This is a genomic window from Simplicispira sp. GW247-4R2A (assembly GCF_059424465.1).
On the sequence record NZ_JBWKZM010000020.1, the window covers coordinates 1 to 53759 of the forward strand.

The window sequence follows — 53759 nt, forward strand, 5'->3', positions numbered from 1 at the left end:
CCCCAGTGTGATGCAGTTGGCCATCAAGGAAAAGGGCGCCCTGCACGCGGCCTACATTCCCTTTTTTGTCGAGGGCGGTATCTTCGTGCCGACGCCGCGCGAGTACCGGTTGGGTGATGATGTCTATGTGCTGCTGACGCTGCCCGACGATACGCAGCGCTATCCCGTGGCTGGTCGGGTGGCCTGGGTCACGCCAGCGCGCGCTGGTGGGAACCGCACCCAGGGTGTGGGCATCCAGTTCCCCAAGGATGAAAAATCGCGCCAGCTCAAGCACAAGATCGAGGAAATCCTCGGCACCGCCCTGGGCTCCGAGCGTCCCACGCAAACCATTTGATTGCACGCGGTGCGGCCCGAGGGCCACGCCGTTGATTGAACCGGCGCACCAAGCGTCGTGCCCATGTTTACCGATTCCCACTGCCATCTGAGTTTTCCTGAACTGGCGGCACAGCTGCCCGCCATCCGCGAGGCGATGGCACAGGCCCAAGTTGAGCGGGCGCTGTGCATCTGCACCACGCTGGAAGAATTTTCCGACGTGCATGCCCTGGCGCTGGCGCACGACAACTTCTGGTGTTCCGTCGGGGTGCACCCGGACAACGAAGGCGTGCAGGAGCCCAGCGTTCAAGACTTGCTGACGCGCGCCGCGCTGCCCCGCGTTGTGGCCATCGGCGAAACGGGGTTGGACTACTACGGCATGGAGGACCGCAAAGGTGGGCGCAGCATTGCCGATCTCGAGTGGCAGCGCGAACGCTTTCGTACCCACATACGCGCAGCGCGCGCCTGCGGCCTTCCGCTCGTCATCCACACCCGCAGCGCCTCAGATGACACGCTTGCCATTCTGCGTGAAGAGAGCCAGGGCGAAGCCGCCCACCGTGCAGGTGGTGTCTTCCACTGCTTCACCGAATCGCAGGCCGTGGCGCGCGCGGCACTCGATATGGGTTTCTATATTTCGTTCTCGGGCATCATCACTTTTAAAAATGCCCAGGATCTGCGCGACGTGGCCGCCTTTGTGCCGCTGGACCGGCTGCTGATCGAAACCGACAGCCCCTACCTGGCGCCAGTGCCGTTTCGCGGCAAGACCAACTCCCCTGCGTACGTGCCCTATGTGGCGCAGCAGATCGCACAGGTGCGGGGGATCGCCGTGGAAGCGGTGGCCGAGGCCACCAGCCACAACTTTGATCAGCTGTTTGCGCGGGTGGCGGCATGCTAGGGCGGCGCGGTGTGATCAGTCTGTGCGCGCTGCTCGTGATGCCGGCAGCACGAGCAGGCTCGTTCGAGGACTTTTTTGCCGCCATCCAGCGCGACGATGCGAGCACCGTACAAGATTTGCTGCGCCGGGGCTTCGACCCCAACAGCCTCGATACCCGCGGCACCCCTGGTCTGTCCGTTGCCCTGCAGGCCGATGCGCTGCGCGTGGCCGCTGTCCTGATTCGCGCCCCCGAGACGAACGTCAATCTGCGCAATGCCCATCAGGAAACCCCTTTGATGTTTGCAGCGCTGCGCGGCCAACTGGAGATGGCACGCGCGCTGATTGCCCGTGACGCCGATATCAACCACCCGGGTTGGACCCCACTGCACTATGCAGCGTCAGGATCGAGCAAGTACCAAACGGACATTATTTCCCTGCTGCTGGAGCATTCCGCCTATATCGACGCGGCATCGCCCAACGGCAGCACGCCGCTGATGATGGCCGCACAGTACGGCACCAGCGAATCGGTGGCACTGCTGCTGAGCGAGGGGGCCGACCCGTCGCTGCGCAACCAGTTGCGGCTCTCTGCGGTGGATTTCGCGCTGCGCGCCGAGCGCAAGGATGTGGCGCAAAGCATTGCCGATGCGATTCGCAGGCGCCAGCCGCAGCGCGGACACTGGTAGCGCTTGCTTTGTTTACGCGCCCGGGGTAGGCCGCGACTGGAGGCGGGCGTACAAGCCTTCCATTGCCATCAACTCCTGGTGCGTGCCTTGCTCGACGACATGGCCGCGGTCCATGACGACCACGCGGTCGGCGTGTTCGATGGTTGAGAGCCGGTGGGCAATCACGATGGTGGTTCGCCCCTGCATCAACCGGGCCAGCGCGTCCTGCACCAGCCTCTCAGACTCGGTATCCAGCGCCGACGTGGCTTCGTCCAGAATGAGAATGGGCGCATCCTTGTAGAGCGCCCGAGCGATCGCCAGGCGCTGGCGCTGGCCGCCGGAGAGTTGCGTCGCGTTGTGGCCCACGGGTGTGTCCATGCCCTGCGGCAAGCCCGCTACATGCTCGGCCAGGTTGGCTGCGGCAAGGCAGCTCTGTACGCGCGCCCTGTCCGGGGCGGCGCCCAGTGCGACGTTGGCCGCCAGCGTATCGTTGAACATCACCACGTCCTGGCTGACAAAGGCAAACTGCGCGCGCAAGCTGGCCAGATCCCAAGTCTCCAGCGCGTGGCCATCGAGCAGCACCTGGCCAGCATCGCAAGCGACAAAGCGCGGCAGCAGGTTGGCCAGCGTGGTTTTTCCAGCGCCCGAGGGGCCCACCAACGCGACGATTTCACCCGGACGCACGGTAAAGCTCACGCGGTCGAGCGCGGGAGGGCGGTCGACTGCAAACGTCACACTCACGTTGTCGAATGCGATGGCGCCCTGGGCCCGTTCGCTGGTGTGGCTGCCGCCTGTTTCAGCGGGTGTTTCGCCAAGCAAGAACAAGCCACGCTCCAATGCGGCGACCCCGCGTGTGATCGGATTGGCCACATCGGCCAAGCGGCGAATGGGGGCAATCAACATCAGCATGGCGGTGATAAAGGCCACAAACCCGCCCACGGTCACCTCTTTCGCCACCGCTGCTTGCCCCTGGCTTTGCCAAAGTGCTGTGCAGATCACCGCCGAGAGCGCTGCGGCAGCCAGTAACTGGGTGAGGGGTGTCATCGCGGCAGAAGCGATGGTGGCCTTGATGGCCAAGCCGCGCAGGTTGCGGCTGAGCACGCCAAAACGCTCTGACTGGCCTGCTTGCGCCGCATGCAGCCGCACCATGCGGTGCGCCAGCACGTTTTCTTCGACCACGTAGGCGAGGGCATCGGTCGCTTGCTGGCTGGTCTTGGTGATGCGGTATAGCCGGCGCGAGAGGGTCTTCATGATCCAGGCCACGCCCGGCACTACCACGCCGACGATCAGAGTGAGCTGCCAGTTGAGGTACAGCAGGTACATCAGCAGCGCGATCAGCGTGAAGCCGTCGCGCGAAAGCCCGAGCAGTGCCTGCACCAGCAGGGTGGCCCCGGTTTGCACTTCGTACACCACCGTATTGGAGAGCATGCTTGCCGACTGGCGCGAAAACAGCCCCATGTCGGCTGCCAGCAAGCGCGCAAACAAGGTCTGGCGAAGGATCAGCATGCCTTCGTTCGCAATGCGTGCCAGCGCGTATTGCCCGACAAACTGGGCCATTCCTCGCACCAAGAACACCCCCATGATCGCAAGCGGCACCACCCACAGCTGGAGGTTGCCCTGTGTAAACCCTCGATCAAGCAAGGGCTTGAGCAGCGCAGGAATCAATGGCTCTGTGACGGCGCCCACCACGGTCGCCACCACCGCCACGCTCCAGGCAAGGCGTTGGCCTTGAAAATAGCCGGAAAGCCGCGACAGGCGCGCCAGTAGCGATGTAGGGGCCACTTCAGGCGGGCGATTTTTCGGCGCCGCAGGGGCGTGGTCGGTAGAGAGCATGGGCTGGCAATTCTACTTTTTGCGGCCTTGCCAACGATTTGTGACAGGGAAGCGTGCTCGCAGTGTGTAACATTCATACCTGACAACCGTCTCCTGAACGGCTGCTGCCTTTTGCGAATGACACTCCAAAGCTCTCATCCCCCCTCCTTTTTCGCGCCGTCCCGGCGTCTCCTGCTTGCCGGCCTCGGCGCAGTGGCCACGCTGCCTGCACTGGCCCAGTTTCGTGTCGAAGTCTCGGGCGTTGGCCTGACGCAACTGCCTATTGCCATTGCACCGTTTCGCGGCGAAGCCCAGGCACCCCAAAAGGCCGCTGCCATCGTCCAGGCCGACCTGGAGCGCAGTGGCCAGTTTCGTGCGGTCGACGCCACCGGGGCCCTGCTGGACGAGACCAGCAGGCCGGACGTCGCACTGTGGCGACAAAAGGCTGCCGATTCCCTGGTCAGCGGCAGCATGACGCGTCTGGCCGATGGGCGCTACGACGTGCGCTTTCGCCTGTGGGACGTGGTGCGCGGGCAAGATTTGGGCGGCCAGAGTTATGTGGTGGTGCAGGCCGACCTGCGACTGGTCGCCCACCGCATTGCCGACTTCGTCTATGAAAAGCTCACCGGCGAAAAGGGCATTTTCTCGACGCGCCTGGCCTATGTAACCAAGACTGGCTCGCGCTACACCTTGTGGGTGGCCGATGCCGATGGTGAAAATGCGCAGGCTGCGCTCGCCAGCCCCGAGCCTATTATTTCGCCGGCCTGGTCGCCCAGTGGTGGGCAAATTGCCTATGTGTCCTTCGAATCGCGCAAGCCCGTGGTGTACGTGCACGACGTCGCGAGCGGCCGCCGCCGGCTGATTGCCAACTTCCGCGGTTCGAACAGCGCGCCGGCCTGGGCTCCCGACGGCCGCAGCCTGGCGGTGACGCTCAGCCGCGATGGAAATTCACAGCTCTACACCATCGACGCCAACGGTGGCGAACCGCGCCGCCTCATGCAGAGCTCCGGTATCGACACCGAGCCGGTGTATTCGGCCGATGGGAAAAGCATTTATTTCGTCAGCGACCGCGGTGGCGCACCGCAAATCTACCGTGTGCCCGTATCGGGCGGTGCGCCAGAGCGCATCACTTTCGACGGCAGCTACAACATCTCGCCCGCACTCAGCCCGGACGGGCACTGGCTGGCCTACATCTCCCGTATGAGCGGAGCCTTCAAGCTTCACGTGATGGATTTGACCAATGGCACCGTGCGCTCGATCACCGACTCCAATGCCGACGAGAGCCCCAGCTTTGCACCCAACAGCCGCTTAATCGTGTACGCCACCCAGCAACAGGGCCGTGAATCGCTCATGACCACCACGCTCGACGGCAAGATCAAAGCGCGTCTGGCAGGGCAGAGTGGCGACATTCGTGAGCCAGACTGGGGTCCGTTCCAGAAACAATGAACTTTATTCAATTCACCTCTATCGATATTTCAGGAGCATTCACATGATCAAACGCGTTTCCTTTCTTGCAGCAGCCCTTGTGGTGCTGGCAGGATGCAGTTCGGGTGTAGACCTCGACAACGTTCCGGTAACCGACAAATCGGGTGCCGCGCTTGCCACGGGCAATGGTGCCAATTCCGGCAATGCAGGCCAGAGCGGGGTTCAAGGGGTCGATCTCAACGCCTCCGCGCGGGATGCCGCCGGCCCGGTGGGCGTTGCACGCGTCATTTACTTTGACTACGACAGCTACGTCATCAAGCCCGAGTTCCAGTCGCTCATCGAAGGCCATGCACGCTTTTTGAAAGCCAACACCGCACGCAAGCTGGTGATTGAAGGCAATACCGACCAGCGTGGTGGCAGCGAATACAACCTGGCACTTGGCCAGAAGCGTTCCGAGGCCGTGCGCCGTGCGCTGGCTCTTTTGGGCGTACCCGATAGCCAGATGGAGGCGGTGAGCTTTGGCAAGGAAAAGCCCGCGGTCGATGCCATGAACGAAGAGGCCTACGCGAAGAACCGCCGCGCTGAACTCGTCTACCGCTAAGCAATGATCCCCAAGCGAAACCTAGGCCCTGCTGTCGCGCTTGCCTGCGTGCTGGTGGGGAGCCTTGCTGCCCCGGCCCACGCTGCACTGTTTGATGATGACGAGGCGCGGCGCGCGATCATCGAATTGCGCCAACGCATCGACACGCTGCAACAATCGAACCAGCGAGCTGGCGACGATTTGCGTCGATCGGGCGAAGATTCGGCGCAATTGCGCCGCAGCCTGCTCGACTTGCAGACCCAGATCGAGGGCCTGCAGGTGCAAATAGCCAAACTGCGCGGGCAGAACGAGCAACTGGTGCGCGACGTGTCCGAGTTGCAACAGCACCAGAAAGAAATTTCGCAGGGAGTGGACGAGCGCCTGCGCAAGTTCGAGCCCAGCAAAGTTACGCTTGATGGGCAGGAGTTTGTCGCAGACCCTGCGGAGACCCAGGACTTCGAGGCCGCCATGGCGGTTTTTCGAGCCAGCAAGTTTGCCGATGCGCAGAATTCCTTCGGCGCCTTTATCAGCAAGTACCCGCGCAGCGGCTATGGGCCTTCAGCACGTTTCTGGCTCGGCAACGCACAGTACGCAACCCGCAACTACAAAGACGCGGTCACCAACTTCAAGACTTTGTTGGCCAATGCGCCCAACCATGCACGCGCACCAGAAGCAGCACTGTCCATCGCCAACTGCCAGATGGAGCTGAAGGAAACCAAGGGCGCGCGCAAGACCCTTGAAGATCTGATCCGGGTCTATCCAAGCTCGGAAGCCGCAGCGACTGCCAAAGAGCGGTTGGCGCGCATGAAGTGACCACCAACAGGCTCGCAAGTAGGGAGCCGGACCTGAAGCGGCGATTTGGCGGGCTTGATCGCTTGTATGGGGTTGCTGGTGCGCGCCGAATATCCGGCGCCCATGTCGTAGTGGTCGGCATTGGCGGTGTCGGCTCGTGGACGGCAGAAGCACTTGCTCGCAGTGGGGTGTCCCGAATCACGTTGATCGACCTGGACCATATTGCCGAGTCCAACGTGAATCGGCAAATCCATGCTCTGAACGCCACGTTTGGTCAAGCCAAGGTGCAGGCGATGCGCGAACGGATTGCCGGCATCCACCCAGGTTGCGACGTGCACTGTGTTGAGGAATTCGTGGAACCCGCCAACTGGCCAGCCTTGTTGGGCGATGTCTCCGTTGACGGGGTCATCGACGCCTGCGACCAAGTGCGCGCCAAGACTGCCATGGCCGCCTGGGCGCGCGACTGCGGAACGCTCTTCATCGCCTCTGGAGCTGCCGGAGGCAAGCGCTTGGCCCACAAAGTGGAAGTGGCAGACCTCGCGCAGGTGACACACGACCCTTTGCTGGCACAGCTTCGTTACCGCTTGCGCAAGCACCACGCGGCACCGCGCGGGGCGGATCAGAGAATTGGCACCCATTGCGTATTCAGCCGTGAAACAGTTTTGCAACCCGATACCTCATGCAATGCGCAAAGTGACGGCTCGCTCAACTGCCACGGTTACGGCTCTACTGTGGCAGTGACAGCGACTTTTGGCATGTGCGCCGCAGGTTGGATGCTGGATGCGCTGGCAAAGCGCGAGAAAAATGTATAATTCAAGGCTTTGCTGCGCAGTGCATTGATACCGTGCAGCAAGAGATGGGACGTTAGCTCAGTTGGTAGAGCAGCGGACTTTTAATCCGTTTGTCGTGGGTTCGACCCCCGCACGTCCCACCAAGTACAGTATGGAAACCCTGCTATCTAATCGGTAGCGGGGTTTTTTGTTTTTGGCCTCATGTAGCCACCATGTAGCCAGCAGTACCGGTTTTTGTACCGTGCAGCCCCAGCACCAGACAAAAGAAAACCCGCACGCGGCGGGCTCTTAGGACTCGCAAGGCAACACCGCTTCATGCACGCGCCAGAAAGTTGCCACAATGCGATGCAAAGGGAGCAGTGATGAAAACACTACGTGCGCTTTATTTGTTGATTGGCCTTGCACTCGCGGGTTGCTCATATCAGCTACAGCTACAGCAGCGGGGCGGCCCTACAGTTGGTTCTGGCACGGCTCAAGACAATGACAGCAGCGTGCGAATCACTATTGGCTCGCGAGTGTTTGTTGGTCAGTACGCCTACGCGTCGGATGCCTCGTTCGGCTCATTCGTAGGGATTGGCAAAGGCGCAACTTCTGGCTTTGTCTCCACTAGTTCAGGTGGCGGGGGCAACATCATTGCGCGCAGTGGCGATGGCGTGGGTTTGCGATGCCGCTTCCAGTATTCCGAAATGAGCAATCAGGGCTTTGGTGAGTGCCAGGACGACACTGGCGCCACCTATGACCTGCAAATAAGAATGGGCGGCTCGCGATAGCAACCCTCAGTGCGGCAAGTTTTACTCTGCCTCGCGCACGCGCGCGGAACGCTCCGCATCGGCCCGCGCCTCGTAGCTGTCCCAATCCATCAACAAAGCACAAGTAACCCCGTTGCCCGTCGCCTCGTGGGATGCGCGGTCTATCAGTTCCTGTTCAGACTCTCCCGGCTGACGTATCCAGTGCTGGCGGCCCATCCGGTCATGCAGTTCCTGAATTTCTTCCTTGGGGCCATCGCCGGGCATCAGCGTGCGGATGATGACGATAGTAGGCGGCTCGTCTTTGACTGCGCTCTTTTCCAGTTCTGCAATTCTCTTTTCAAGACTTGGCATGTTGTTGCTCCAAAAAGGTAATGCGTGCGGCCAGTTCGTCAACTTCAGCCACGCGCGCCAGCGTGCCGATAGCACCCAGCAGCGCGGCCCCTTGCCCCGGCGCAAGCTCACCAGAAGCCACAGAAGCCAGCACGGCACGGCCTTGGTCGGTCAGAGTGCCATCGGGCAGGGTTAGCGCCTGCGGCTGTTCTGCGGCCTTTAGCGGGGCTATGGCACGCTCCAACAATAGGCGGGCGGCGGCGGTATCGCCTTCCAGTGCTTGCGCCATCAGCTTTGACAGCAATTCAGGCACGCGGTCTGCAATGGCGGCGCGCAACTTTGCCACTTCACCAGTGCCAGCCGGGCGACCCTTGGGGTTTCCAGACTGTCCCGGCTTCCACGCAGCGGCGGGCGCTTTTCTTGTCGCCATCGGTGTTCCTTTTCTGCTCAATCAAAGCAATGAAGCCTGGGCAACGGGTGCGCTGGTGCACTCTGCGGCGGCGGGCGTGGTGTCGGACTCCAGTTCTTCAAACTCTGCGCACCATTCGCCTGCCAGGTCTTGAAGCGCCTGTAGCTGGGTCACTTCATAGCTCAGGTCGGCATGGGCGTGGTCGCTGTGCTTTGCCATCCAATCAGCCAGGGCGTCGATACGGTCGCGCAAGCCCGCCATGCGGCGCTGCAATGTGGCAATGGTCTTTGCCGCTTGGGCGTCGCTGGCGATGATCCCGAAGTGCTCGCACACAGCGCGCAACTGCCACGGATGCACCAGCACGGTCTGCGGGTCTTCGATGCCGTCTTGCTGGGTCAACATGATGGCGGTGCCGTGTTCGTCGTTCACGACTTCGGCGCTCAGGTGGTGGTGCGTCAATTTGTTGGTCATGGTGCTGTCTTTCAGTGTGTAGTGACGCGCTGGCTTTCCAGCAGGCCGGTGAAAAGGTGCGTGGGCTTCGCTGTCAGTCGCTTGTAGCTGCCTTGGTCCATCCCCTGCCAGCAAACTGCAATAGATGGCATCTCTAGATGGTTTCCGTGAGACGGCGTAGGCAGGGCAGCGAAAACACGCCTGATAGCACCGTGAGACGGCGTAGGCAGCGTTGTCTCTACACCGTCAGACGGTGCAATAGGGGGGCACTCTACGCCGTGAGACGGTCTAAGGCTTGCGTTTTCGAGCGGCAAGTTTTGGCGGTACGCGCCGCGCTGGAATGATTCGGCTGCGCCCGCGTCGTAACCCGCCAGTCTGTCGAGTAGTTGCCATGTGACGGCGTACCAGCTCGCACGATTCGGTCGGTGCCCTTTGACGGTTTCATGAATGAAGCCTGCCGCCAATAGCTCGCGCTTGCCTCGCGTAATCACGTCGGCACTGCGCCAGCCCCGTTTGAACAGATAGGCCGCAGAGAGCAGCAATCTCCCGTTGTTGTCTCGCACAAACTGCCGTGCCAACTCGAAAAGCAAAGCACGCGCAGGATGGCTTAAACCGGCGTAGGCGGGGCAATCGAGCACTGACCAGGGCAAGGCCACAAACCCGCCTGCATCGCGGCCTGAATTGCCTTTGTTGGCTCTGTTACGCCCGTTCGCCATTGCTACCCCTCCGGCGGGACACGCCTGCGCTGTCGGCAAGTTGCTGCATGGTCGGGTCCATTGGTGCACTCACGCTGCACCTCCATTTCCTCGCTTTGCCAGCCACTGCAAAACAGCGCGACGGCCTTGCGGTGTTAGCCAATAAATGCCGGGACGGGCTTTGCAGCCATCGCGGTCAATTACCTCGATACGCGTACAGGGCAAGTGCGCTTTTCCAAGCCCGTATTCGCGCAAGCGCAGGATCAAGTCGGGGCCATTCGAGCACCCCACTTCACGGTCAAAGGCTTCGCGCGACACAGAAGGGCGACGCAGTAAAAATGCCAATGCGCGCAGTTCGCGTGGGTTGTCCGTGCCGTGGAATTTGGCAGGCTGGGCAGTAGAATCGTGTGCGTGTGTCTCAGGGAAAAAGCCCGCTTGCGTTTTGATCGGTGCGGCGGGTTTTCTCATTTGCGGGCCCCCCTGCGAAACCAGCGGGACGGGGCCGCGCACCACAGTGCCAGCGCCAGGCGATTGATGGCGGCCATCATTGCGCCACCCCCAGCACGCGGCGCAGCTCAGACACGGGCCATGCAAGGCGGCCATTTATGCGGATGGGACGGATTGGGCCATCCTCTCGGCAAGCCCAAATGCGAAGCGTTTGCTGTGCGCGGCTCAGGTGCCCGGCGGCCTCGCTAGTTGGTAGTGCAGCGCGGGTTTCTTGCGCCAGCGGGGTAAGCAGTTGGTGTGCCATCGTTGGTTCCCTTTCGGGTTTGTTGCGATGGCTGTATTGGCTTGCTGCAACCCGGATTGCAGTCAACATGCAACCCCTTGCAATTTGCAAAAATCCTTATTTCATGCGGGTTGCGGGCCGATTGCTGCAACCCCTGCAACCCCTCAATTTTTGATGCCTGCCTTCTTTAGCACATTGTCAATGGTCGGGTTCGACACGTGGAAATGCTTTGCCAGCTTGTTGACGGACACGCCCCGGCCTCGGTCGTAAAGCCTTACCACTTCGGCTTTGTCGGTTTCGGTCAGCTTGGGCGGCGTGCCTTTGCTGGCGCTGGGTGCCACCGACGCTGGCCGGGCGGCCTGGGGCTGTGCTTGCGCCACTGTGGAGAAAACGAGGCACGGCCTGCGCGATTCGCCCCATTCATTCAGCCAATCCAAATGCACCAGTCCCGATTCCAAAACCGCCCCCATGCGCCATTCCAGCGGACGTTTTGACGCGCTGTTCTCGGCAACATGCAGATAGCCCGGCTCGCCTTCCGCCACGTGCGCAGCGCGCATTAGGTCTTTCTTGACCTTTTCCACGCCGTAAATCGCATGCCTCATCCACTGCAATTCCTGCGCTTCTTCGTCAGCGTCTGGGCATTCTGGATACAGGGCATCCGCAATCAATCTGGGTAGGCCGCCAAAGCGGTAATAGCCCCCTTCAGCCACTGGCAGAACAACATGGATCTCTTCAATCGTGCGTGTAGCCATAGCACCCCCTCAGTGCAGCCCTGAAAAGGAGCCCCAGCAGGCGGGCAGGGAAACCCGCTTTTCAGTTCGCGGGCCTAGCTGGGGCAAAACGTCTTAGGCGGCTGTCACCACGCGCAGCGCACCGGGTGCGGCCTGGGCATCAAACGTCACCCCGGCCTGTTCCAGAATCCACGCCTCTATCTTTTCATGGTGCTGGCGCAGCAGGTCGAGGGGGCGCACGGTGTAATGCTTTTCAGCGGTCGCGCTGGGCTTGTGCCCCATGATTTGCGCCACCACCCCGGCGGGAATCTCTAGCCACTCTGTCAGGGACTTGAACGAACGGCGCAGCCCGTGCGGGGTCAGGTTGTCCAGCCCGGCAATCCGACAGGCGCGGGTGTGGGCATTGTTCGGCTCGGTCAGGCGGCCATCGGCACTAGTGGGGCTTGAAAACACCCATTCATTGCGGCGGGGCAGGGCGGCCAGCAATTGCAGCACATAGGGCGTTGCCGGAATCTCTCGGGTGCCCTCTACCTTGTCGCGGATGCTGATTCCCTTCCACTTGGTGTTTACATCCTCCCAGCGCAGCCCCAGCACTTCACCCGGTCGGGCACCTGTCAGCAGCATGATTTGCAGGGCGGCGGCAATCACCGGGTTCTGTGCCTGTTGCACGGCGGCAAACCATGCGGGCAGTTGTCCACGCTGTAGAACGTCCTTTTTCACCCCGGCTTTGCCCAAGGCTTCGCGGCTCTTTTGGGTCTTTGCCGGGTTCTTTGCAGGCAGCAGGCCAGCATAGGCGGGTTGTTCCTCGCACCAGCGCAGAAACACTTTCAGCAGTCGCCATGCCAGCCGGGCGGATGTTGCGCGGGTCTTTGCTTCCTTCGCGGCCCATGCTTCTATGGTGGGCGCGTCAAGGTCACGCAAGGGCAGGGGCATCAATGCGGCCAGCGGCCCCGGCTTGGTCAGGTGTTTTTCATAACCCCGGCGGGTTGACGCCACGCCACCGGGTGCGGCTTTGTCGATATGGTCTTGATAGTGGCGCTCGCCCCATTGCGGGCGGCGCTCGGTCAGATATTCAGCCCACACCTCGCCCACGGTCACAGCTTGCACGGCGGCGGCGGCCTTGCTGGCGGCTTGGGCGGCCTGTTGCTGGCGCTGTACTTCGCGGGGGTCTTGCTTGTCGGTCTTGACTGTCTTTGCAAGGGTGCGGGCAGCGTCGCGGGCATCCTCAATGCTCAGGGTGCGAACGTCCCCAAGGGTGCGGCGGATGGTTTGCCGGTTCAGCTTCGCCTCGAAAACGTAGGACTTGGCACCAGCGGCAGTAACCCGCACACGCAGGCCGGGTGCCTTGGTGTCGCGCATGAATGCTTGTTGCTTGCCAGTCGGGCAGGTAAGGCGCTCGATTGCCCCGGCGGTTAGTTCCTGGGCTTCGCTCAGGTCTGGCGCGTCGCTTTTCTTTGGTCTTGCCATTGATTGCCCCGTTTCCGTGTAGCCACTGTGTAGCCACTTTGCAGGCCATGTAGCCACCATGTAGCCACTTTTGCCATATTTAGAACCCCATCAATCAACACTTTGCGGGCTTGATTCCGTTGTAAGTTGTTGATGTGTAATGATTCTATCAGCGGAAATCAACACGGGCAAATACTATTTGGGTCGGACTTTTAATCCGTTTGTCGTGGGTTCGACCCCCGCACGTCCCACCAAGGTCAACAAGGAAGCCCCGCTATTGAATAAATAGCGGGGCTTTTCTTTTCCAAGGGGTGGCGTTTGGACAGGCCGCGATGAGCTCCTTGCTCCTTCGCACCCAGAGTTCAACTTATTGCGACGGTGAGGCCATCGCCAACGGCCCTGCTGCAATCCAACTGATCACCCCAATACGCTGCGCCGGTCGATTTTGCGGCTGAGCACGATGCTGGTCTGGGTTTTGTGGACGCCGTCCATCTGGCCGATTCGATCAAGCAGGCTGTCGAGTTGCTCGTGGCTGCTGCAGCGCAGAAATGCGAGGTAGTCGAAGTGGCCACTGACAGCGGACACCTCTTCTACCTCAGCCATACCCGCAAGCATGCGCAATACGGCAGGTGCTGTTCGCGGCAATACGCTCAAGCTGCACCAGGCACGCACGGTGGCTTGGTCCATGCCCGCACCCAAGCGCACGCCATAGCCTGCAACGACACCAGAGCGCTCCAAACGCGCAATGCGCGCCACAACGGTGGTGCGGGCCAAGCCCAACTTCCTCGCAAGAGCGGCAGTGCCCTCACGGGCGTTCGCCTGCAGCAGACTCAAGAGCTGGCGATCGGTGTCGTCCAGAGGTGTGTTCATATTTATCGTCGGTTGATTTCGTATTTATGACGAATATAAGCTCATTAATCGACGATTTTTACACTACACATTGACACCTCTGGGCCGTAGCATCAAAGCGTGCTGCACGGCAGCGCCACCCCAAAAACAAGGAGACAAACCATGACCCCCAAACGCCGTTTCATCACCATCCTGGGCGCCGGCCATATAGGTTTTGCCATGGCCTTGCTGCTTGCACGCAGCGGCGATTACGACATTCTGGTGGCCGACCGCGATGTGGCGCGCCTGAAACCAGTTGCTGCGCTGGGCCTGCAAACGCTGGCAATGCCTGACGATGCGGCCTTGCAAACCGCCATTAGTGGCCGCTATGCAGTGCTCAACGCGCTGCCCTTCCACTGCGCCGTGGGGGTGGCCACGCAGTGTGTGCAAGCAGGCGTGCACTACTTTGACCTGACCGAGGACGTGCAAAGTACCCAGGCCATCCGCGCCCTGGCCAAGGGTGCGCGCAGCGTGCTCATGCCCCAGTGCGGTCTGGCGCCAGGCTTCATCGGCATTGTCGGACACGATCTGGCACGTCGCTTCGACGAGCTTCACAGCCTGCGCATGCGCGTGGGCGCACTGCCGCGCTACCCGCAAGGGGCGCTGCGCTACAACCTCACCTGGAGCACCGAGGGCCTGATCAACGAGTACTGCAACCCCTGCGAGGCCATTGTGGACAGCCAGACCACTACCGTTGCAGCGCTCGACGGCCTGGAGACTTTTGCGCTCGATGGCGTGGAGTACGAGGCCTTCAACACCTCGGGCGGTCTGGGCACGCTGACCGAAACCCTGGCGGGGCGTGCGCGGCAGGTGGATTACAAGTCCATCCGCTACCCCGGCCATTGCGCGATTCTTAAACTGCTGCTCAACGACCTGCGCCTGCGCGACCGGCGCGATCTGCTCAAGGAAATTTTCGAGGCCGCCATTCCCACCACCGAGCAGGATGTGATCGTGGTGTTTGCCAGCGCCTCGGGCCTGCGCGGCGGGCGGTTGGTGCAAGACTCGTACTCGGTCCGGATTGTGGGCACCGAGGTGGACGGCCACCGGCTGAGCGCCATCCAGCGCACCACGGCAGCCGGGATCTGCACGGCGCTGGATCTGGTCGCCCAGGGCAGCTTGCCGCAAAAGGGCTTTGTCGGCCAAGAGTCTGTGGCGCTGCAGGATTTTCTGGCCAACCGGTTTGGTCAGGCCTACGCCACGGAATGCGCGGGGGAGGGCGTGGCCGCGTGAGGCCTTAAGTTCATGCGGCCACGGGCAAAGCAGTGCTTAACGCCCCCCGGGCTTTTGGTACATGCCTTCGATGGCTTGCGCGAAATAGGCCATCAAATTGTTGCGCTTGAGCTTGAGCGTGGGCGTCATGAAGCCGTTTTCTGTCGTCCACGGCTCCAGTGTGCAGTACACGGTGCGGGGCACGGCGTAGCGCGGAAAGCTGGCGGTGTTGATTTCAATGCGCGCCAGGATGGCACGGTGCACTGCGGCGTTGTTCAGGCTGTCCGGATCTTTCGGGTCCAGCCCCAGGCTCTCAGCCAAGCGCAGCCATTCGTCGCTCTTGAGCACCGCCACGCAGGCGATGAACGAGCGGTTTTCGCCCACCACGAAGGTTTGTTCGAGCAGGGGGTCGGATTGCAGGGCCAGCTCCAGGTCGCCCGGCGGGATTTTTTCGCCGGTTGAGGTGACGATGATCTCCTTGATGCGCCCCCGGATGTAGATACGGCCGTCCACGATGTCGGCCTGGTCGCCCGTGCCCAGCCAGCCGTCGGTAGCCAGGATTCTGGCCGTATCCTCGGGGCGCTTCCAATAGCCTTTCATCACAATGGAGCCGCGCACCTGCAGCTCGCGGTTCTCGCCAATGCGCACCTCTACACCGGGGAGCGCACGGCCCACGCTGGCGGGGTCGTTGTCGTGCACGGTGTTCACGCAGACCACGGGGGAGGTTTCCGTCATGCCGTAGCCCTGCACCAGTGGCAGGCCCAGGCCCAGAAAGCACTTGGCAATGGTGGGCGAGAGCGGTGCACCGCCGCTGACCGCCACACGCACACGCCCGCCGAACTGCGCCAGCAGTGGTTTTTCCACCAAGGCCTGCAGCACGGGCCAGGGCAGCAGGTTCATCCAGCCGCCCAATGCTTCGTCGTGCGCGGGTGGCGGCAGGCCTTGTGCGCGGCAAAAACGCTGCCAGCCTTTGGACTGCGCGGCTTCATAGAGCTGCATCTTCCAGGGCGTGGGCGACAACATCTCAAGTAGCTTGGCGTGAACGCGCTCGTAAATGCGCGGCACCGAGACCAGCACCGTGGGACGGATGATTTTCAGGTCGTCGGCCAACAACGCCACCGATCGTGCAAAGGCCACGCAGCAGCCCGCAGCGATGGGGAGGTAGTAGCCCCCCGTGCGCTCGAAGGTGTGCGACAGCGGCAGGAACGACAGAAAAACGTCGTCCTGCGTGGGTGCAATGCGCTCCAGCACGGCCTGCACATCGCTGACCACGTTGCGATGCGTCAGCATCACGCCCTTGGGCTTGCCCGTAGTGCCCGAGGTGTAGACGATGGCGGCGAGGTCGTCTGGGCCGGGCGGCATGGGCACCGGCGCCGCCAGTGGCTGCCCGGCATCGCCCAGCCACTGCGCGAGCGAGCCCAGGGCGGGGCCGTCGGAAGGGGTGGGGTGGAGTTTCAGCGCCGGGTCTTCGTCCGTTACCACCACAGCGCGCAGCGCAGGAAAGGCGGTACCCACGGCACGGATCTGCTCCCACTGCGCCGCCTGGCCCACGATGAGCACGGAGGCATCGCTGTCTTGAAGGATATAGGCAATGCTGCCTGGGTTATCAATGGCGTGCAGCGGCACCGGCACGCAGCCGGCCGCCAGTGTGGACTGGTCGGCGCACACGGCGTGCAGACCATTGGGCAACAAAATGGCCACGCGCGCGCCTGCGGGCAACTGCATGGCGGCCAGGGCCTGCGTCCACGAGGCCACCTGCTTGGCGGTCTGCGCCCAGCTCAGATCAGACCAGGCCTGGGTGGCACGGTCGTAGAGGCGGTACGCAGGGGCGTCGGGGGTCAGGGCCACCCGGTTGGAGAAAAGCTGGGGAAGGGTTTGCGCGCAGGAGATGTCGGGTGAAAAGGTGGTCATCGGGGGCAGTGTGGGGGCAGGCCTGCGGCACTGGAACAGTTGCCAAGCACGGGCAAACCCTTAAATGATAGTGCCCCGGCACACCACCACCACGTCGCAGACTTCGTTGGAAAGCGTGGGAGCATGCCACGCTGGAAAACGGTTAGGCGGCGGCTTCCAAGCCGTGCGCAAAATGCTCTTGCATGGCCTTGACCGTCGCGGCGGTGTCGCGCGCCAACAAGGCGGCCATGATGGCGCGGTGCTCGTTCAGCGAGTCTTCAATGCGGCCCTGCTTGAGCAAGGAATTGTGGCGGTTGAGCTTCATCACTTTGCGCAGGTCAGCCACCATCTGGCTGCGCCAGCGGTTGCCAGATAACTCCAGAAGGCGCATGTGAAATTGCTCATTGAGGACAAAAAAGCGGTCACGCTCGCCAACGGCCGTCTCCAGCTCGGCATGCAATTGCTGCAGAGCCCGCAGATCCTCTGGCTTGGCGAGCGTTGCCACCACCCCGGCAGAATCGCTCTCCAGCAAGCTGAGCAGGTGGTACACATCGCGCAGGTCTTTTTCCGACATTTCGGTGACATAGGCGCCGCGCCGCACCTTCATGGTCACCAGCCCCTCGGCGGCCAGCACCTTCAGCGCTTCGCGCAGCGGGGTGCGGCTGATACCGAACTCCTCGGCAATGCGCAGCTCGTCGATCCAGCTACCGGGTTCAAGCTCGCGCCGAAAAATGCGCTGACGCAGTTCCTCTGCCACCTCCTGGTAGAGCGCGCGGGGGGTGAGCGTAATGGCGGACATGGGCGGATTGTAAGCTGGATAGAATATTTTGAATGAATAATTATAAATGATGTAAACTGCACGGCGTTTCAGGTCGGCGGTTTGCAGCCGCAGCAGCAGGTCGCTACGACCATTTTTCAAAGAGTTGTTCGCTATGAGTTCTCAACCCAATCAGCCGCCCGAATTTGCCCCTGCATCCGTGGAGGCCTGGGCCAAAGCGGCGGCCAAGTCAGCGCCTGGGGGCGATGTGTCGGCCCTCAATTGGGTGACGCCTGACGGCATCACGGTCAAGCCGCTGTACACCGCCGAAGACACCGCCAGCCTGCCGTACGCCAACACCTTGCCCGGTTTTGAGCCCTACCTGCGTGGCCCGCAGGCCACCATGTACGCCGTGCGTCCCTGGACCATTCGCCAGTACGCCGGGTTTTCCACTGCTGAAGAATCCAACGCCTTCTATCGCAAGGCATTGGCCGCCGGCGGGCAGGGCGTGTCGGTGGCGTTCGACCTGGCCACGCACCGGGGCTATGACAGCGACCATCCGCGCGTAACCGGCGACGTGGGCAAGGCCGGCGTGGCGATTGACTCGGTCGAGGACATGAAGATCCTGTTCGACCAGATTCCGCTCGACAAGGTGAGCGTCTCCATGACCATGAACGGCGCCGTACTGCCCGTGCTGGCGGGCTACGTGGTGGCAGCGGAAGAGCAGGGCGTCTCGCAGGACCAGCTCAGCGGAACCATTCAGAACGACATTCTGAAAGAGTTCATGGTGCGCAACACCTACATCTACCCGCCCAAGCCCTCGATGCGCATCATTGGCGACATCATTGGCTACACGGCCAAGAACATGCCCAAGTTCAACTCGATCTCGATCTCGGGCTACCACATGCAGGAAGCCGGGGCCAACCAGGCGCTGGAACTCGCCTTCACGCTGGCCGACGGCAAGGAATACGTGAAGACCGCCATCGCCTCGGGCCTGGACGTCGACGCGTTCGCCGGGCGCCTGTCGTTCTTCTGGGCCATCGGCATGAACTTCTACCTCGAAGTCGCCAAGATGCGCGCTGCCCGTCTATTGTGGTGCCGCATCATGAAGGAGACCGGCGCCAAGAACCCCAAGAGCTTGATGCTGCGCACGCATTGCCAGACCAGCGGCTGGAGCCTGACCGAGCAGGACCCGTACAACAACATCGTGCGCACCACCATCGAGGCCATGGCCGCTGTGTTTGGCGGCACGCAGAGCCTGCACACCAACGCGCTCGACGAGGCCATTGCCCTGCCCACCGAGTTTTCCTCGCGCATCGCGCGCAACACGCAGCTCATCATCCAGGAAGAAACGCACATCACCAACGTGGTCGACCCCTGGGCCGGCAGCTACATGATGGAAAAGCTCACCCAGGACATGGTGGACGCCGCCTGGAAGATCATCGAAGAGGTGGAAGCCATGGGCGGCATGACCCAGGCCGTGGACAGCGGCTGGGCCAAGCTCAAGATCGAGGCCGCAGCCGCCGAGAAGCAGGCGCGCATCGACAGCGGCAAGGACGTGATCGTGGGCGTCAACAAATACAAGCTCGCCAAGGAAGACCCGGTCGACATCCTGCAGATCGACAATATGAAGGTGCGCGACGGCCAGATTGAACGGCTGAAAAATATCAGGTCAAAACGGGACCAAGCGCTTGTCCAGAAAGCGCTGGATGCTCTCACTTCTGCAGCAGAAAGCGGCGAGGGCAACTTGCTGGATCTGGCTATCAAGGCCATGCGCCTGCGCGCCACCGTGGGCGAGGTGAGCGATGCGCTGGAAAAAATTTACGGGCGCCACCGCGCCGATACGCAAAAGGTGACTGGTGTGTACGCTGCTGCTTACGATTCGGCCGAAGGCTGGGACCACCTCAAGGGCGAGATCAACGCCTTTGCCGAAGAACAGGGCCGCCGCCCCCGCGTGATGATCGCCAAACTGGGCCAGGATGGCCACGACCGCGGCGCCAAGGTGGTGGCCACGGCGTTTGCCGACCTGGGTTTCGATGTGGATATCGGCCCGCTGTTCCAGACGCCCGAGGAATGCGCCCGCCAGGCCATTGAAAACGACGTGCACGCCGTGGGTGTGAGCACGCTCGCAGCCGGCCACAAGACCCTGGTGCCGGCCATCATCGCCTCGCTCAAGGCGCAGGGCGCAGACGACATCGTGGTGTTTGTCGGCGGCGTGATTCCAGCGCAGGATTACGACTTTCTGTACGAAGCAGGCGTCAAGGGCATCTATGGCCCCGGCACCCCCATTCCGGCCAGCGCCAAGGACGTGTTGGAGCAGATTCGCAAGGCAGTGGCGTGATCCCTGCGGCGATTCTCGACGGCATCCTGCATGGCAGCGCCGCTCAGCAGCGCCGCGCCATGGCCAAGGCCATCACCCTGCTCGAATCCACCCGCGCCGACCACCGCGCGCAGGGCGATGCGTTGCTCACGCAACTGCTGCCGCACACCGGCAAGAGCTTTCGCTTAGGGATCAGCGGCGTGCCCGGCGTCGGCAAGTCCACCTTCATCGAGGCGCTGGGCCTGTACCTCATTGCCCAGGGCCACCGCGTGGCGGTGCTCACCATCGACCCATCCAGCAGCGTCTCGGGCGGCTCCATCCTGGGCGACAAGACGCGCATGGAGCACCTGTCGGTGAACGAATCGGCCTACATCCGCCCCAGCCCCAGCAGCGGCACCCTGGGCGGCGTCGCGGAGAAAACGCGCGAAGCCATGCTGGTCTGCGAGGCCGCAGGCTACGACGTGGTGATCGTCGAGACGGTGGGCGTGGGCCAGTCCGAGACGGCCGCCGCCAGCATGACGGACATGTTCGTGCTGCTGCAACTGCCCAACGCTGGCGACGACCTGCAGGCCATCAAGAAGGGCGTGATGGAGATCGCCGACCTGGTGGTCATCAACAAGGCCGACCTAGACCCCCATGCCGCCATGCGGGCCGATGCGCAAATCACATCGAGCCTGCGCATCCTCAGCCAGCACGGCAACCCCGACAACGCCTCGCACGACACCACGCGCTGGCACCCCAAGGTGCTGCAGATCAGCGCGCTGCTGGGGCAGGGTATCGATAGTTTCTGGAATGCCGTCACGCAGTACCGCCAATTGCAAACCGCCAACGGCCGCCTGGCCACGCGGCGCGAAAAGCAGGCCCTGGCCTGGATGTGGGAGCGCATTGACGCCGGGCTCAAGCAGGCGTTTCGTGCGCACCCGCAGGTCAAACACCTGCTGCCCGCCCTGCAGCGGGATGTGGCGGCGGGGCGCATCGCGGCCTCCACTGCAGCAAGAAATCTGCTTTCAGCGCAATCAGGACAAGCGCTGTCAGCTATTGAATAGATAGCAAATCAAACCACACAGGCTCACTCAAAGGACGACCATGCAAGACATCCTCGATCAACTGGAAAAAAAGCGTGCGCTGGCGCGACTGGGTGGCGGGCAAAAGCGCATCGACTCGCAGCACAAGAAGGGCAAGCTCACCGCGCGCGAACGCATCGAATTGCTGCTCGACGATGGCACTTTTGAAGAATGGGACATGTTCGTCGAGCACCGCTGCACGGACTTCGGCATGGAAGGCCAGAAAATTCCCGGCGACGGCGTGGTGACGGGCTACGGCATGATCAATGGCCGCCTGGTGTTCGTGTTCAGCCAGGACTTCACGGTGTTCGGCGGCGCCTTGTCTGAGACCCATGCCGAGAAAATCTGCAAGGTCATGGACCAGGCCATGAAGGTCGGCGCCCCGGTGATCGGACTGAACGACTCGGGTGGTGCGCGCATCCAGGAAGGCGTGGCCAGCCTGGGCGGCTATGCCGACGTGTTCCAGCGCAACGTGATGGCCAGTGGCGTGGTGCCGCAGATCAGCATGATCATGGGCCCCTGCGCCGGCGGCGCCGTGTATTCGCCGGCCATGACCGACTTCATCTTCATGGTCAAGGACAGCAGCTACATGTTCGTCACCGGCCCCGACGTGGTCAAGACCGTGACGCACGAGAGCGTGACCGCTGAGGAGTTGGGCGGCGCCATTACCCACACCACCAAGAGCGGCGTGGCCGACATGGCGTTCGAGAGCGACGTCGAGGCGCTGATGATGCTGCGGCGCCTGTACAACTACCTGCCGCTCAACAACCGCGAAAAAGCGCCGGTGCGCCCCAGCAACGACCCGGCCGACCGCGCCGACCTGTCGCTCGACACCCTGGTGCCGGCCAACGCCAACCAGCCCTACGACATGAAGGAACTCATCGTCAAGACGGTGGACGACGGCGATTTCTTCGAGCTGCAGCCCGACTACGCCAGGAACATCGTCATTGGCCTGGCCCGCATGGAAGGCCAGACCGTCGGCATCGTCGCCAACCAGCCGCTGGTGCTGGCCGGGTGCCTGGACATCAAGAGCAGCATCAAGGCCGCGCGCTTCGTGCGCTTTTGCGATGCGTTCAATATCCCGGTGGTCACGTTTGTGGACGTGCCCGGCTTCATGCCCGGCACATCGCAGGAGTACGGCGGCATCATCAAACACGGCGCCAAGCTGCTGTTTGCTTACGCCGAGTGCACCGTGCCCAAGATCACCGTGATCACGCGCAAGGCCTATGGCGGTGCGTACGACGTGATGAGCTCCAAGCACCTGCGCGGCGACGTCAACCTGGCCTGGCCCAACGCTGAGATTGCCGTGATGGGCGCCAAGGGCGCCGTCGAGATCATCTTCCGTGAAGACAAGAACGACCCGGTCAAACTCGCTGCCCGCGAGGCGGAATACAAGGAGCGCTTTGCCAACCCGTTCGTGGCCGGCGCACGCGGCTTCATCGACGACGTGATCCTGCCGCACGAGACGCGCAAGCGCATTTGCCGCTCGCTGGTGATGCTGCGCGACAAGAAGCTTGAGAACCCATGGCGCAAGCACGGCAACATTCCCCTTTGAGCGGCACTGCCACAGCCCTTGGGGCGTCGTTGCCAGACCTTGTCGTAGCGCTGCTACTGCCTGCGGTCCGGCGCCTGGCCCCAACCGCTTCGCTGGGCTGTGTCAGCACCTAACCTAATACGTTTCGGGTAAGAGCCCTTGGAAAGATACAAAGTATGTTCACCAAAATCCTGATTGCGAACCGCGGCGAGATCGCATGTAGAGTCATCGCCACCGCCAAGAAAATGGGTATCGCCACCGTTGCCGTCTACTCCGACGCCGACAAGGAAGCGCGCCACGTCAAGCTGGCCGACGAGGCCGTGCGCCTGGGCCCGGCGCCTTCGCGTGAGTCGTACCTGCTGGCCGAAAAGATCATCGAGGCCTGCAAGCAGACCGGCGCGCAGGCCGTGCACCCTGGCTACGGCTTTCTGTCCGAGAACGAGGCCTTTGCCCGGCGCTGCGAAGAAGAGGGCATTGCCTTTATTGGCCCTAAGGCGCATTCGATTGCCGCCATGGGCGACAAGATTGCCTCCAAGAAGCTGGCCCTGGAAGCCAAGGTCAGCACCATTCCCGGCTACAACGACGCCATCGCAGGCGCCGAGCAAGCCGTGGAGATTGCCAAGGGCATCGGCTACCCGGTGATGATCAAGGCCTCGGCCGGCGGCGGCGGCAAGGGCCTGCGCGTGGCCTACAACGACAAGGAAGCGTTCGAGGGCTTCACTGCCTGCCAGAACGAAGCCCGCAACAGCTTTGGCGACGACCGCATCTTCATCGAGAAGTTCGTGCAGGAGCCACGCCACATCGAGATTCAGGTGGTGGGCGACAGCCAAGGCAACGTGATTTATTTGAACGAGCGCGAGTGCTCCATTCAGCGCCGCCACCAGAAGGTGATCGAAGAGGCGCCCAGCCCCTTCATCAGCGAGGCCACGCGCAAGGCCATGGGCGAGCAGGCCGTGCAGTTGGCCAAGGCGGTGAAGTACCAGAGCGCAGGCACGGTGGAATTCGTCGTCGGCAAGGACCAGGACTTCTACTTCCTGGAGATGAACACCCGCCTGCAGGTCGAGCACCCGGTGACCGAATGCATCACGGGCCTCGATCTGGTCGAGCTGATGATCCGCGTCGCCGCCGGCGAGCCGCTGCCGCTCAAGCAGCAGGATGTCAAGCGCGACGGCTGGGCCTTGGAATGCCGCATCAACGCCGAAGACCCGTTCCGCAGCTTTCTGCCGTCCACCGGCCGGCTGGTGCGCTTCCAGCCGCCAGAGGAAACCATGTTCCAGGCCGAGCCAGAGAAGAAGTACGGCGTGCGCGTGGACACCGGCGTGTACGAGGGCGGCGAAATCCCCATGTACTACGACTCGATGATCGCCAAGCTCATCGTCCACGGCACGGACCGCAACGACGCCATCGCCAAGATGCGCGCGGCGCTCAATGGCTTTGTCATCCGCGGCATCAGCAGCAACATTCCCTTCCAGTCCGCGCTGTTGGCACACCCCAGGTTCGTCTCGGGGGACTTCAACACCGGCTTCATCGCCGAGAACTACGCCCACGGTTTCGTCGCCGAAGACGTGCCGCACCAGGACCCTTTGTTCCTCGTGGCCCTGGCTGCCTTCATGCACCGGCGCTACCGTGCACGGGCGACGGGTATCAGCGGCCAGTTGGCCGGACACGAAGTCAAGGTGGGTGAAGCCTTTGTGGTCGTGGTGCTGGGCGCCGAGGGCCAGCACCAGCAATACCCTGTGGCAGTCACAGATTTTGAAGATAAATCGGGCTCCAGCGCAGTACAGGTGGGCGCTAACAGCTACAAAATCGAGAGTACTGCCACGCTGGGTCAAATCCGCGTGCAAGGCAGTTGCAACGGCCAGGGCTTCACCGCCCAGGTCGAGCGCGGTGCCGGCAAGAACCCACTGGCGCTGCGCATTGCGCACAACGGCACGCAGATTGAAGCGCTGGTGCTCTCGCCGCTGGGTGCGCGCCTGCATGCGCTGATGCCGTACAAGGCACCGCCGGACCTCTCCAAGTTCCTGCTCTCGCCCATGCCCGGTTTGCTGGTGCATGTCGCGGTGCAAGAGGGCCAGAAGGTGCAGGCCGGCGAAAAGCTCGCCGTGATCGAAGCCATGAAGATGGAAAACGTGCTGTTGGCTACGCAAGATGGCGTGGTGGGCAAACTGGTGGCGGGCAAGGGCGAATCGCTGAGCGTTGACCAGGTGATTCTGGAGTTCGTGTGACGGAGCGCGCGCAGCCACACACCATGGAACTGCACCGGCCCGCCGCGCCGCGCACCGCGACCGGCCCCTGGCCCGTCGCGGCGGTGCAGGCGCTGCTGGAGCGCCCGCTGCTGGATCTGCTGTTCGAGGCGCAAAGCGTGCACCGTGCGCACTGGCCGGCAGGCAACATCGAACTGGCCACGCTGCTGTCGGTCAAAACGGGCGGCTGCCCTGAAAACTGCGGTTACTGCCCCCAGTCGGCCGAATTTGACACCGGTGTGAAGGCCCAGAAAATGCTGGGCGTGGACGAGGTGCTGCAGGCGGCGCGGGCGGCGCAGGACGCCGGCGCCACGCGCTTTTGCATGGGCGCGGCCTGGCGTGCGCCCAAAGACCGCGACATCGAGAAAATGGCCGAACTCGTCGCTGCAGTGAAGGGGCTGGGGCTGGAAACCTGCGCCACGCTGGGCATGCTCGAAGCGCACCAGGCGCAAACGCTCAAGCAGGCGGGGCTCGACTACTACAACCACAACCTCGACACCGCCCCCGAGTACTACCAGGACGTGGTCAGCACGCGCGCCTACCAGGACCGCCTGGACACACTGGACCATGTGCGCGCTGCCGGCGTCAAGGTGTGCTGCGGCGGCATCATCGGCATGGGCGAAGCCCCGGTGCACCGCGCCGGGCTGATTGCCCAGCTGGCCAACCTCAACCCCTACCCGGAATCCGTGCCCATCAACAGCCTGGTGCGGGTGCCGGGCACGCCATTGGCCGACAGCGAGCCGGTGGACCCGCTTGATTTCGTGCGCGTCATTGCCGTGGCACGCATCACCATGCCCAAGGCGCGGGTGCGCCTCTCGGCCGGCCGCCAGCAGCTCGGCGAGGCCGTGCAGGCCCTGTGCTTTCTGGCTGGCGCCAATTCGATCTTTTATGGCGACAAGCTGCTGATCACCGGCAACCCCGATACCAGCGCCGACCTGCAGTTGCTCGCCAAGCTGGGCCTGCGCGCGCAGGCTGCGGCGGACCAGCCAGCGGCAGCCGCAAGCACTGGCGGATGCGGCTGCGGCTGCACCTGCGCCAGCGATGCCGACGACACCACCGAAATCACCGCAGTAGCCACTGCAGATACAGGAGCCATCGCATGACCACCACACCACGCCCGTTCAAAGTTCTGGGCATCCAGCAAATCGCCATTGGCGGCGCCGACAAGACGCGCCTGCAAACGCTCTGGATCGACATGCTGGGCCTGGAGATGACCGCCACCTTCAAAAGCGACCGCGAGAACGTGGACGAAGACATTTGCACCATGGGCCGGGGCGCCACGCGCGTTGAAGTCGATTTGATGCAGCCGCTGGACCCCGAGAAGAAACCCGCCGTCCACACCACGCCGCTCAACCATGTGGGCCTGTGGATCGACGACCTGCCCAAGGCCGTGGACTGGCTTGCGGCGCAAGGCGTGCGTTTCGCGCCTGGGGGCGTGCGCAAAGGCGCGGCGGGCTACGACATCTGCTTTTTGCACCCCAAGTCGAACGACGAATTCCCGATCGCCGGGGAGGGCGTGCTGATTGAGCTGGTGCAGGCGCCGGCGGACGTGATCGCCGCCCTGGGCTGACGCTGCCTGACTGCACTGCCCGCCCAGACGGCCAAAATACTATCGAAAATATAGCTGCTAGCGCTTACTGCATAAGCCCTAGCGGTTATTTTCATCTAAAGTTTTTCAGCTTTTCTTCATCGGGCAGGTCTTGATGCCCAGCAGCGCATACGCCGGGCAGAAGCCAAACAGCCCCGTGGCCACGGGCACCACGCCGATCCAGCCCCACAGCCCCACCGTGCCTGTGGCGGCCAGGGCGATCAGCACCAGGCCCACCACCACGCGCAGCACGCGATCCCAGCTTCCTACATTGAGCGACATTTCGTTTTCCTTTCGTTGACAGGGCCCCCGAGATGGGGGCTCATTCACTTCAGGCGCACGCCTTCGGCGTCGATCACCTGCAACTCGATTGCAATGCCCAGGCCCACGCTTTGCGTCACGGTGCAATAGGCTTCAAATTGGTCCAGCACCCGGTCCAGGTACTGCAGCGACGCGGCGGCAACGCCCAGCCGCAATACGGCCGTCATCTTCAGCACGCGCAGGCGGTTCTGGTCGTTGCGGCCGACTTCGGCCGTCACCGTGCACCCAATCGGCTCGGGTGCCTGCTTGAACTTGCGCAGGGCAAACAACAAGGAATCCGACAGGCAGTTGCCCACCGCCGCGGCCAGCAACTGAACGGGCGATGGCCCTTGCCCGCTGCCCAGAGGCGCCGGCTCGTCCGCAGCCAGCACCGGAATGCCGCCACCAAAATCCACATCGAATTGGTAGTCCTTCTGCTGCCGCAGGGTGATCTGAACCGTGTTTTCACTCATGCCCAAGCCTTTTTCGTTGGAATGTTCGAGACATCAGAGACGGCGGATGCTCCGTCCCGTCTGCAGTGCCACGGCGCCCACTGAGCCGCCATTGACCGCCTGGGTATAGCCCATTTGCCGCAGCCATTGCAAGGCCATCCCGGACCGTGCGCCCGACAGACAGTACAGCAGCAGGCACGCGTCCTTGTCCGGCAAGACTGCGGGCGCGTCCTGGACCAGGCGCTCAAGCGACAGGTGCAGCGCACCATCGACATGCCCGGACTCGAACTCAGGACGCGAGCGCACGTCCACCAAAAGCGGCTCAGGGTGGGCGGGTGCGTGTGACGCAGGCATGGCGCAGACGCTCACTCAGCAGCCGGGCTGTGCGCCCAGCTTGCGCAAAATGGTCTCCAGCATGCACCAGTGCGTGAGCGCACTTTGCAGCAGGTTGGCGCCCACAAAGGCTGTAAACGCCAGGAACCATTGGCTGACAAACACCGGGCTGCCGGGGATGCCAAGCGCCAGAGAGAGAAGAATGAAAGTGCCCGCAAGCAGGCGAACGATTTGCCAGGATTTCATGACGGACTCCAAGGTTTTGTTACGAAACTGATTATTTAGCCAAACAACTAAATAGTCAATTGCCGTATTATGGCAGCACCCAAGGCCGAGTGACTTGTCTGGCCGCCAGCCCTTGATCCAAGCCAAGCCACGCCATGAAAAACCTGCCGCCCGAAGCCCTCCAACAAGTTGCGTCGTACTTCCAGACGCTGGCCGAGCCCACGCGCTTGCGCATTCTGAACCTGCTGCGGGAGGACGAGCACAACGTGGGTGAGCTGGCCCAGCTGTGCGGCTATACGGCGGCCAACGTCTCGCGCCACCTCAGCCTGATGACCCAGCAGGGCTTCGTGACGCGCGAGAGCCGGGGCACCAGCGTGTACTACCGCATCGCCGACCCCTCGGTGTATGCCTTGTGTGATCTGGTCTGCGACAGCATTGCGCGCCAGTACGAGCGCTCAGTGAAAAACCAGCAGGCGATCTTCACGCGCGGCGACGGCACGGCATAAAAGCGGCGCAAAGGCGGCGCAGATGCGGTGGATGGGCGAAACGGGCAGGGCAGCACCGTTTCACCGCTCCCGCTGTCAGCCCAGCAAGGTTTGCACGCGCTCGCGCACCGCACCCTGCAAGTGCTCGGGCCGGCTGACCAACGCCGTTGCCAGGGCGGTATGGGCATCGGACACCGGGCGCTCGGCACCCAGTAGGCGCACGGCGGCGCGCGCAATGTGCTGGGCGCGGCCGGCGTTCTGCAACAGATTGGCAATGGCGAAATCGGACGTGACATGCGGCTCGCGCGGGTTCCAGCAGTCGTAGTCGGTGACCATGGCCAGGCTGGCATAGGCCATTTGCGCCTCGCGCGCCAGTTTGGCCTCGGGCATATTGGTCATGCCGATCACGTTCGCGCCCATGCCACGGTACCAGTGCGATTCGGCCATGGTGGAAAACTGTGGCCCTTCGATACAGACGTAGGTGCCGCCGCGGTGCAGCCGCTGCTCCTGCGGCAGCCCGGCTGCCGACACCGCGCGGGCCAGCACATCGGCCAGTTGCGCGCAGACCGGCTGCGCCATCGAGACATGCGCCACCGCACCGTCGCCAAAAAAAGTGGCGTCGCGCCTGCGGGTGAGGTCAATGAATTGGTCGGGCAGCACCATGTCGAGCGGGCGCAGATCCTGCCGTAGCGACCCCACGGCAGAAAGCGAAATCAGGTAACGCACGCCCAGAGATTTCAGCGCATAGACGTTGGCACGGTAGGGAATCTCCGAAGGAATGAGGCGATGCCCCCGCCCATGGCGCGCCAGAAAGGCCACCGCCACGCCGCCGACGCGGCCTGTCATGATGGCGTCCGACGGTTTTCCGTAGGGCGTGTCGATGCTGAGCTCCTGCACACCCTCCAGTGCATCCATCTGGTACAGCCCGCTCCCGCCCACTACTGCGACCAATGCCTTGTCCATAGTTACCTTTCCTGTTGTTGCCCGGCCGCATATTAGCCGGGGTTCGAGCGCGCCATCATCCCAGATGATGCGTGCTGAGCCATGAAACGGCTCGTGCCTGCCAGTGGCGACCATGCACACCTGTTGGTGCTGGAAGCGTTCGACAATGACCGCGCCGAAGATATCGAATTGGTGCTGGTCATGCCCGACCGCTACCCGTATTACTCCGGCATGCTGCCGGGATGGATGGCCGGACACTACCGTGAGGAAGACTGGCGCATTGACCTCGCATACTGGGCGGAGCGCGCTGGCGCGCGGTTGGTGCATTTGGTGGTGGCTCAACGCGGTTTACTTCCAGGCCACGCCCAAGCTGCGCGGCCAAGAGCAGAGCGCTGTCCGGCCGGGTGCGTAACCCAGGTGATGGCTCATCTCGGCACCCAGGGCACGCTCAAGAACGGACTTTATGAACTGCTGGAAGATGCTCTTGAGCTGTGCTGGTGTCACCGGCCCAGGAATGCGTTGTTCAAGCAACTGGGCTGGAAAGTGCAGCGTGTCCGCCATAGCGGTAGACTTTGTCTTGCTTGGCATTCATGCGCCTTGTTGACATGCCATGCCTCACACACAAACGTTCGGACAGGCTCGCGTATCGAGGCAGCGCTGACCAGCAGCCAGGTTCGGCAATATTGCCTCACCACCGGCAATGTGACCTGTTCATTGACCTTCTCGTTGCACAGTGGTGCGGCCTCATGAGCATCGATTCGTCAAAACCGGCAGGTCGCCCGAATAGTTCGATTCTGGCTATCGCTGCGATTGCGCTGCTTGCTTTGGGGGGCATCGTCTGGTGGCTCTGGCCGATCAAGTTAGGCATGGGTGGCGATAAGACGATGGAGGGTGTCGTTGCGCAAATACGTGCCTGGGGGCCGTGGGCTGCATTGGGTTCGATCGTTCTGATGGTTTTGCACTCGTTTCTTCCGTTCCCCTCCGAGATCATCGCGCTGGCCAACGGTATGGTGTTTGGACCATTCTGGGGGGCGGTCATCACCTGGGTTGGTGCCATGCTCGGGGCCATCAGCACATTTGGACTGGTGCGTCTGCTGGGTCGGCCATTTGTCGACCGCATGTTCTCTGAGAGTCAATTGCACCGACTATCCGACTGGTCGTCTCGGCAGGGCGGTATTGCACTGCTCATAGGCCGCCTTATTCCCGTCGTTGCCTTCAATTTACTGAATTACGCTGCTGCGATGACCCACATCTCATGGTGGACCTACATCTGGGCGACGGGCCTGGGCATCCTCCCACTGACAATTCTGCTCAATGTTTTTGGTGCCAGTGTGCTGAACATGACAACTTCACATTGGATCTGGTGGTTGTTTGTCATGCTGGCGGCACTGTGCGCATTAATCCTATGGCGTCGCTCAAGGGCAAACGACGGCAAGAAGTAGGTGGACCTCATAGATCACTGCGTACCACTGCCGGCGCTTGCGTCGGGAGCAACCAAGAGAAGTCACCAGGAGATCATCGGGAGTGCCTGGGCCCTTGTTCGAGTGCGAGAAGCTGCGTCACTGATCAGACCGACGGCGCATGCAATGGTGTAGTGGTTGTGTCCCATTGCAGGGCGTGAAAATCAAAGCCCTCCTGCAGCGTTGGCTTGACCACCGCGAAGTACGGCGACACGTCGAAGTCGCGCGGGGCAAAGAGGCTGTGGTGACGCACTTTAAGAATCTCTTGCACGCAAGCGGGGCAGTCGGGGTGGTCGAGGCTGGTGCTGTTAATAGTGGGAAGAATGGGGTAGTTGATGGACTGAAACGCCTGCGCGATCAAGGTGGAGCATATGGCACGCGTTGGATCGCCACTGCCGAGCAACAACATGCGCCGCCGAAACCGCAGCGGTACCGATGGTGTGGGAAACAGATAACGCGCCAGATCCCACACGTTCCGAAGGTCGTACTGGTGACCGAGGCGGGCGACCGCATAGGCGATCACCTGCGCGATCTCGTCTGCGCTCAGGCCAGAGGGTCGGCAGATGCGGGTGTGATAGCCCTCAAACAGGGTTGCCGGCACGCTTCGGATGCCGTCGGAGACGTCGGCCTCCACGAAGCAATGTCCGGGCGGCACATGGCTGGCCTCCAAGGCCTCTGCCCCTACATACAGTGCAGCATGCGACCAGGTGGATTGGGTGAGGTATTTGATGGCGGTGCTGAAGCGACTGTGGCCTTCCACCAGCAGCACATCGCCTGGTTGCAGCGTTGCCAGCAAGCGCTCGGCACGGGTTGGTGGGGCGCTGCTGTGCTGGTGCACCTCAGAGGAGAGATAGCGGGCCAGGCGGGACCCGAACCAGCCGGTAACCATTCCCATGATGTGCTCCGTGTGCCCCAGCCAGCAAACCGGTTCAACTGCCGTGGCGGCGGGCGATCCAGGCATCGATCGAGAGCTTACCGGGACCGTGCGCCATGAGGTAGAGCAGCACAGCGGCCCAGGTGCCGTGGGTGGGGTAAGCGCCGGGATAGACAAAGAGCTGAATCACCATCGTCATGCCCAGCAGGCCCAGCGCCGAGAGCCGGGTGGCCAGGCCCAACAGAATGAAGATGGAAAAAAAGTGTTCACCGAGCGCAGCCATGGTGGCGCCGAGTTCGGGCGGCAGGAAGGGCAACTTGTATTCCTCCTTGAAGAGAAAGATGGCGTTGTCCGACAGGTGGGGCATGCCCAGTGTGAAGTTGCCGCTGACGATGTCGATGGCCAGACCTTCGATCTTGGTCTGACCCGATTTCCAGAACACCGCAGCGATGGAGAATCGGGCGATGAAGGCCAGCATGGTGTTGGGCAGGTGGCCCATCATGCGGTAGATTTTTTGCAGCAGTGCACTCAGCCGGGGGATCATGCCGGCGGTCTCAGCGCCAGCTTTGGGCGTGGTCAGGGTGTTCATGTAGGTCTCCTGGGTTGTTGTGGGTAATAGCGGCCGTCTGCTGGTTCAGTGGGCACGTTGCACGTCGATCAGCAGTCCGTGGCGTATCAGGTCGGCCAGGGCTTGTGAGAGGTCGAAATCAGGTTCAGCGACAAAGGCTTGCTCGATGGCCTCGCCCAACGTGGCCTTGCTCAAAAGGTGGTTCACCAGCTCGGTCATGCCAGGTAATATTTGCAAAACAAAAACGTCCCATCCGCTGCGAAAAATGAGTGCCGATTCGGCCTGCTGCAGATCGATATCCTCGAGCGCGATGCCGCTGCCTTCCTTGTGCGCAGCCCAGACAGACACGGCTGCATGCGGCGAACGCAGCAGGTGCAGGCTGGGGGCGAGTCGCCAGCGTACCGAGGGCAGGGCGTCGGTGTCCTGCATCACAGCCGCGATGCATTGGGCGTCCATGCCCTGTGCGTCGGCTGCATGCAAGGCCTGCAGGCGCAAGAATTCGAGCCGCGCCACATCGGCCAAATAGGGCAAGCCAGCGGCGGGGGCGAACTGTGCAATGAAGCCGGGGAGTTCGTGGCCGTAGTGGCTGAGCACGCGGGTGCGGGGCGGGTGGGCTCGCACAAAAAATTGGGCCATGGCGCGGAAGAATTCTTCCCCCACCAGTTGCTGCGTCACGGGGAAGGTGTGGGCCAGTGCGTCCACCAGCGAGACCATCACGTTGTTGCGGTGGACAGCGAGGCGCCGTGCAGGGTCGCTGTGGTTCCAGGTGACGAGGCCCTTGGGCAGGGCATGGGCCGGGTCCAGCAAGGCCTGCGCCCAGGTGTGTTGCGTGCTCATTCGACAGCCTCCGCTGCGGGCGCATAGCGGGTACGCGTGCGCGGGCAAGGCTTGTTGGCGTGGCTGTTTGACCCACTCAACGAGCCCAGGTGCTGCTCAGCCAGTTGGGCTTCCTGCAGCATGGTGTTGAAATCGGGCAGGTCGTTGTCGCGTTCGATGAGTGTGGGCTGTGGCCCGGTCAGGGACAGAGCGGTGTCGTACAGCGCCCAGACGACTTCGGCCACGGGCGAACCGTGGGCGTCAATCAACAGTCGGTCGCCAGCGGCGTCCGAGTCTTCGGCAAAGCCCGCGAGGTGAATTTCCTGGGTGGCGTGGCAGGGCATTTCACACAGGCTGCGCATGGGATCGCGCCCATGGTTGACGCTCGACACATAGACGTTGTTTACATCCAGCAGCAGGCCGCAGCCGGTGCGGTGGATCACCTCGCGCAGGAAGTCGCCCTCGCTCCAGGTGGAACTGGCGAACGCCACATAGGTGGACGGATTTTCCAGCAGCATGGCGCGGCGCAGGCAGTTCTGGACCTGATCAATGTGGTCGCAGACGCGGCTGAGCGTGGGCAGGTTATAGGGCAGCGGCAGCAGGTCGTTGAGGAAAACGCCGCCATGGCTGGACCAAGCCAGGTGTTCGGAAAAGACGGCGGGCTGGTAACGATCCACCAACTGGGCCACGGCCCGCAGGTGGTCGGTGTCGAGCGGGTCTTCACCACCGATGGAAAGACCCACGCCGTGGATGCTCAAGGGATATTGCTCACGGATGCGGGTCAGGTGGTGGTGCATGGGGCCACCAGCCACGAGGTAGTTTTCTGCATGCACTTCAAAAAATCCCACGTCAGGCTGAAACGCTTGAACATGGGCAAAGTGTTCGGGTTTGAGGCCGAGCCCGGCCCGTTGTGGCAGTGGCCAACGTACGGGCGAGCTGGTCTGGGCGGTGACCGTGGGCGTGACAGGCCCCAAAGCGGTGGTTTGGCTCATGGTGTTGTCTCCGTCGTAGGTCGTACGCCCCGTTGAAATCAGGCCTTCTCCTTGAATTCCGCCATTTGACCGAAGCCTGTTGGCGACTTGGGCGATGCGGTCTTCTCGCAGGTGCCTTTGGGCACCAGCGACCAGGCGTTGCCTTGGTAGTCCACCTTGGAGGTGCCTGCGCAGGTGGTGCCAGCGCCTGCTTTGCAATCGTTCTTGCCTTTGAGGGCAACGCCGAAGCATTTTTCCTTGTCGGCACTTTGGGCGGCAGCGGGACTGGCGGCCAGCGTCAGGGCGGCGCCCATGGCGAAAGCGAGGGCGGTGCCCGATGCGATACGGGCGGCGTTGCGGCGGGTCATGGTTTGGCTCATGGTGGTCTCCAGATGTCGGAAGGGATTGAGAGTTGAAGCGTGCTCGCCAACAATGTGGGCTTGCATGGATGTAGTCGCCACCGTTGGCGGATCCTTACACCCAAGGCTTCCACTCTTGACCAACTAGGCATGAACACCGGCACGCTGCGGGTGGGTATCGCTCACCCGGAAGAGCGTCCTGTAAGGAATGACCGTTGGTCAACGACCAAGCGGTTCAGTACACACGGAGTTTGCATATGGGTTTGGACATCCTCGGATGGGCGTCGTTGGCCGCAGGTCCTATGCCCCTTGCTTTATGCGCGAGAATCGTTGCGAGGGACTCAGGGGTCTCGCGCAGCATTTCGCCGCACCTTTTTTTCGGAGCTGTTCATGCAAGGGTTTCTCAGTGCCGTGTTTTCCCGGCTGATCATCGTGAACGCAGTGCGCGTTTCGCTGGTGGTCGGCTGTTTGCTCAACCTGATCAACCAGGGAGAGGCCTTGTTTTCCGGCGCACAGGTCTCCTGGCGCCACGTCGTGCTGAACTTTCTGGTGCCGTACGCCGTCTCCAGCTACAGCGCTGCGCGCAACCAGCTGTCGAACAGGCCGGCACCATGAAGCCCGATGCAACAACGCGGGCTGCGACGGCTGAAACGTCTTCGCAACCGGAAGTTGATCCCGCTGAGCTCACTGCGTTGCGGGGAAAAATGGTCAAGTTCGCGACCCTGCAGTTGGGTGATAGGCATCAGGCTGAAGACGCCGTGCAGGAAGCCCTGATGGGGGCCTTCAAAAACGCTGCCGCATTTGCCGGCAAGGCCAGCCTCAAGACCTGGGTGTTCGCCATTCTCAAGCACAAGGTCACCGACATCCTTCGGCAGCGGCAGCGGCAGCGGCATGTATCCACCCAGCACGCCATGGGAGACGCCGACGAAGAGGCAGATTTCACCGAGCTCTTCAATGCTCGCGGCATGTGGGAACCCGATGAACGCCCCGCTACCTGGGGCAATCCGACCGAGACTTTGCAGGACAAGCAATTCTGGAAGGTATTCGAGGTTTGCCTGGAGGGCTTGCCTGGTCAGCAGGCCCGTGTTTTCATGATGCGTGAGTACGTGGGACTTGATTCGCACGAAATCTGCGCCGAGGCGGGTATTACCTCGACCAACTTGAACGTAATGCTCCACCGGTCGCGGCTGCGCCTTCGAGAGTGCCTGGAGAACCGCTGGTTCGTTGGGGGAGATGCAGCATGCTGAATTGCCATGAAGTCACCCGCCTGGTGTCTGAATCCCAGGAGCGCAACCTATCGGTCACCGAGAAGCTCTCGCTCAACCTGCACCTGATGATGTGCGATGGGTGCAAGAATTTCAGTCTGCAAGTGCCTTTCCTGAGGAAAGCCATGCGTGCCTATGCGGAGCGACTGGACGAGGTTGTCGATCAACCCAACCCGGCGCTCGACCAACCCCAAGATGGGAGCGTCCCATAAGTTTATTCAGATCGCTTCCGGACGATGCTGGTATGCGCCATATCCTGACGGACGATCTGTAGGCTGCGCGTGCGCTGCTCAGGGGCTTGCCCTGATGCCCATCTACAGATTGGTCGCGCGTCTCGCAGTTTGATTTGCCTGCTTTCCTTATCAAGTGAGCGAGCAAGGGCGAGCGCTGAACATGTGTCGCTCGGTGCCAATTGACTAAAACGGATCCGATCGCGTCTCAGTTCTCGCTCAGCAGATCGGCCAGCTTGCCGGCCCGATCCAGCGCAACTAGGTCGTCAAAGCCGCCTACATGTAGTGTGTCAATGAAAATCTGTGGCACGGTGTGGCGGCCGGTCAGTTCGATCATTTGTTCCAGCATGCCGGGTTGTTGATCGACGCTGATTTTGTTCAGTTGGGTGACACCCTTGCGTCGCAAAAGGTTTTCAGCCGCGCTGCAATAGCCGCAGCCTTGCGCACTGTAGAACGTGATGGCGGGCATGGAAATTCCTTTCATTGAATGGGTGGATATGCACAGCGTACTGTTCATTTCAAGACGAAAGGTGGTAAGTCGTCTTCATTTATTGATTGAACGTATCATCGGCCTATGGACCCCATAGCCAGCTTGCTCCACAGCTTTTCCCTGCATGCGGGTGTTTTCTACACCGGAAACATCTGCGGTATCCACGATTTCGAGCGCGACACCGGCCGCGGCCATCTGCACTTGATCCGATGTGGTGAGGTGCAGGTGCGGGGCGTGACTCGGCGGCGCTTCGTAGTGAGTAAACCCACGCTGATGTTTCTGCCGCGACCGGACCAACACCGCCTGGTGGCCGACGACGGTGCAGGTGCTGACGTGGTGTGCGCCACCGTGCAGTTTGGCGGCGCCAACACCAATCCGATCACGGCATCACTGCCCGATCTGGTCATGGTGCCTTTGGCGGATCTGCCCGGTGTGGATGCTTTGCTTGAGCTGATGCTTGACGAGGCTTTTCACGTACACGCTGGCCGCCAAGGCGTCCTGGATCGGCTGTGCGAGGTTCTGATCGTGAGGTTGCTGCGGCATTGCATGGCCCATGGTCTGACCCAGGGCGGTACGCTGGCAGGGCTTTCAGATGCGCGCCTGGGCCCGGTTCTCGCGGCCTTGCATGCTTCGCCAGAGCGCGAATGGGATTTGCCGGGAATGGCGTCCCTGGCCGGGATGTCACGGGCCCGCTTTGCCGTGTACTTTCGGCAGGTGACCGGGGAGACGCCGGCAAATTACCTGGCCTCGTGGCGGGTCATGCTGGCGCAGCGCCTGCTGACGCGCGGCGTGGCAATCAAGCAGGTGGCGCTGGATGTGGGTTATGGCAGTGCCAGTGCCTTGTCCCGCGCTTTCGTTCGAAAGCAAGGCGTGGCTCCTGGAGAATGGCTCAGACAGCAAACGACTGCGCCCGCTGCATGAAGGCGACGCGGCGTTTCAGTGATCACCGGTGTAAGAGGGGATAGACTCATCTTCCAAGCCCAGATCAAGCGTACCCATTTGCGAGGTCAGCGTACGCAAAGTTTTCATCTGTTTTTCCACCTCCTTGCAATCGCTGCACAGCTTGAGATGAATGCGAAGCCGCATTTGATCGCCAAGATCCAGTGGCTCGTCCAGAGCCTGCGACATGAGCTCTGCGGCGCGCTCGCATGAATGGAAGAGGCTCATTGGGGATTGAAAAATAGTCATGAAACATCCCGAATAGTGTGGCCGCGGGAAGTCATGCACTGACGCAAACCCATGCGGGCGCGATGCAAGACCATGCGGCAGTTGTCGGCCGTCAAGCCCAGACGCATACAGATTTCGGGCGTTTCGAAGCCCAGCCATTCGCGCATCATGAACACCCGCCCCGTCTGGACCGGCAGGCATCGCAGGCAGCTTTCAAGCGTTGACATGATCTGTCGTTGTGCTTCGCGGCCTTCGGGTTGCTGCCAGGCGTCCACTGGCTCCAAGTAGCCACCCTGTTCATTGAATGTTCCATCGGTGGGATTGGCTTGGTCTTCGCCCTCGCCGTGCGTGTTGTAAATGCGTCGTCGTTGGTGTGGGGATCGGTACCAGTCGGCGATCTTGTTCTTCAGGATTGCCGTTGCCCAGGTGGTGAGAGAGGCTTCTCCACGAAGCGTTGGCTGGTTCTCCAGCACGTTGATAAGGGTTTCCTGCGCCAGATCTTCAGCTAATGCGGGGTCGCGCACCACCATGCGGGCATGTCGAATCAGACGCTTACGCAGTGCAATCCAGCTGGCTTGCTCGAATTGCTCAGGCATTGCGTTGTCTGCCTCGCTGGATTGAGATGTGAGGTTCAACGAGCAACTCCGATGGGGAACATGTGACTGTGAACAGCGCCTCGTGTGGTTCTGTTCAGTCGTTCAAGCGCACGAAAAATTACAAGGCGCTTCTGAGATTCTGAAAATTCGTCGAGATGGTTGCCTTGTGCCCCGGGCCTTCGCATGCCCGATCCATCAACCCGCGGCGTTGAGGATCGGAATGCGACCGTTGCGAGCACTGTGGCTCATGAGCAATATGGCTCAACGCGTGCTCGTTCTCAGTTGACATAGACCGGCAATTTGCCTGCGGCCCGCAGTGTTGCAACTTCTTCCTCGACTTGGCGGCGAGTCAAATTTGACGAGGTTTTTTGGGCTGCTGGAACTGCTGTCGAGAATTCGCCATAGGCGACCGTGTTGTTGGCCTGGGCTGTGTGTAGCTTCGCTACGACCTGTGCGCGCGAGAGGCTTGGTCCGCTGATGGCCACGTCTTGACCCCAGGTTTCGCCATTGCCCGGTTGTGCAAAGACTGCGACAGATGTGAGGGAGGTGACGGCCAGGATGCCTGCTGCGAGGAGGGTTTTCATGATGTTTCCTTTCGGGTTTGGGGCGCTGCGATTTGCATTGCCTTCATGACCTTGGACGCAACAGCCTGAGAAAACGTGACAGGTTTTTTTGAGCCTGTCCTGATTTTTTGATTTGAGAAACGGATGAAACCTTCGTGTTCACGGCGTGAGAACAAGGGGTCTCAAAAGAGAGACGAAGGGTTTCTTATTTCCGTCGGTAGTCCATAGGATTCTTGTGTGGCTTGGGCGATCGTCTTCGCTTCAAGCGCCTGTTCATTCTTTTCCTCAACTCCAGGAGCCATCAACATGTCGACAACAGCCTACATCCAGCAACTTCAGTCCGTTGCCCACGCCACCGCCCAAGGCGCACAGAAAGAGATTCTGGACACCGCACTCAAGCAGGTCGGCTTTATTCCCAACATGTACGCCAACATGGCCAATGCACCGGCCGTGCTCAGCACCTACCTGCATGGCTACGGCCTGTTCCGTGGCGAGTCGGGCCTCACCCCAGCCGAGCAGGAGGTGGTGTTTCTGGCGGTCAGCAAAACCAATGGCTGCAAATACTGCACGGCCGCGCACAGCATGATTGCCGACAAGATGTCGGGCGTGCCGGCCCCTGTGCTGCAGGCCATCCGAAGCCACCAGCCCATTCCCGACGCCAAGCTCGCTGCGCTCTTTGAAGTCACGACCGAGATGGTCAAAAGCCTGGGCCAGCCCAGTCCGGCCGCCGTGGCGGCCTTCCTGGACGCCGGGTACCAGGAGCGGGACCTGCTCTACATTGTGTTGGCCGTGTCGGTGAAGGTGCTCAGCAACTATTCCAACCACGCCTTCGGGACGCAGGTGGATGAGCGTTTCGCCGCCTACAAAGGCGATTGAGTTTCCGAGCCATCACACCCACGTTGACACCGGAATCTTTCGAGCGGGTCATGGGATGCGCCGCCGCTGAACTGGTGTCGTGGTTGCCACGGGCGCTGGCCGATGCTTCAATGCGGATCGATGTCGCTGGACAGTGCAAACTGCCTTTTTGCAGCAGAGCGCCCGGAGCGCACTTGGTGAACCCTGCCGCCATGGCGCGCGGCCGTACTGAAAAGCCTCGGCTGGCTGTGCGGTTCACTTGCACCGGTTTGAGCGATTCGGAGCGCTCCGGACCCTGAAGCACGTTGACCGGTAAATACCCCGAGGCGGAGGACGTCCCTAGCACTTTCCAAGGAGCTTTTCAAATGAATATTCAGACGCTGGCGTTTGACACGGGTGGAACGGTGCTGGATTGGCACGGAGGGCTGGTGAGCGCCTTTGCGCATGCGGGGCTTCAACATGGTTTGGTACGAGATTGGCACGCCGTGACCAACGACTATCGCCGTGCGGCAATGAAGGCCATCGTCGGACAGGTACGGCCTGCGTTCAACATGGACGACGTGCACCGCACGGAGCTCGATGGCGTGTTGGCGCAATACGGCCTTCAGGCGTTCACCACGCAAGACCGCTGGCTGATACACCGCACCTGGTACGGGTTGAAGGCCTGGCACGATTTTCCTTCTGCGCTGAACCGGATGAGGCGCAAATACCCAGTGGTCTCGTTCACCATGTTGCCTTTGGCGATGGTGATTGCGGTTTCGCGGCGCAACGATTTTGAATGGGATGGCGTCATCTCGTGCGAGATGATCGGCGTGTACAAGCCGCAACCAGAGGCCTATGCACAGGTGGCGATCTGGTTGGGCCTGGAGCCGGCGCAAATCCTGATGGTGGCTTGCCACAACTTCGATCTGAATGCGGCGCGCGCCAGTGGCTACCGGACGGCCTTCGTGCGGCGGCCGGATGAATGGGGCCCTGCAGGGCCTCCCGATCCCGAACCCCATCCCGACTGCACCTTTGTGGTGGATGATTTCCCGACGCTCGCCGATCGGCTGGGTGCCTGAGAGCCCAACGGGGGCGATCGCAACGGCCTGGCCGCCGTGGAGGCCTTCCTGGAAGCCGGGTACCAGGAGCGGGACCTGCTCTACACAGTGGCGGCACAGGACGTCTTGCCAGTCGTTGCTGTTGAGTCGGCCAAAATTTCCCGAAATGCAGCCGCCACTGCCTCATGCCCTATCGGGCCTATTGGGTCTATTGCCTCTGACGTAGGGTTTTTAGTCCTGTCTCTTTCGGGTGACTTTGTCCCGCAGGGTCACGAATTCCTCAGCCGCTGAGGGGTGCAGTGCTACGGTGGCATCAAAGTCGGCTTTGGTGGCCCCCATCCGAATGGCAATCGCCAGAGCCTGGATGATCTCGGGCGCATCGGCGCCCACCATGTGCGCGCCCAGCACACGCTGGCTGGCCGTGTCCACAATCAGCTTGACCAGCGTGCGCTCGTCGCGCCCGGACAGGGTGTGGCGCATGTTGCGGAACTTGCTGCTGTAAATATCGATTTCGCCATACTGGGCAAGTGCCAGTGCCTCGGTCAGTCCCACCGTGCCGATAGGGGGTTGGCTGAACACCGCCGACGGCACGGTGGTCAGGTCGGCGCTGACGGGCTTGGACCCAAACAGCGTCTGCGCCAACGCCGCGCCTTCGCGAATGGCCACCGGGGTGAGTGCGATGCGGTTGGTGACGTCGCCCACCGCGTGGATGCTGTCGATGCTGGTTTTGCCAAAGGCATCGACCTTGACGCCGCCGGCCTGGTCCAGCGCAACGCCCGCCTCCAGCAGCCCCAGGCCTTGGGTATTGGGCACGCGGCCGGTGGCGTAGAGCACCGCATCCACCACCAGCGGCGCGGTGGACGTCCCTGTGAGGCTTGCCGACAAACTGGCGTCGTTCAGGCGGTCGATCCGCGCCACGTCATGGTGCAGCAGCACGGTGATGCCTTTTTTGACCATCTCGCCTTGCAAGTGCGCGCGTACGTCGTCGTCAAAGCCGCGCAGCACCTGGCCAGCGCGGTAGCACAGCGTGACCTGCGCGCCCAAGCTATTCAGTATGCCGGCAAACTCCACCGCGATGTAGCCACCGCCGACCACCAGCACCCGCTTGGGCAGTTGCGGCAAGTCAAACACCTCATTGGACGTGATGGCGTGTTCGACGCCTGGGACGGGTGGAACAAACGGTGTGCCGCCGGTGGCCACAAGGATGTGCTCGGCGGTGACCTGCTTGTCGTTGACGAGCACGGTGTGTGCATCGAGCAGACGGGCGGCGCCGTGCAGGACCGAAACTCCAGAGCCCTCTAAATTGGTTTCGTAAATGCTGCTCAGGCGAGCGATTTCCTTGTCTTTGGCCGCTATCAGCTTAGGCCAGGAAAATTGCGCCGGGGGCACGGTCCAGCCAAAACCCTGTGCATCAGCGAAATCCTCGGCATAGTGGGCTGCGTACACCAGCAGTTTTTTCGGGACACAACCACGAATGACGCAGGTGCCACCGTAGCGGAAGTTCTCGGCAATCCCCACGCGAGCGCCCAGCCCCGCGGCAACGCGCGCGGCGCGCACTCCACCAGAGCCACCGCCGATGACGAAGAGTTGGTAGTCGTATGAAGGCATTGAATTCCTATTGTTCAGCGCGCTATAGCGCAGGGTTGAGAAGCTGCAACTCTCTATAGCTTGCAGCGCTGTTTCGCTTTGGGCTATGGGTGCACGACTATGCCCGATATGGGGCAACCGCATCGTTCCGCTGAGCTTCTGTGCGGTGACTCGCTGCGTGGATGGCAAACTTGGTCTGAGGAGCTACTCACAGCCCGCGCCGGTTCGCCTCGACTTGCAGGGCGTCCAGATCGGCCGCCCAATCAATGCGTGACTGACTCAGCACTTCAAGGCGCTTGTTGTTGAGCGCATCTTCCAGCCTGCCATGGCCATTTAAGCGGGTGTCTCGTCGCTCCAGCAAGTTGGCGATCAAGGGTCGATACAGGGCCAAAAAATGATTCAGCCAGGCACAAGCGTGTTCGTGTCCGGTCACTGGTCCGGGGCGGCACCGATCCAGGCATGCCAGTGTGTGCGTGGCGTCAAACCAGTGCCCATCGGTGACCCATCGGTTGGTGGTGAACAGCTTGACGGGTAGGCCCCGAGCGTCGAGGGCAATCGCCAGCATGTGCGTGGGTGCGCTGCGCGCCCAGACCTTGCGGCCCTGTCTGGGCCGGCTTCGGCGTCCTGAGACAGTGGCGTGCCAGAACACGTGCAGGTGTCCGTGCTCGTCGCCATGGGTGCGGTGGGCGTGGTAGTAGAACTGGGTCCCGCTGCGCAGGTCGATGATGTCGGAAGGCGGGTAGTGTTTGTATTCCACCACCTCCGCACCTTGCACCCAGCTTTGCAGCAATGAGCCAGACGCCTGCGTCGCGTCAGCGAATGCCTCCACGCAAGATTGGCCGTGTTGCAGCGTGGTGTTCAGTTCGGTCGCGTTGATGGAGCGCCAGTGTCGGCGCAATACGGGCGATGCGGGCATAGGTGCTGAAACCAAAAGAGACTCTGGAGCAGGGATGTGCTCCAGGGCGCAGGTTCACAGGCCAGGTTTCATTTCTTGGCCGCGCAGGCGCCGCATTTGGCTTTGCAGGCGCTGCACTTCGACATGGTCTTGGCCGAGCCACATTTGGCGCCGCATGCACGGCAGGCCATGGCGCAACCGCCCAGGGCCGCAGTAGTAACAACAGCGGCGGCCAGACTCAGAGACAGGCGGGATGAGAGCGTAGACATGATGGGGAGTTCTCCAGTTGGGTTTAAGACACCAGGGACTCGCACATGGCGGAAGGCAAATGCACAAGCCTTGGTGAGGGTTTGTCGTCAATGATGTTGCCCCCATATTCCAGTCCCCGTCCTAGTCGCAATAAAGCGCCTGGTCCACCAGTGGTTCCGGGCGCGCCTTTGCGGCCTGCTGCCGCCTGAACTCGCGAGGCGAGCGCATTTTCAGCGATGAGTGCGGGTGCACCTCGTTGAAGTGCTCAAAGGCTGCTGGCAACTGAGCCAGCACGGTCTGCGCATCACGCCGGTCCATGCGTGCCACGTAGTCGCGTTTGAACGTGTTGACGAAGCTCTCGGCCATGCCGTTGCTCTGGGGACTGCAGACTGGGGTGTTGATGGGCTGTAACCCCAGCGAGCGCGCAAGCGCTCGGGTGTCCGCTGCGATGTAGGCCCCGCCGTTGTCGCTCAGGAACTCCAGTTTGTGACCGGCAGGAACCGCTTCGACGGCGCCAAAGCGCCGCTCCACCGCTTCGATGAGCATCTCGCGCACGGGTTCGCCAGGAAGACCCTTGCCCTCCCATGCACGCCATGCCATGACCTCCCGGTCGCAGCAGTCTTTGGTAAAGGTCGCCGTCACTGTTTGGCCCGAATCACACTTGATTTCCAGGCCGTCGGAGCACCAGCGCAGGTCGCTGCGCGATACGGCAACCCGGCCTTCATGCGTGCGGGCCGACTGGCGCCGGCGCGGCGCCTTGGGCAGCAGCAGACCCGCCTGGGCCATCACGCGATAGACGCGTTTGGGATTGACTCGCGCATCGCCGCAGCCCGCACGCTGGCGGTTCACCAAGGCACAGGCCCGGCGGTAGCCATAGCTGGGCAGGTCGGCGATTTCTTGACGCAACTGGCCAAGCAGCGCGTCATCGTCACGGGGCGTGCGATGTGTCCGGCCGTCCGTCCAATCGTCATCTCGTCCGAGCAAGTCACGCACATGCGAGCGCGCCAACCCTAGCGTGCGGCAGACCGTCTTCACAGCTCCTCCCTGGGCAATAAGGGCGAGCGCGCAATCCACTTTTTTTCGGTGGCGTACTCCACGGCTTCCTTGAGGATTTCGTTCTCCAGGGTCTTCTTGCCGAGCACGCGCTGGAGCTTGGCGATTTCCGCGCGGGCGGCCGCCAGCTCAGATGCCGGCACAACCGCCTCACCTGCCGACACAGCGGTCAAAGCGCCTTGCCGTTCGAGCTTGCGCCACATGAACAGCAAGCTTGCGGAAACGCTTTCCTGACGAGCCACGAGGGACACACTCATGCCTGGTTCGTAGGTGCGTCGCACCAAGGCGGCCTTCTCGGGGAGGGACCAGCGCCTGCGGCGCTGGTCTTTCAAAATCACTTCTACCGATTCCGTATGCCTAGTCGTATTCATGGTCCTATTCCTATCTCAAAGATAAGCGATAGGACGGGGCCTGGGAATCAGGGGGCTATTTCATCAACGGGGGGGCTATCGTTACAGCGATCGAGGATGAACGATGACGACCAATCCTTTATGCCGCGCAGTTTTTCAGTCTTTTCGGCCTCTAGCGCTTGCACAGCTTGCGTTGGTAGCTATTGTTTTGTAAGCATTGCGCCGCTTGCGTTGCGGAGTGTTTTTCCTCGACTCAACAGTACGGATCCATTGCAGCAGTCACCCGTCGTGTAAGAGTGATGCCGTGTGGGACGACGAATGGGCATCAACCACCCATTGCGGAGTCTCTTATGTCGAAAAATGTCCTCCTGGCCCGGCCCCACCCGTTCATCGTTGCGGAAATGAAGCCATTTTTGGAGGACAACGGCTACACGCTCAGCAAGCTGGAGGCCATGGCCAGCCTTCCGGCCATGGCCGCCCAAGCTGGGGGTGCCGTCATTTCTCTGGCACTGTCGTCCCCGCTGCCCGAGTCCGCTGCAGTGGTGTTCCAGCAGTTGCGCCAGGTAGCGCCTGGAGTGCCGGTGCTCTTTGCCTCGATGCTGGCGTTTGATCAGGCCCTGCCCGGTATGCAGCGCCTTGCCGCGCAGTCCGGGGTTCAGGCGGAGATCTACGGGGTGGACACGGAGGCTTCCGCGTCGCGACTGGGGCGCCCACAGGCTTTTCTGTATTTCAGTAAGGAGGATCTGGCCACCCCTGCGCGCCGCGTGGTGGCGACCCGGATGCTCAAGCGGCATTTTAACCAATAGATCGGTTTCGTCCATGAATAGACTGGTGCTGGTGGGCGGTGGGCATGCCCACCTCTCGGTCCTGGAGGCTCTGGCAGCGCAACGCCCGGGCAATGTGGAGGTGACGCTGATCACGCCGTCTCCACTCCAAAACTATTCGGGCATGCTGCCCGGTTGGATCTCCAGCCACTATGCGCTGTCGGCCTGTCAGATCGACTTGCAGCCTTTGGTGAGCGCGGCGGGTGGGCGGCTCATTCTGGAGAACGTGGTGGACATGGATGCCACGCGGCATTGTGTCGCTCTCGCGGATGGCCAGCCGGTGCACTACGACTGGCTGTCCATCGACGTCGGAAGTGAAACCGAAACCTCAGGGCTCGAAGCACTGGGCAGCAAACTGCTACCCGTCAAACCCCTGGATCAATTTTTCACGCGCTGGCCAGAAAAAGTGGCCGAGGCGCAAGCGCAGGGGGCGTTCCATCTGGTCGTCGTGGGTGCCGGGGCCGCCGGTGTCGAGATCGCTCTGGCCGCCCAGTTTGCGCTGACACGCGCTGGGGTTCGAGCCCAGGTGGACTTGATAGCCTCCGAGAACGGTGTCCTCAAGGGCCACAACCGGCGCGTGCAGGAGCGTGTGCTTGCCTACGCCCGGCGTGCGGGCGTGAGCGTCCATTTTCAGCGGGCCGTCGGGACACCGAACGGCGTTCTGCTGGCAGATGGCGAGTTGGTGGCTGCCGATCTGGTGATCGCTGCCACCGGGGCCCGTGCCCCGGTCTGGCTCCAGCTATCCAAACTGGCGCTCGACCCTGGGGGCTACATACAAGTCGACCAATACCATCGCAGCGTGTCACACCCGAACGTATTTGCCGCCGGTGACGTCTGCGCCAGGCCCGGTACGAGCCTGTCGCGCTCTGGCGTGCATGCGGTGCGCGCCGGGCCAGTGCTCGCGAGCAACCTGCTGGCGGTGCTCGAAAGTGCTCCGCTGTTGGCCTATCGGCCCCGACCCAATTCGCTCTATCTGCTTGCGTGCGGCCCCCGCCATGCGATTGCATCGTGGGGGCCTTGGTCCGCCAGCGGCGCGTGGGTTTGGCTTTGGAAAGACTGGATCGACCGGCGCTTCATCCGGCGCTTTGCGCGATCAGGATCAAGCTCAGCCGGGGCGAAGATGGAGAAATCTGCATGATCAACCTGCAACGCCTGAACACATGGATACGCGGCTCGGCAGCCAACTCCAACCCGGCAAAGCAACTGCTGGCCAGCCTGCTGACGATGGCCTGGTTCGTCGAGGCGCGCGATTCCTATACGGGTGGGCACCTGTGGCGGGTTTCCCGCTACGCCCGCCTGCTGGCCGAGCATGCCGGGTTGCCCCACGCGGAGGTTGCGCGGATTGAACTGGGCGGTTTTTTGCATGACCTGGGCAAGGTCGGCGTCCCGGACGCGATTCTTCAAAAGAAGGAGCGCCTGACCGATGAGGAATACACCATTATCAAGACACATCCGGATATCGGCCTCAGGATGCTCGCAGGGCATCCCCTTGCCGCCCTGGTGCGGGACGCCGTGCACCTTCATCACGAGCGCCCTGACGGCCAGGGATATCCCAAAGGCCTGCGAGGCGGAGCTGTTCCGGTTGCAGCGCGGATCGTCGGAATATGCGATGCATTCGACGCCATGACCAGCCATCGCCCCTATCGCCAGGGCATGCCCATTGATCTCGCCCTGGGAATATTGCGACGAGAAAAAGGCGCGCAGTTTGACGAGAAATTTGCGGATGTCTTTCTTGCGCTGGGCGAGTCGGCGCTTCTTGGCCACGTGCATGGGCACAGCGACGAGGGCATCCCGCTTCAGTTTTGTCCCACGTGCGGACCAACCCTGGTGCTGCGCCGTGGGCTCACAGCGGGGCAGAAAATCTACTGTCGCAACTGTGCCGGGGAGTTTGCGCTTGATGCGGGTGAAGGCGCACTGGTCGCTAGGCCAACGGGCCGTCAGGGCTCCAGGGTGGATCTGGAGCCCGAGGCGGATGTCGATTTGATTCAGCGCACGGTTTCAGCGGCTGTGGCGTCGCTGCCAGCCCGGGAATTGATGGAGGCCGCCATGGCGGGTGAAAGCTCCGTATGAAGCCGAGCCTTGTGTCCGTGGCTTGCTCGCGCAAGATTGTCTCCAGCGCGCTGCGGATTTCGCTGGTCGTGGGTTGCATCCTGAACCTCATCAATCAAGGCGCTTCGATCATGGCCGGGAACGACATTTCCTGGAAACATGTGCTGCTCAACTTTCTTGTACCCTACTGCGTGGCCAGCTATAGCGCAGCCAAGAACGAACTGGGCGAACGGGGCCAAATTGAGGACCAATGACAAGGCTGCGGCAGCGGGGCTGCCGCAGCCGAGACGATCGTCCTGTTTGATCCATCTTGTGTCGTGAGAGCCAGGCGAAAGGCACACCCCGTTTGACAGGCTGAGTGTAAGAATTCCGAGATGCGCGACGACTAAACGAACAAGACGCGCAAAAACCGCGCTCATCAGAACGATTCAGGACCACCATGCACGCCACCTTGCCGCTACTCGAAGCGACGACTTTCCCAGCCTTGCGCCGAGGCACCTTGACCACCCTTCAGGTCAACCTGGGGTACCGCTGCAACCAGACTTGTGTGCATTGCCACGTGAACGCAGGTCCGAACCGTACCGAAATGATGGACGACGCCCACCTCGATTTGGTGATCGAGGTACTAAAGGCCCGTTCCATCAAGGTGCTTGATCTCACTGGCGGGGCGCCAGAGCTCAATGAGGGGTTTCGCGAGTTGGTTCGCCGGGCACGGGCGCTGGGCGTGCACGTCATTGACCGCTGCAACCTCACCATCCTGTTCGAGCCGGGGCAGGAGGGTCTCGCGCAGTTTCTGGCCGACCAGAAAGTCGAGGTAGTGGCCTCGATGCCCTGCTACTCGCTAGAGAACGTAGACAAGCAGCGCGGCAAGGGCGTGTTCGACAAGAGCATTGCGGCCTTGCAACAGCTCAATGCCCTGGGCTACAGCAAGCCGGACTCCGGCCTCAAGCTCAGCCTGGTCTACAACCCCCAAGGCGCCACGCTGCCGCCTGAGCAGGGCCAGCTTCAGGCCGACTACAAGCGCGAATTGATGGCGCACTTCGGCATTGAGTTCGACAAACTCTTCGTCATCACCAACATGCCCATCCAGCGGTTTGGCTCCATGCTGATCTCCAAAGGCCAGTTCAACAGCTATTTGCAATTGCTGCGCGACAACTTCAGCGAGCCCAACCACGCCACCGTGATGTGCCGCAGCCTGATCAGCGTGGACTGGCAGGGCAACCTCCACGACTGCGACTTCAACCAACAACTGGGCCTGCCGCTTCCTACTGGCGGCGCCATGCGCATGGCGGCTGCGCCGCACTTGCGTGATTTGCTGGTGCAAGACCCGGCCGGGCGGCCAGTGCGCACTGCCGAGCACTGCTACGGTTGCACCGCCGGACAGGGCAGCAGCTGCGGCGGCGCGCTCAAGGGCGCATGAGCATGAAGAACGTTCGGCGCCTGGCACTCCTGGCTCTGGTGCTCGTGCTGGTCTCGGGCTTCTTTGCCCTGGGTGGTGCGAAGTGGCTGACGCTGGAGGGCCTGAAGTCGGGCCAGGCCCAGTTCAGCGCCTGGAAGGACGCGTCGCCGGCCCTGCTGGGTCTGGCATTTGGCGCGGTGTATGTACTGGTGACCGCCTTGTCCTTGCCCGGTGCCGCCATCATGACCCTGGCCGCCGGTGCGATCTTCGGCCTGTTCTGGGGCTCCGTGATTGCCTCTTTCGCTTCCACCCTGGGCGCGACCTTGGCCTTCTGGAGCGCGCGTTACCTGCTGCGCGACTGGGTGCAGGCGCGCTTTGGCGACCGACTCAAGCCCATCAACGAAGGCATGGCCCGCGATGGCGCGTTCTACCTTTTTGCGCTGCGCCTGGTGCCGGTGTTCCCGTTCTTCCTCATCAACCTGCTGATGGGTCTGGTGCCCATCCGCTCTCTGACTTTCTACGGTGTCAGCCAGGTTGGCATGCTGGCCGGCACGCTGGCGTACGTGAACGCGGGCACCCAGTTGGCGCAGATCGACAGTCTGGCCGGCATCGTCTCGCCAGGTGTCGTGCTGTCCTTCGCGCTGCTGGGCGTGTTCCCGCTGCTGGCCAAGAAGGTTCTGGGCTGGCTGCAGCGCCGCCGCGTCTATGCGCGCTGGACACGGCCAAAGAGCTACGACCGCAACCTGATCGTTATCGGCGCTGGCGCGGCCGGGTTGGTGACGGCCTACATCGGCGCCGCCGTCAAGGCCAAGGTCACCCTGGTGGAGGCGCACAAGATGGGCGGCGACTGCCTGAACTACGGCTGTGTGCCCAGCAAGGCCCTGATCAAGAGCGCCAAACTGGCGTCCCAGATGCAGCGCGCCGACCACTACGGCCTGTCTGCGACGGCACCTGTGTTCAGCTTCCGCCAGGTCATGGCGCGGGTGCATGAGGTCATCCGCGCCGTTGCGCCGCACGACAGCGTGGAGCGCTACGCATCTTTGGGTGTGGAGGTGCTGCAAGGGTATGGGCGCGTGGTCGATCCCTGGACGGTTGAGATCAAGGCCGCCGACGGCAGCACGCAGCGTCTCACCACCCGCAGCATTGTCATCGCCGCCGGCGCGCGCCCCTTCGTGCCGCCGCTGCCTGGCATCGAGGAGGTGGGTTACGTCACCAGCGATACCTTGTGGGACGCGTTCGCCCAGCTTGATGCGCCGCCGGCGCGGTTGGTGGTGCTGGGCGGCGGCCCCATTGGCTGTGAGCTGGCCCAAAGCTTTGCGCGCCTGGGCTCCGAAGTCACACAGGTGGAGATGGCGCCGCGCATCATGGCGCGCGAGGACGCAGAAGTGTCCGAACTGGCGCGCCAGTCCCTGACACGCGATGGTGTGGATGTCCGAATCGGGCACAAAGCACTGCGTTGCGAGCGCGAAGACCGTGATGGTGTCACGCACAAATACCTCGTGGTCGAGCACGGTGGTGTGGAGCAGCGCATCGAGTTCGATGCCCTGGTCTGCGCCGTGGGCCGCGTGGCGCGGCTGCAGGGCTACGGCCTGGAAGAGCTGGGCATTCCCACCCAGCGCACCGTGGTGACCAACGAGTACCTGGAAACGCTCTACCCCAACATCTACGCCGCCGGTGACGTGGCAGGTCCCTACCAATTCACCCACACCGCTGCGCACCAAGCCTGGTATGCGGCTGTGAATGCGCTGTTCGGTCATTTCAAACGCTTCAAGGTCGACTACTCAGTTATCCCTTGGGCGACCTTTATTGACCCGGAGGTGGCGCGAGTCGGCCTCAACGAACAGGAGGCCAAGGAGAAGGGCATTGCCTACGAGCTCACCCGCTATGGCATTGACGACTTGGACCGTGCCATCGCCGACGGCGCCGCCTACGGCTTCGTCAAGGTGCTGACGGTGCCAGGCAAGGACCGCATCCTGGGGGTGACCATTGTCGGTGAGCATGCCGGCGACCTGCTGGCGGAATTCGTGCTGGCGATGAAGCATGGCCTGGGTTTGAACAAGATCCTCGGCACCATCCACACCTATCCGACGCTGGCTGAAGCCAACAAATCTGTCGCGGGGGAATGGAAGCGCGCGCATGCGCCGCAGCGCCTGCTGGCCTGGCTGCAGAGCTACCACGCCTGGCGGCGCGGCTGAAACACCATGGCAAGCACACCCAAAATCTCCGTGCTGCTCGACCTGCCGACGGGGGCCAGTCGCAGCGCCTTGCGCGCCGGGCTGATGGCGTCGAATCTGCCCCCAACCGACTTGCCGATCGACCAGCATCAGCGCGAACCCGTGCTGCGCGGACTGGCAGATCGGGACGACACGGTCGTATTTATTGACATCTCCCACAGTGCCGACAGCAACCGACCCGGCATTCTGGAACTGGATGCCTTGTTGCCCAAGGGCGTGAGTCGGCAGCGCGTCTTCCTGACGCGCCTTGAAGACGGTCATGTCAGTCTTGCAGACCGGCACTGGGTGCAATCGCTCGGCTTTGCGGAACTCTTCCCCGAGTTCAGCAGTGCCGACAGCGCAGGTTGGCTGGGGCAGGCCCTGGACCGTATCCATACCCTGTTTTCGCTTCCGGCCATGGCGCCTGCGGAGTTGGCGCGCTACCTGGGTGCACTGGTCGACGACGCCAAGGGTGCGACAGCGCGGGAGCGGTTGCGCCGCCAGACCGGAATGACTGCCGAGGCCGTGGCGCAGAAACTGAGCGGCCTGCTCGACATTCGCGACCGAAGCTACCGGCTCAAGACCTATCCGCAGTGCTTCGTGGGCAAAGAGGCCACTGCGGTGATTGCCAGAACGTTTGGCTGCTCGGATTCGCAGGCGGTTTCGCTGGGGCAGGATCTGGGCGCACTCGGGCTGCTGGTGCATGTCACCCATGGCCACAGTTTCCAAAATGAGAGCCTCTTTTTTCGGCTGGCCGTATCGGATGCGGTGGACCGCCTGAACCTGGGCAAGCTCCACGCTGAGATGAGTGCGAAGCAAGGTGTCGCAGTGGCCGACCGATCCTATCTGGGCAAGGTTTATTCCCGCTGTTGGATCGGCTCCGCAGCGGTGGACTGGCTGGTAGCGCGCTACAAACTTGCCCGCCACGAGGCGTGGATGGTGCTCCAGCGCCTGGCGCAATTCGGCCTGCTGGAGCATGTGCTGCAAGAACACGATATCCAGGACAGCGAGTACTACTACCGTTTTACCCGGCACACCGCTGCTGGCGTTGCGACGCCATGAAGCTCTCGGTCATCGTCCCAGTGCTCAACGAGGCGGCCGGTGTGCCCGAGCTGTGCGCCCACCTGATGCCCTATGTGCGCCAGGGCGTGGAAGTCATTCTGGTCGATGGGGGCAGCGAAGACAACACGGCCGAGCTGGTGGAGTGCCTGGGCTTTCGGCTCGTGCCTTCGCCGCGTGGCCGCGCGTTGCAGATGAACGCCGGCGCGGCCGCCGCCAGTGGCGACGTGCTGCTGTTTTTGCATGCCGACACACGCTTGCCGCCCGGCGCGCTTGAGTGCCTGCAGAGCTGCATCACGCATGGGTATGCGCATGTCTGGGGGCGCTTTGACGTGCGTATCGAAGGCCGCCCCGCCATGCTCAGGTTGGTGGCCTGGCTGATGAACTGGCGCTCGCGCCTCACGGGCATCGCCACCGGCGACCAGGCCATGTTCATGACCCATGCTGCCTTCGATGCCGTCGGTGGCTTCCCGCCGCAGCCGTTGATGGAAGACATCGAGATGTCCAGCCGCCTGTGCCGCCTGGCGCGCCCGCTCTGCCTGACCGACAAAGTCGTCACCTCGGGCCGCCGCTGGGAGCAGCGGGGGCCGTGGCGCACCGTTTTTCTGATGTGGCGCCTGCGTTGGGCCTACTGGCGCGGCGTGCCGGCCAGCCAGCTTGCCCAGGCGTACCGATGAAGTCGGTGCGCATTGTCATCATTGCCAAGGCCCCCATCGCAGGGTTTTGCAAGACCCGGCTGATTCCGGCGCTAGGCGAGCAAGGAGCCACCCAACTGGCGCAGCGCATGCTGGCGCGCACGGTGGCTTCGGCCCTGGCCGCCGGGCTGGGCACGGTCGAACTCTGTGCCACTCCCGGCCTGCAGGCCTTTGACTGGCAGGGCCTGGGTCTGCCCGGTGGCTTGGCTTGGTCGGAGCAAGGCGAGGGGGATCTCGGTACGCGCATGGGCCGGGCTGCCCAGAGGGTGACGGTAGGGGGTGAGGCCATCTTGCTGATCGGCACGGACTGCCCGGCACTCGATAGCGGCCTGTTGCAAAGCGCTGCGGCAGCCCTGCAAGACCATGAGGCGTCCCTGGTGCCCACTGCCGACGGCGGTTATGCCCTGCTGGGCCTGAAGCGTTTTGCCTCTTCGCTGTTCGACGCCATGCCCTGGAGCACCGATGCCGTGGCTGCCGAGACCCGGCGGCGCGTGGCTCGGTTGGATTGGCGTTTGTGCAGCCTACCCACGCTGAACGATATCGATGAGCCCAAGGATTTGCCCTGGCTTCCAGCAGAGCTGCAAGCTGGCCTGATGACAACCTCCTCACAACCGAACCCATGATGCATGCCTCCCACAACGGCCGGTTCCGGCCCAGCGTGTTTGTCCTACTGCTCGCGCTGACCGCCAGCGCCGCGGCGGCACCTGTGCGCGTTGGCGACTTTTCAGGGGGCGATGATGCACTGCCGGCGCCCTGGAAGGTGGTGCAGCTCGACCAGCGTGTGCCCGCCACGCGCTACCGCACCCTGCAGTGGGACGGGCACGCCGCCGTCGAAGCGAGTGCCAATGCCAGCATGGCGCTGCTGGCCCGGCCGTTGACCGTTGATCTGCAGACCACGCCCGTCCTGTGCTGGTTGTGGCGCGTGGACGACGTGCTGAAGCAGGCCGATCTGAGCCGCAAGGCGGGCGACGACTATGCCGCCCGGGTCTATGTGGCTTTCACTTTGCCGCCGGAGTCGCTGAGCGTGGGCTTGCGCTTCAAGCTGGCCCTGGGGCGCAGCCTGTATGGGGAGCTGGTGCCGGACGCGGCAGTCAACTATGTTTGGGACAACCGG

General features: G+C 62.2%; 61 protein-coding genes, 1 tRNA gene and 1 pseudogene (1 of these 63 running past the window's edge). 35 read left to right on the top strand and 28 right to left on the bottom strand.

Annotated features, from left to right (window positions below; genetic code table 11):
* The 3 genes from AC07ZH_RS13755 to AC07ZH_RS13765 form a co-directional block, all read left to right on the top strand.
* The coding region (locus AC07ZH_RS13755; RefSeq protein WP_495200211.1) for a PilZ domain-containing protein at positions 1-334 on the top strand (334 nt) is incomplete at its 5' end.
* Positions 335-397: 63 nt separating this feature from the next.
* On the top strand, positions 398-1207 hold the full coding sequence (locus tag AC07ZH_RS13760) for a TatD family hydrolase (RefSeq protein WP_495200212.1): 810 nt from the start codon (positions 398-400) through the stop codon (positions 1205-1207).
* Entirely contained in the window at positions 1201-1869 is a 669-nt protein-coding gene (locus AC07ZH_RS13765) for an ankyrin repeat domain-containing protein (RefSeq protein ID WP_119107602.1), read from the top strand. The genes AC07ZH_RS13760 and AC07ZH_RS13765 overlap by 7 nt, the downstream gene beginning before the upstream one ends.
* A gap of 12 nt (positions 1870-1881) precedes the next feature.
* On the opposite strand, the gene msbA is transcribed toward AC07ZH_RS13765, so the two are convergent.
* Positions 1882-3681, bottom strand: a complete 1800-nt coding sequence (gene msbA, locus AC07ZH_RS13770; RefSeq protein WP_495200213.1) for a lipid A export permease/ATP-binding protein MsbA — start codon at positions 3679-3681, stop codon at positions 1882-1884.
* Between the two features lie 117 nt (positions 3682-3798).
* On the opposite strand from msbA, the gene tolB reads away from it, so the two are divergent.
* The 6 genes from tolB to AC07ZH_RS13800 all read left to right on the top strand — a co-directional run bounded on the left by tolB (position 3799) and on the right by AC07ZH_RS13800 (position 8018).
* Complete coding sequence (gene tolB / locus AC07ZH_RS13775; protein WP_495200214.1) at positions 3799-5106, top strand: Tol-Pal system beta propeller repeat protein TolB; 1308 nt, start codon at positions 3799-3801, stop codon at positions 5104-5106.
* Positions 5107-5149: 43 nt separating this feature from the next.
* On the top strand, positions 5150-5686 hold the full coding sequence (gene pal / locus AC07ZH_RS13780) for a peptidoglycan-associated lipoprotein Pal (protein ID WP_119107605.1): 537 nt from the start codon (positions 5150-5152) through the stop codon (positions 5684-5686).
* A gap of 3 nt (positions 5687-5689) precedes the next feature.
* Positions 5690-6478 (top strand): tol-pal system protein YbgF, encoded by a 789-nt coding sequence (gene ybgF, locus AC07ZH_RS13785; RefSeq protein ID WP_119107606.1) that lies wholly within the window; start codon positions 5690-5692, stop codon positions 6476-6478.
* On the top strand, positions 6475-7269 hold the full coding sequence (locus tag AC07ZH_RS13790; protein WP_495200215.1) for a tRNA threonylcarbamoyladenosine dehydratase: 795 nt from the start codon (positions 6475-6477) through the stop codon (positions 7267-7269). The genes ybgF and AC07ZH_RS13790 overlap by 4 nt, the downstream gene beginning before the upstream one ends.
* A 46-nt stretch (positions 7270-7315) precedes the next feature.
* Positions 7316-7391, top strand: a tRNA-Lys gene (locus AC07ZH_RS13795).
* Positions 7392-7610: 219 nt separating this feature from the next.
* Positions 7611-8018 (top strand): hypothetical protein, encoded by a 408-nt coding sequence (locus AC07ZH_RS13800; protein ID WP_495200216.1) that lies wholly within the window; start codon positions 7611-7613, stop codon positions 8016-8018.
* Positions 8019-8039: 21 nt separating this feature from the next.
* Here AC07ZH_RS13800 and AC07ZH_RS13805 read toward each other — a convergent pair whose 3' ends face one another.
* From AC07ZH_RS13805 to AC07ZH_RS13835, 7 genes are all read right to left on the bottom strand, one after another.
* Positions 8040-8348, bottom strand: a complete 309-nt coding sequence (locus tag AC07ZH_RS13805; protein ID WP_495200217.1) for a hypothetical protein — start codon at positions 8346-8348, stop codon at positions 8040-8042.
* Complete coding sequence (locus AC07ZH_RS13810) at positions 8335-8757, bottom strand: DUF5681 domain-containing protein (protein ID WP_495200218.1); 423 nt, start codon at positions 8755-8757, stop codon at positions 8335-8337. Before AC07ZH_RS13810 ends, AC07ZH_RS13805 begins: the two co-directional genes overlap by 14 nt.
* Positions 8758-8778: 21 nt before the next feature.
* Positions 8779-9207 carry a hypothetical protein gene (locus AC07ZH_RS13815; RefSeq protein ID WP_495200219.1) on the bottom strand — a complete coding sequence of 143 codons (429 nt, stop codon included), beginning with the start codon at positions 9205-9207 and terminating at the stop codon, positions 8779-8781.
* Between the two features lie 764 nt (positions 9208-9971).
* A complete protein-coding gene (locus AC07ZH_RS13820) occupies positions 9972-10349 on the bottom strand; it encodes a hypothetical protein (RefSeq protein WP_495200220.1) in 378 nt (125 codons plus the stop codon).
* Between the two features lie 426 nt (positions 10350-10775).
* Positions 10776-11363, bottom strand: a complete 588-nt coding sequence (locus AC07ZH_RS13825; protein ID WP_495200221.1) for a hypothetical protein — start codon at positions 11361-11363, stop codon at positions 10776-10778.
* Between the two features lie 93 nt (positions 11364-11456).
* Entirely contained in the window at positions 11457-12809 is a 1353-nt protein-coding gene (locus AC07ZH_RS13830) for a tyrosine-type recombinase/integrase (RefSeq protein ID WP_495200222.1), read from the bottom strand.
* A 396-nt stretch (positions 12810-13205) separates the two neighbouring features.
* Positions 13206-13658 carry an Lrp/AsnC family transcriptional regulator gene (locus AC07ZH_RS13835; RefSeq protein WP_119107608.1) on the bottom strand — a complete coding sequence of 151 codons (453 nt, stop codon included), beginning with the start codon at positions 13656-13658 and terminating at the stop codon, positions 13206-13208.
* Between the two features lie 141 nt (positions 13659-13799).
* Here AC07ZH_RS13835 and AC07ZH_RS13840 point away from each other — a divergent pair, with 141 nt between their 5' ends.
* Complete coding sequence (locus AC07ZH_RS13840) at positions 13800-14906, top strand: saccharopine dehydrogenase family protein (protein ID WP_495200223.1); 1107 nt, start codon at positions 13800-13802, stop codon at positions 14904-14906.
* Between the two features lie 36 nt (positions 14907-14942).
* Here AC07ZH_RS13840 and AC07ZH_RS13845 read toward each other — a convergent pair whose 3' ends face one another.
* Both AC07ZH_RS13845 and AC07ZH_RS13850 read right to left on the bottom strand, forming a co-directional pair.
* The gene (locus AC07ZH_RS13845; RefSeq protein WP_495200224.1) at positions 14943-16796 is read right to left on the bottom strand and encodes an AMP-dependent synthetase/ligase; all 1854 of its coding nucleotides are present in this window, start codon (positions 16794-16796) and stop codon (positions 14943-14945) included.
* A 142-nt stretch (positions 16797-16938) separates the two neighbouring features.
* Positions 16939-17574, bottom strand: coding sequence for a GntR family transcriptional regulator (locus AC07ZH_RS13850; protein ID WP_119108502.1), 636 nt, complete (start codon positions 17572-17574; stop codon positions 16939-16941).
* 133 nt (positions 17575-17707) lie between these two features.
* Between AC07ZH_RS13850 and scpA the strand changes: the two genes are divergently transcribed.
* The 6 genes from scpA to AC07ZH_RS13880 all read left to right on the top strand — a co-directional run bounded on the left by scpA (position 17708) and on the right by AC07ZH_RS13880 (position 26263).
* Entirely contained in the window at positions 17708-19873 is a 2166-nt protein-coding gene (scpA, locus tag AC07ZH_RS13855; RefSeq protein WP_495200225.1) for a methylmalonyl-CoA mutase, read from the top strand.
* Positions 19870-20898 (top strand): methylmalonyl Co-A mutase-associated GTPase MeaB, encoded by a 1029-nt coding sequence (meaB, locus tag AC07ZH_RS13860; RefSeq protein WP_119107612.1) that lies wholly within the window; start codon positions 19870-19872, stop codon positions 20896-20898. Before scpA ends, meaB begins: the two co-directional genes overlap by 4 nt.
* A gap of 40 nt (positions 20899-20938) precedes the next feature.
* The gene (locus AC07ZH_RS13865; RefSeq protein ID WP_495200226.1) at positions 20939-22471 is read left to right on the top strand and encodes an acyl-CoA carboxylase subunit beta; all 1533 of its coding nucleotides are present in this window, start codon (positions 20939-20941) and stop codon (positions 22469-22471) included.
* Positions 22472-22626: 155 nt separating this feature from the next.
* A complete protein-coding gene (locus AC07ZH_RS13870; protein WP_495200227.1) occupies positions 22627-24675 on the top strand; it encodes an acetyl-CoA carboxylase biotin carboxylase subunit in 2049 nt (682 codons plus the stop codon).
* A gap of 23 nt (positions 24676-24698) precedes the next feature.
* Positions 24699-25796 (top strand): biotin synthase BioB, encoded by a 1098-nt coding sequence (bioB, locus tag AC07ZH_RS13875; protein ID WP_495200298.1) that lies wholly within the window; start codon positions 24699-24701, stop codon positions 25794-25796.
* Positions 25793-26263, top strand: coding sequence for a VOC family protein (locus AC07ZH_RS13880; RefSeq protein ID WP_495200228.1), 471 nt, complete (start codon positions 25793-25795; stop codon positions 26261-26263). The genes bioB and AC07ZH_RS13880 overlap by 4 nt, the downstream gene beginning before the upstream one ends.
* A gap of 105 nt (positions 26264-26368) precedes the next feature.
* Here the strand turns inward: AC07ZH_RS13880 and AC07ZH_RS13885 are convergent, their stop codons facing one another.
* The 4 genes from AC07ZH_RS13885 to AC07ZH_RS13900 are packed head-to-tail and all read right to left on the bottom strand — an operon-like array spanning position 26369 to position 27612.
* On the bottom strand, positions 26369-26563 hold the full coding sequence (locus AC07ZH_RS13885) for a YgaP family membrane protein (RefSeq protein ID WP_495200229.1): 195 nt from the start codon (positions 26561-26563) through the stop codon (positions 26369-26371).
* A 44-nt stretch (positions 26564-26607) separates the two neighbouring features.
* On the bottom strand, positions 26608-27054 hold the full coding sequence (locus AC07ZH_RS13890) for an OsmC family protein (RefSeq protein ID WP_495200230.1): 447 nt from the start codon (positions 27052-27054) through the stop codon (positions 26608-26610).
* Between the two features lie 33 nt (positions 27055-27087).
* Positions 27088-27387, bottom strand: coding sequence for a rhodanese-like domain-containing protein (locus tag AC07ZH_RS13895; protein WP_495200231.1), 300 nt, complete (start codon positions 27385-27387; stop codon positions 27088-27090).
* Between the two features lie 15 nt (positions 27388-27402).
* Entirely contained in the window at positions 27403-27612 is a 210-nt protein-coding gene (locus AC07ZH_RS13900; RefSeq protein WP_495200232.1) for a YgaP family membrane protein, read from the bottom strand.
* 134 nt (positions 27613-27746) lie between these two features.
* Here AC07ZH_RS13900 and AC07ZH_RS13905 point away from each other — a divergent pair, with 134 nt between their 5' ends.
* Positions 27747-28097: an ArsR/SmtB family transcription factor gene (locus AC07ZH_RS13905; RefSeq protein WP_495200233.1), complete on the top strand. Its 351-nt coding sequence runs from the start codon at positions 27747-27749 to the stop codon at positions 28095-28097.
* A 75-nt stretch (positions 28098-28172) separates the two neighbouring features.
* Here the strand turns inward: AC07ZH_RS13905 and mtnP are convergent, their stop codons facing one another.
* Positions 28173-29039 (bottom strand): S-methyl-5'-thioadenosine phosphorylase, encoded by an 867-nt coding sequence (mtnP, locus tag AC07ZH_RS13910; protein WP_495200234.1) that lies wholly within the window; start codon positions 29037-29039, stop codon positions 28173-28175.
* Between the two features lie 375 nt (positions 29040-29414).
* A pseudogene (locus tag AC07ZH_RS13915) lies at positions 29415-29606 on the bottom strand (IS256 family transposase); the annotation flags it as partial.
* 158 nt (positions 29607-29764) lie between these two features.
* Here AC07ZH_RS13915 and AC07ZH_RS13920 point away from each other — a divergent pair.
* Positions 29765-30460 carry a TVP38/TMEM64 family protein gene (locus AC07ZH_RS13920; protein WP_495200235.1) on the top strand — a complete coding sequence of 232 codons (696 nt, stop codon included), beginning with the start codon at positions 29765-29767 and terminating at the stop codon, positions 30458-30460.
* A 124-nt stretch (positions 30461-30584) separates the two neighbouring features.
* On the opposite strand, the gene AC07ZH_RS13925 is transcribed toward AC07ZH_RS13920, so the two are convergent.
* The 5 genes from AC07ZH_RS13925 to AC07ZH_RS13945 all read right to left on the bottom strand — a co-directional run bounded on the left by AC07ZH_RS13925 (position 30585) and on the right by AC07ZH_RS13945 (position 34087).
* A complete protein-coding gene (locus AC07ZH_RS13925) occupies positions 30585-31373 on the bottom strand; it encodes a YiiX/YebB-like N1pC/P60 family cysteine hydrolase (RefSeq protein ID WP_495200236.1) in 789 nt (262 codons plus the stop codon).
* A gap of 34 nt (positions 31374-31407) precedes the next feature.
* A complete protein-coding gene (locus AC07ZH_RS13930; protein ID WP_495200299.1) occupies positions 31408-31854 on the bottom strand; it encodes a DoxX family protein in 447 nt (148 codons plus the stop codon).
* Between the two features lie 132 nt (positions 31855-31986).
* Positions 31987-32757, bottom strand: a complete 771-nt coding sequence (locus AC07ZH_RS13935; protein ID WP_495200237.1) for an HvfC/BufC N-terminal domain-containing protein — start codon at positions 32755-32757, stop codon at positions 31987-31989.
* Complete coding sequence (bufB, locus tag AC07ZH_RS13940) at positions 32754-33728, bottom strand: MNIO family bufferin maturase (protein ID WP_495200238.1); 975 nt, start codon at positions 33726-33728, stop codon at positions 32754-32756. Before bufB ends, AC07ZH_RS13935 begins: the two co-directional genes overlap by 4 nt.
* 38 nt (positions 33729-33766) lie before the next feature.
* The gene (locus tag AC07ZH_RS13945) at positions 33767-34087 is read right to left on the bottom strand and encodes a BufA1 family periplasmic bufferin-type metallophore (protein ID WP_495200239.1); all 321 of its coding nucleotides are present in this window, start codon (positions 34085-34087) and stop codon (positions 33767-33769) included.
* A gap of 369 nt (positions 34088-34456) precedes the next feature.
* Between AC07ZH_RS13945 and nrtS (AC07ZH_RS13950) the strand changes: the two genes are divergently transcribed.
* From nrtS (AC07ZH_RS13950) to AC07ZH_RS13960, 3 genes are read left to right on the top strand one after another with little or no spacing between them, the layout of a single operon-like run.
* A complete protein-coding gene (gene nrtS, locus AC07ZH_RS13950) occupies positions 34457-34681 on the top strand; it encodes a nitrate/nitrite transporter NrtS (RefSeq protein ID WP_495200240.1) in 225 nt (74 codons plus the stop codon).
* Positions 34678-35313 carry a sigma-70 family RNA polymerase sigma factor gene (locus tag AC07ZH_RS13955; protein ID WP_495200241.1) on the top strand — a complete coding sequence of 212 codons (636 nt, stop codon included), beginning with the start codon at positions 34678-34680 and terminating at the stop codon, positions 35311-35313. Before nrtS (AC07ZH_RS13950) ends, AC07ZH_RS13955 begins: the two co-directional genes overlap by 4 nt.
* On the top strand, positions 35307-35543 hold the full coding sequence (locus AC07ZH_RS13960) for a zf-HC2 domain-containing protein (protein ID WP_495200242.1): 237 nt from the start codon (positions 35307-35309) through the stop codon (positions 35541-35543). The genes AC07ZH_RS13955 and AC07ZH_RS13960 overlap by 7 nt, the downstream gene beginning before the upstream one ends.
* Before the next feature lie 226 nt (positions 35544-35769).
* Here AC07ZH_RS13960 and grxC read toward each other — a convergent pair whose 3' ends face one another.
* Positions 35770-36030, bottom strand: coding sequence for a glutaredoxin 3 (gene grxC, locus AC07ZH_RS13965; RefSeq protein WP_495200300.1), 261 nt, complete (start codon positions 36028-36030; stop codon positions 35770-35772).
* 105 nt (positions 36031-36135) lie between these two features.
* On the opposite strand from grxC, the gene AC07ZH_RS13970 reads away from it, so the two are divergent.
* On the top strand, positions 36136-36972 hold the full coding sequence (locus AC07ZH_RS13970) for an AraC family transcriptional regulator (RefSeq protein WP_495200243.1): 837 nt from the start codon (positions 36136-36138) through the stop codon (positions 36970-36972).
* Positions 36973-36987: 15 nt separating this feature from the next.
* Here the strand turns inward: AC07ZH_RS13970 and AC07ZH_RS13975 are convergent, their stop codons facing one another.
* The 3 genes from AC07ZH_RS13975 to AC07ZH_RS13985 form a co-directional block, all read right to left on the bottom strand.
* Positions 36988-37218, bottom strand: a complete 231-nt coding sequence (locus AC07ZH_RS13975; protein ID WP_495200244.1) for a zf-HC2 domain-containing protein — start codon at positions 37216-37218, stop codon at positions 36988-36990.
* A 17-nt stretch (positions 37219-37235) separates the two neighbouring features.
* Positions 37236-37853 (bottom strand): sigma-70 family RNA polymerase sigma factor, encoded by a 618-nt coding sequence (locus AC07ZH_RS13980; RefSeq protein ID WP_495200245.1) that lies wholly within the window; start codon positions 37851-37853, stop codon positions 37236-37238.
* Positions 37854-38092: 239 nt separating this feature from the next.
* Positions 38093-38398 (bottom strand): hypothetical protein, encoded by a 306-nt coding sequence (locus AC07ZH_RS13985; RefSeq protein WP_495200246.1) that lies wholly within the window; start codon positions 38396-38398, stop codon positions 38093-38095.
* A 285-nt stretch (positions 38399-38683) separates the two neighbouring features.
* On the opposite strand from AC07ZH_RS13985, the gene AC07ZH_RS13990 reads away from it, so the two are divergent.
* Positions 38684-39253 (top strand): carboxymuconolactone decarboxylase family protein, encoded by a 570-nt coding sequence (locus AC07ZH_RS13990; protein ID WP_495200247.1) that lies wholly within the window; start codon positions 38684-38686, stop codon positions 39251-39253.
* Positions 39254-39597: 344 nt separating this feature from the next.
* A complete protein-coding gene (locus tag AC07ZH_RS13995) occupies positions 39598-40293 on the top strand; it encodes an HAD-IA family hydrolase (protein ID WP_495200248.1) in 696 nt (231 codons plus the stop codon).
* Positions 40294-40503: 210 nt separating this feature from the next.
* On the opposite strand, the gene gor is transcribed toward AC07ZH_RS13995, so the two are convergent.
* From gor to AC07ZH_RS14010, 3 genes are all read right to left on the bottom strand, one after another.
* Positions 40504-41880 carry a glutathione-disulfide reductase gene (gor, locus tag AC07ZH_RS14000; RefSeq protein WP_495200249.1) on the bottom strand — a complete coding sequence of 459 codons (1377 nt, stop codon included), beginning with the start codon at positions 41878-41880 and terminating at the stop codon, positions 40504-40506.
* A 187-nt stretch (positions 41881-42067) separates the two neighbouring features.
* The gene (locus AC07ZH_RS14005) at positions 42068-42775 is read right to left on the bottom strand and encodes a DUF6969 family protein (RefSeq protein ID WP_495200250.1); all 708 of its coding nucleotides are present in this window, start codon (positions 42773-42775) and stop codon (positions 42068-42070) included.
* A gap of 369 nt (positions 42776-43144) precedes the next feature.
* Positions 43145-44427, bottom strand: a protein-coding gene (locus tag AC07ZH_RS14010; RefSeq protein ID WP_495200251.1) for an IS3 family transposase whose coding sequence is annotated in 2 segments (ribosomal slippage) — positions 43145-44076 and positions 44076-44427 — 1284 coding nt in all. Because the reading frame shifts where the segments join, the coding sequence is not laid out codon by codon here.
* A gap of 120 nt (positions 44428-44547) precedes the next feature.
* Between AC07ZH_RS14010 and AC07ZH_RS14015 the strand changes: the two genes are divergently transcribed.
* From AC07ZH_RS14015 to AC07ZH_RS14065, 11 genes are all read left to right on the top strand, one after another.
* Complete coding sequence (locus tag AC07ZH_RS14015; RefSeq protein WP_495200301.1) at positions 44548-44700, top strand: DUF1010 domain-containing protein; 153 nt, start codon at positions 44548-44550, stop codon at positions 44698-44700.
* Positions 44701-44756: 56 nt separating this feature from the next.
* Entirely contained in the window at positions 44757-45212 is a 456-nt protein-coding gene (locus AC07ZH_RS14020; RefSeq protein ID WP_495200252.1) for a response regulator, read from the top strand.
* Positions 45213-45225: 13 nt separating this feature from the next.
* On the top strand, positions 45226-46368 hold the full coding sequence (locus AC07ZH_RS14025; RefSeq protein ID WP_495200253.1) for an FAD-dependent oxidoreductase: 1143 nt from the start codon (positions 45226-45228) through the stop codon (positions 46366-46368).
* Positions 46365-47300: an HD-GYP domain-containing protein gene (locus tag AC07ZH_RS14030; RefSeq protein ID WP_495200254.1), complete on the top strand. Its 936-nt coding sequence runs from the start codon at positions 46365-46367 to the stop codon at positions 47298-47300. The genes AC07ZH_RS14025 and AC07ZH_RS14030 overlap by 4 nt, the downstream gene beginning before the upstream one ends.
* Positions 47297-47533, top strand: coding sequence for a nitrate/nitrite transporter NrtS (nrtS, locus tag AC07ZH_RS14035; protein WP_495200255.1), 237 nt, complete (start codon positions 47297-47299; stop codon positions 47531-47533). Before AC07ZH_RS14030 ends, nrtS (AC07ZH_RS14035) begins: the two co-directional genes overlap by 4 nt.
* Positions 47534-47718: 185 nt before the next feature.
* Positions 47719-48699, top strand: coding sequence for an arsenosugar biosynthesis radical SAM (seleno)protein ArsS (arsS, locus tag AC07ZH_RS14040; RefSeq protein ID WP_495200256.1), 981 nt, complete (start codon positions 47719-47721; stop codon positions 48697-48699).
* 2 nt (positions 48700-48701) lie between these two features.
* Positions 48702-50873, top strand: a complete 2172-nt coding sequence (locus AC07ZH_RS14045; protein ID WP_495200257.1) for a dihydrolipoyl dehydrogenase family protein — start codon at positions 48702-48704, stop codon at positions 50871-50873.
* Between the two features lie 6 nt (positions 50874-50879).
* Entirely contained in the window at positions 50880-51953 is a 1074-nt protein-coding gene (locus tag AC07ZH_RS14050) for a DEP domain-containing protein (protein WP_495200258.1), read from the top strand.
* The gene (locus tag AC07ZH_RS14055) at positions 51950-52627 is read left to right on the top strand and encodes a TIGR04283 family arsenosugar biosynthesis glycosyltransferase (protein ID WP_495200259.1); all 678 of its coding nucleotides are present in this window, start codon (positions 51950-51952) and stop codon (positions 52625-52627) included. The genes AC07ZH_RS14050 and AC07ZH_RS14055 overlap by 4 nt, the downstream gene beginning before the upstream one ends.
* On the top strand, positions 52624-53268 hold the full coding sequence (locus AC07ZH_RS14060; RefSeq protein WP_495200260.1) for a TIGR04282 family arsenosugar biosynthesis glycosyltransferase: 645 nt from the start codon (positions 52624-52626) through the stop codon (positions 53266-53268). Before AC07ZH_RS14055 ends, AC07ZH_RS14060 begins: the two co-directional genes overlap by 4 nt.
* Positions 53265-53759 carry the 5' portion of a DUF3047 domain-containing protein gene (locus tag AC07ZH_RS14065; RefSeq protein ID WP_495200261.1) on the top strand. It continues 279 nt past the right edge of the window, so only the first 495 of its 774 coding nucleotides appear in the window; the start codon lies at positions 53265-53267; its stop codon lies off the right edge, out of view. The genes AC07ZH_RS14060 and AC07ZH_RS14065 overlap by 4 nt, the downstream gene beginning before the upstream one ends.

Bases quoted from the DNA above. Each gene is read 5' to 3' on its own strand.
- AC07ZH_RS13765 (WP_119107602.1), top strand. From the start codon at position 1,201: ATGCTAGGGCGGCGCGGTGTGATCAGTCTGTGCGCGCTGCTCGTGATG.
- AC07ZH_RS13815 (WP_495200219.1), bottom strand. From the start codon at position 9,207: ATGACCAACAAATTGACGCACCACCACCTGAGCGCCGAAGTCGTGAAC.
- arsS (WP_495200256.1), top strand. From the start codon at position 47,719: ATGCACGCCACCTTGCCGCTACTCGAAGCGACGACTTTCCCAGCCTTG.
- AC07ZH_RS13845 (WP_495200224.1), bottom strand. From the start codon at position 16,796: ATGACCACCTTTTCACCCGACATCTCCTGCGCGCAAACCCTTCCCCAG.
- AC07ZH_RS13890 (WP_495200230.1), bottom strand. From the start codon at position 27,054: ATGAGTGAAAACACGGTTCAGATCACCCTGCGGCAGCAGAAGGACTAC.
- AC07ZH_RS13870 (WP_495200227.1), top strand. From the start codon at position 22,627: ATGTTCACCAAAATCCTGATTGCGAACCGCGGCGAGATCGCATGTAGA.
- AC07ZH_RS13960 (WP_495200242.1), top strand. From the start codon at position 35,307: ATGCTGAATTGCCATGAAGTCACCCGCCTGGTGTCTGAATCCCAGGAG.
- AC07ZH_RS14030 (WP_495200254.1), top strand. From the start codon at position 46,365: ATGATCAACCTGCAACGCCTGAACACATGGATACGCGGCTCGGCAGCC.
- AC07ZH_RS13970 (WP_495200243.1), top strand. From the start codon at position 36,136: ATGGACCCCATAGCCAGCTTGCTCCACAGCTTTTCCCTGCATGCGGGT.
- pal (WP_119107605.1), top strand. From the start codon at position 5,150: ATGATCAAACGCGTTTCCTTTCTTGCAGCAGCCCTTGTGGTGCTGGCA.
- bioB (WP_495200298.1), top strand. From the start codon at position 24,699: ATGGAACTGCACCGGCCCGCCGCGCCGCGCACCGCGACCGGCCCCTGG.
- msbA (WP_495200213.1), bottom strand. From the start codon at position 3,681: ATGCTCTCTACCGACCACGCCCCTGCGGCGCCGAAAAATCGCCCGCCT.
- AC07ZH_RS13820 (WP_495200220.1), bottom strand. From the start codon at position 10,349: ATGAGAAAACCCGCCGCACCGATCAAAACGCAAGCGGGCTTTTTCCCT.
- AC07ZH_RS13930 (WP_495200299.1), bottom strand. From the start codon at position 31,854: ATGATGGGCCACCTGCCCAACACCATGCTGGCCTTCATCGCCCGATTC.
- AC07ZH_RS13885 (WP_495200229.1), bottom strand. From the start codon at position 26,563: ATGTCGCTCAATGTAGGAAGCTGGGATCGCGTGCTGCGCGTGGTGGTG.
- AC07ZH_RS14005 (WP_495200250.1), bottom strand. From the start codon at position 42,775: ATGCCCGCATCGCCCGTATTGCGCCGACACTGGCGCTCCATCAACGCG.
- AC07ZH_RS14060 (WP_495200260.1), top strand. From the start codon at position 52,624: ATGAAGTCGGTGCGCATTGTCATCATTGCCAAGGCCCCCATCGCAGGG.
- tolB (WP_495200214.1), top strand. From the start codon at position 3,799: ATGACACTCCAAAGCTCTCATCCCCCCTCCTTTTTCGCGCCGTCCCGG.
- AC07ZH_RS13825 (WP_495200221.1), bottom strand. From the start codon at position 11,363: ATGGCTACACGCACGATTGAAGAGATCCATGTTGTTCTGCCAGTGGCT.
- AC07ZH_RS13830 (WP_495200222.1), bottom strand. From the start codon at position 12,809: ATGGCAAGACCAAAGAAAAGCGACGCGCCAGACCTGAGCGAAGCCCAG.
- AC07ZH_RS13985 (WP_495200246.1), bottom strand. From the start codon at position 38,398: ATGAAAACCCTCCTCGCAGCAGGCATCCTGGCCGTCACCTCCCTCACA.
- AC07ZH_RS13865 (WP_495200226.1), top strand. From the start codon at position 20,939: ATGCAAGACATCCTCGATCAACTGGAAAAAAAGCGTGCGCTGGCGCGA.
- AC07ZH_RS13990 (WP_495200247.1), top strand. From the start codon at position 38,684: ATGTCGACAACAGCCTACATCCAGCAACTTCAGTCCGTTGCCCACGCC.
- AC07ZH_RS13835 (WP_119107608.1), bottom strand. From the start codon at position 13,658: ATGAACACACCTCTGGACGACACCGATCGCCAGCTCTTGAGTCTGCTG.
- grxC (WP_495200300.1), bottom strand. From the start codon at position 36,030: ATGCCCGCCATCACGTTCTACAGTGCGCAAGGCTGCGGCTATTGCAGC.
- AC07ZH_RS13995 (WP_495200248.1), top strand. From the start codon at position 39,598: ATGAATATTCAGACGCTGGCGTTTGACACGGGTGGAACGGTGCTGGAT.
- bufB (WP_495200238.1), bottom strand. From the start codon at position 33,728: ATGAGCCAAACCACCGCTTTGGGGCCTGTCACGCCCACGGTCACCGCC.
- AC07ZH_RS14045 (WP_495200257.1), top strand. From the start codon at position 48,702: ATGAAGAACGTTCGGCGCCTGGCACTCCTGGCTCTGGTGCTCGTGCTG.
- AC07ZH_RS13895 (WP_495200231.1), bottom strand. From the start codon at position 27,387: ATGCCTGCGTCACACGCACCCGCCCACCCTGAGCCGCTTTTGGTGGAC.
- AC07ZH_RS13900 (WP_495200232.1), bottom strand. From the start codon at position 27,612: ATGAAATCCTGGCAAATCGTTCGCCTGCTTGCGGGCACTTTCATTCTT.
- AC07ZH_RS13905 (WP_495200233.1), top strand. From the start codon at position 27,747: ATGAAAAACCTGCCGCCCGAAGCCCTCCAACAAGTTGCGTCGTACTTC.
- AC07ZH_RS14055 (WP_495200259.1), top strand. From the start codon at position 51,950: ATGAAGCTCTCGGTCATCGTCCCAGTGCTCAACGAGGCGGCCGGTGTG.
- AC07ZH_RS14015 (WP_495200301.1), top strand. From the start codon at position 44,548: ATGCCGCGCAGTTTTTCAGTCTTTTCGGCCTCTAGCGCTTGCACAGCT.
- AC07ZH_RS13955 (WP_495200241.1), top strand. From the start codon at position 34,678: ATGAAGCCCGATGCAACAACGCGGGCTGCGACGGCTGAAACGTCTTCG.
- AC07ZH_RS14050 (WP_495200258.1), top strand. From the start codon at position 50,880: ATGGCAAGCACACCCAAAATCTCCGTGCTGCTCGACCTGCCGACGGGG.
- AC07ZH_RS13945 (WP_495200239.1), bottom strand. From the start codon at position 34,087: ATGAGCCAAACCATGACCCGCCGCAACGCCGCCCGTATCGCATCGGGC.
- AC07ZH_RS13810 (WP_495200218.1), bottom strand. From the start codon at position 8,757: ATGGCGACAAGAAAAGCGCCCGCCGCTGCGTGGAAGCCGGGACAGTCT.
- AC07ZH_RS14020 (WP_495200252.1), top strand. From the start codon at position 44,757: ATGTCGAAAAATGTCCTCCTGGCCCGGCCCCACCCGTTCATCGTTGCG.
- gor (WP_495200249.1), bottom strand. From the start codon at position 41,880: ATGCCTTCATACGACTACCAACTCTTCGTCATCGGCGGTGGCTCTGGT.
- AC07ZH_RS14025 (WP_495200253.1), top strand. From the start codon at position 45,226: ATGAATAGACTGGTGCTGGTGGGCGGTGGGCATGCCCACCTCTCGGTC.
- AC07ZH_RS13800 (WP_495200216.1), top strand. From the start codon at position 7,611: ATGAAAACACTACGTGCGCTTTATTTGTTGATTGGCCTTGCACTCGCG.
- ybgF (WP_119107606.1), top strand. From the start codon at position 5,690: ATGATCCCCAAGCGAAACCTAGGCCCTGCTGTCGCGCTTGCCTGCGTG.
- AC07ZH_RS13805 (WP_495200217.1), bottom strand. From the start codon at position 8,348: ATGCCAAGTCTTGAAAAGAGAATTGCAGAACTGGAAAAGAGCGCAGTC.
- AC07ZH_RS13840 (WP_495200223.1), top strand. From the start codon at position 13,800: ATGACCCCCAAACGCCGTTTCATCACCATCCTGGGCGCCGGCCATATA.
- scpA (WP_495200225.1), top strand. From the start codon at position 17,708: ATGAGTTCTCAACCCAATCAGCCGCCCGAATTTGCCCCTGCATCCGTG.
- AC07ZH_RS13760 (WP_495200212.1), top strand. From the start codon at position 398: ATGTTTACCGATTCCCACTGCCATCTGAGTTTTCCTGAACTGGCGGCA.
- AC07ZH_RS13850 (WP_119108502.1), bottom strand. From the start codon at position 17,574: ATGTCCGCCATTACGCTCACCCCCCGCGCGCTCTACCAGGAGGTGGCA.
- nrtS (WP_495200255.1), top strand. From the start codon at position 47,297: ATGAAGCCGAGCCTTGTGTCCGTGGCTTGCTCGCGCAAGATTGTCTCC.
- AC07ZH_RS13920 (WP_495200235.1), top strand. From the start codon at position 29,765: ATGAGCATCGATTCGTCAAAACCGGCAGGTCGCCCGAATAGTTCGATT.
- AC07ZH_RS13975 (WP_495200244.1), bottom strand. From the start codon at position 37,218: ATGAGCCTCTTCCATTCATGCGAGCGCGCCGCAGAGCTCATGTCGCAG.
- nrtS (WP_495200240.1), top strand. From the start codon at position 34,457: ATGCAAGGGTTTCTCAGTGCCGTGTTTTCCCGGCTGATCATCGTGAAC.
- mtnP (WP_495200234.1), bottom strand. From the start codon at position 29,039: ATGGACAAGGCATTGGTCGCAGTAGTGGGCGGGAGCGGGCTGTACCAG.
- AC07ZH_RS13935 (WP_495200237.1), bottom strand. From the start codon at position 32,757: ATGAGCACGCAACACACCTGGGCGCAGGCCTTGCTGGACCCGGCCCAT.
- AC07ZH_RS13880 (WP_495200228.1), top strand. From the start codon at position 25,793: ATGACCACCACACCACGCCCGTTCAAAGTTCTGGGCATCCAGCAAATC.
- AC07ZH_RS13925 (WP_495200236.1), bottom strand. From the start codon at position 31,373: ATGGGAATGGTTACCGGCTGGTTCGGGTCCCGCCTGGCCCGCTATCTC.